Below are 55,955 nucleotides of genomic sequence, written 5' to 3'. Positions count from 1 at the left end.
CGTGGGCGGCTACACGGGCATGCGGTCGGTGGGGCTCAAGAAGGTCGACGGCATTCTGCGGCCGGTGGTCAACGGGCAGTTCGTGTTCCAGACCGGAACCCTGGACCAGGGCTACTGGCCGGACGGCATCTACACCGCGCCCAGCGACGAGGCGCTGAAGTACGACCTCCAGGCGCACAAGGACCTCGGCTTCAACATGGTCCGCAAGCACATCAAGGTCGAGCCGCAACGGTGGTTCTACTGGGCGGACCGGCTGGGGCTGCTGGTGTGGCAGGACATGCCGTCGATGGACACCGGCAAGGTCCCCGACGGCCCCGCGCGCACCCAGTGGGAGGCGGAGTACCGGGAGGTCATCGACGAGCACCTCAGCTCGCCCTCGGTGGTGATGTGGGTCAACCAGAACGAGGGCTGGGGCCAGTACGACCAGGCCAGGATCGCCGACGACGTCAAGAGGCGGGACCCCTCGCGCCTGGTCAACAACATGAGCGGGGTCAACTGCTGCGGCTCGGTCGACGGCGGCAACGGCGACGTGGTCGACAACCACATCTACGTCGGCCCCGGAAACACCGCCCCGACCGCGACCCGGGCCGCCGTGCTGGGCGAGTTCGGCGGGCTCGGCTACAAGGTGCCGGGACACGAGTGGTATCCGGGCGGCGGGTTCAGCTACGAGGACCAGCCGAGCATAGCCGCCCTCAACGACCGCTTCGTCGGGCTGCTGGACGCGATCCGGATCGGCCAGCTCCCCGCGGGTCTCTCCGCTTCGGTCTACACCGAGATCACGGACGTGGAGAACGAGGCGAACGGTCTGCTCACCTACGACCGGCAGGTGGTCAAGGTGGACACCGCGCGGGTGAAGGCCGCCAACGAGGCCCTGATCCGCGCCTCCCGCAATCCGGCTCCGCCCGTCGACCTGCCCACCGGGCAGTACCGCTCACTGCGGGTCACCACCCCCGGGCACACCACGAAGCACCTGCGCCACTACGACGGGCAGGCCTTCACCGAGGTGGTGGACAGCGGCAGTTCGGCGACGCTGAAGGCGGACGCCACGTGGAAGCTCGTCGAGGGGCTCGCCAACAGCAACTGCTACTCCTTCGAGTCCCGCAACTACCCCGGCCAGTTCCTGCGTCACCGGGACTTCCGGGTCCACCGGGACGCCAACGACAACTCCGCGCTTTTCAAGGCGGATGCGACGTGGTGCGCGGTCGCGGGCAACGGCGGGGTGCGGTTCACCAGCGCCAATCTGCCCGGCAGCTATCTGCGGCACATCGACGCACAGGTGTGGCTGGCGACGCCCGGCGGCGGGCGTCCGTTCGACAGTCCGGCCCTGTTCACCGAGGACACCACCTGGGCGGTGGACGCCCCCTGGGCTCCGTGAGCCGGCGCGGGTGACGGCCAGGGGCCCGGCAGCGGCGGAGACACTCATCCGCCGCTGCCGGGCCCCTCACCGTGCGGTGGGCGCCCAGGGGGTCAGAAGCGGTCCGGTGCGCGGTCGGGGACCGGGGAGCCGGGGAGCACGTCCGGCATCCGGTCCTTCCTGGCCTGCGCGTTCGCGTCGGGGGTCGCCGTGCAGGTCACGTCCTTCGCGGGCAGCTTCCCGGTGCCCAGGTAGCGGTTGACCGCGCCGTCCGTGCAGGCGTTGCCGCTGGGGTAGACGCCGTGGCCCTCGCCGCCGCGGACGGTGAGCATCCTGGACCCCTTGAGCTGGGCGTGCAGGGCCTGTCCACTGGGCAGCGGGGTCTGCGGGTCCCACTCGTTCTGCACGACCAGGGAGGGCGACCTGTTGTCGACCACGGTCGCCGGCTCGGCGGACTTCCCCCAGAACGCGCAGGGCTTGATGCTGGACGCGAAGTCCCCGTAGAGCGGGTAGCGGCCCTTGTCCTCGATGGCGTCGCGCCGGTAGCTCTCCGGGTCGCGGGACCACACGGCCGAGTTGTCGCCGCACACCACGGCCCAGAAGCTGGCCGTCATGTTGTCGGCGGGCGTCTCGGCGGCGAACCGTCCCCCTCCGGGCCGCTCGGGCCCGCCGGTCCCCCCGGCCTCGGTGATCCGGGCGGCCTTCCCCGCGGACGCGGGCTTGCCGTCGGCGGCCTTCTTCAGCTCGACGAACGCCTCCGTGGCGTACTGGGGGCTGAAGACCGCCCCGCGCATACCGCTGCGGATGTCGTCGCCGGTGGCCGGCTGCCCGTCCACCACGATGGGCTTCTCGTCCGCCCGCGCCACCAACTCCCAGAAGGTCCGGTCGACCTTCTTCGGGGTGTCGCCAAGACCGTACTTCCCGGCGCGGGCGGCGGCCCACGCGGTCCAACGGTCGAACGCGGGCTCCGCGCCCTCCGCCCACCACTGGATCATCCCGCGCCAGGCGCGCTGCGGATCGACGGCGCTGTCCAGCACGAACCGGTCGGCCCGGCCGGGGAAGAGCTGGGCGTAGACGGCACCGAGGTAGGTCCCGTAGGAGTAGCCGACGTAGGAGAGCTTCTTCTCGCCGAGGACGGCCCGCAGCAGGTCCATGTCGCGCGCGGTGTTACGGGTGGTGATGTGCGCGAGCCGGTCGCCGGTCTTCTTGCGGCACTTCTCCGCGACGGTACGCGCCCAGGCGACGTCCTTCGGGAACGTCTCCGCCTTGTACGGCCGCAGCCAGTTCTCCTCCTCCGGCTTCAGTCCGCAGGAGACGGGGCTGGAGCGGCCCACCCCGCGCGGGTCGAAGCCGATGAGGTCGTAGCTCCTGGACACGGACCCCGGCAGCTCCTGCCTCATCATCATCGGCATCCACAGCCCCTCGCCGCCGGGGCCGCCGGGGTTGGAGAGCAGGACGCCGCGCCGCTGGCCGGGCTCTGCGGTCCGGATCCGGGATATCGCCAGGTCGATCCGCTTGCCACCGGGCTTGCGGTAGTCCAGCGGGACCTCGATGGTGGCGCACTGGTACTCCGCCGGACTGTCGGCGTCGCACCGCTTCCACCGCGGCTTCTGCTTCGCGTACCGCTCCAGGACTCCGGTCGCGGCGGGGGTGGAGACGGCCGCGGCGCCGGCGGCCGGGGCCGCGGTGGCCGTCGGGGCGGCGAGCGCCGGGGCGAGGGCCGCCGTCACACTGACGGCCACCAGGGGCGCGAGACGTCGTCTGCGCACGATGTCGATCCTTCCGGTCGCGTGTTCGGACAGGAAGGATCTTGTCGAAGCTGTGCGGGTCTGCCCATCCGTCCCGGGGCCCCACCTCCGGTACATCTCGGGAGGGACACCAACGGACGGGAATGGTCCGTTGGTCGGAGAACCATTCCCGTCCGGCGGGGGTCCGCTCCGCCTTCGGCGCGCCCGGGTCCGCGGGGCGCGCCGAAGGTGGTTCACAGGGGTGCCGCTACGGCTTCGCGCGGTGCAGCGCGGCCACCTCCTCGGCGGTCAGGGCCTTGTCGAACACCGCCACCTGGTCGACGGAGCCGGGCCAGAAGTCCGTCTCCGCTCCGTCGTAGCGGGCCCGGCCCACCGAGAGGGGGCCGGTGCTCACGTCGGCCGGTCCGGCCTCGGTGGTGGCGGCCGGCTCGCCGTCCACGTACAGGGTGATCTCCCCGCCCTTGCGGACGCCGGCCAGGTGGTACCAGCGGCCGGTCTCCGGTGCGGCCTCCAGCCGGGCGCGCTTGCCGCCCGGGGTGGAGAAGGCGAACGCGCCCTGCCCGTACTGGAGGTAGAAGGGGTTCTCGGTCCGCCGTCCGTCCTGGCTGAGCACGGTGGCGTAGTTGCCGGGCAGGGTGTCCAGCGAGGCCCACGCGGAGACGGTGTAGTCCTTGGTGGTGTCCACGACCGGACCGGTGGTCTGCGCGTGCTGTCCCTTGCCGTCGAACTTCAGCGCCGAGCCGGTGACGCCGGGCGCCCAGGAGGTGCCGCCCTTCAGCGCGAGGTGGGCCTTGTTGGGGCCGCTGTCGCGGGCCGTGGTGCCCTTGTTCTCGTCGAGCGACCAGGAGCCGCCGCCCTTCAGTTCGTCCCGCTCACCGGCGTTGGCCCCGGCGGCGATCACCTGGCGGTTGATCTCCCGGACCGGCTTCGGGTCGACCTTGATCTCGCGCCGGTCGTACGTCCAGAGCCCGTTGAGCTCGTTCTCCAGGTCGCTGACCTGGGTGTAGACGGAGCCGGACAGTTCGGCCCCGGCGGCGGCGAGATAGTACGTGCGGGTGTTGTCGACGTACTTCGCGGTGAGAGCGGCCTTGTCCGCGACCCCGGAGTAGATGTTGGCGGGGGCTCCGGGCCACATGTGCCCGGGGGTGCGGAGGGTGAAGCCGCCGTGCTCGCCGTCCATCGCGGCGCGGTGGTCGGGGAACGGCGGGTCGTTGTTCACGTAGTCGTGGTGGTCGATGATCTCGCCCTTGCCGGAGTCACCCTTGGAGTTGCAGCAGTTGACCCCGGAGTGCGCGTTGACCACACGGGAGGGGTCCAGCTCCTTGACGTCCTCGGCGATCTTGCCGGTCTCGGTGCGGTCCCACTCGCCCCAGCCCTCGTTGAAGACGATCCAGCCGCCGATCGAGGGGGAGTTGTGGAACTGCTTCATCATCTCCTTCCCCTGGGTGAGGAAGGCGTTCTGCCCGGTCTCGTTGTCGATGTCACCGGAGACGAAGTCCTGCCACACCAGCAGCCCGAGCCGGTCGGCGTGGTAGTACCAGCGCGGCGACTCGACCTTGATGTGCTTGCGTACGGAGTTGTAGCCGAGATCCTTCTGCGCCTTCAGGTCGAAGGTGAGCGCCGCGTCGCTGGGCTGGGTGTGCAGCCCGTCGGGCCAGAAGCCCTGGTCGAGCATGGCCAGGGAGAAGAACGGCTTCCCGTTCAGGACGAGCTTCTGGTAGCCGCCGACCTTGGCGACCTTCAGCTGGCGCATCCCGAAGTAGCTCTCGACGCTGTCCTTGGAGCGGCCGTCGGTGAGGGAGACGTCGAGGTCGTAGAGGTAGGGGTCGTCGGGCGACCACAGGCGGGGGTTCTTGAGCTTGAGGCTCAGCTCGCGGTTGGCCGGACCGCTGACCGTGCCGACGGCCTTGCCGTTGCGGTCGCGGGCCACGGCGGTGATCCGCGCGCCGTCGGAGGCCTTCGCGGAGTTGACGGTGACCGCGAGGCGGCCGGTGTCGATGTCGGGGGTGGTGGTCAGGGAGTCGATGGCCGCGGGGGCGACCGGCTCCATCCACACGGTCTGCCAGATGCCGGAGGACGGGGTGTAGAAGATGCCGCCGGGGTTGGTGGACTGCTTGCCCTTGGGCTGGTTCGGGCCGGTCGTGTCGGAGACGGCGACGACGATCTCCTGCGGCCCGGTGCCCTTGAGCGCGTCGGTGATGTCGGCGCTGAACCCGGTGTACCCGCCGGTGTGTTCGGCGACCTTGGTGCCGTTGACCCAGACGGTGGACCGGTAGTCGACGGCGTCGAAGTTGAGCTTCAGCCGCTTGTTCCGGGCCGATGTGCCCTTGCCGGGCGCGCTCTTGCCGACCGACCAGTTCTTCGGCACGGTCACGAGCTTGCGGTAGAACATGTGGTCCTCGTCGCGCTCCAGCCCGGAGAGCTGGGACTCGACGGGGAACGGGACGATGATCTTCTCGTCGAGCTTCTTGCCGAAGACCGGGCGCTCGCCCTCGGTGGCCCCGGCGAACTCCCAGGGTCCGTTGAGGTTCTTCCACTGGTCGCGGACCTGCTGCGGGCGGGGGTACTCGGGCAGCGGGTTGCGGGTGTCCAGCTTGTCGCCCCACGTGGTGGTGAGCCGCTCGGTGGAGAGGTTCTTGGCGGTGCGGCCGATCTCCGGGACCGTCTCGCCGCCGGACTTCAGCCCGCCCTTGCCGTCGTAGCCGAACTTGACCCGCTGGTCCTTCAGGACGGGGGCGGCGAGGTCGATGACCAGGGCGCGGGGGTTGTTCGCGGCCCGGTTCACCGCCTTGACCGGCATCGGGGAGGTGTCGACCTCGATCTTGAGGTGGTCCTTCACCTTCCGGTAGTCCGCGACCCGGTCGGTGAAGGTGGCCTGGAGCCGCCTGCCGTTCTTCGCGACGCTCAGGGCGACGGGGTAGACCTCGAAGTCGGCGGGCGGGGTGAACGCGGACTCGGGCACGATCTGCTTCTCGACCGAGTCGCTCTGCCAGCGCAGGAACATGCTGGCGCCGCCGGTGTCCTGGAACATCTCCAGCTTGAACTCGTGCTTCTCGCCCGCCTTCAGGGCGATCGGCTCGCTGTGCTGCTCGTTGTCCCAGTCCGGCTGCCAGTGGTCGATGACGACGTCACCGTCGAGGAAGAGCCGGAAGCCGTTGTCACCGACGGCGGAGAAGGTGTACTCGCCGGTCTCGGGAGCCTCGATCTGTCCGGTCCAACGGGCCGTGGTGTGCTCGGTCTTGCCCGTCGCCGACTCGAACGTGCCGGTGAGTCCGGGGAAGTTGATGTCCGGGTCCAGCGTCGTGGCGCCCAGTTCGGCGAAGTCACGGGCGCCCGGGGCGGACATGCTGAAGTACTCGCCCTTCAGCCCGCGGACATCGGTGACGGGGTCCTTCGCCGAGAAGGCGTTCACGGCGGCTTCGGCCGGAGCGGCGGGTACGGCGGGTGCGGCGGCGGCCGTCGGGACCAGCGTGGCGCCGACCGGTATCAGCAGCGCCGCAGCACAGGTCAGGGCCCTGAACAGGGCACGGGGGCGCGGGTGTTGTCGTCTCAAGGCGTCGTCCTCGTCGAAGAGCCGGAGGTGCCTCGCACCAATGAGGCACTGCACATAGTCGAACATTGAGCCACAACACCAAACACGGCACAACGGTCGTGCACACAGAATTTTCAACGATAGAAAAAGGGCTGGAAAACCTGCCGCTCAGGGGCTCGGGCGGCTGCCCCCGGGGACCAGCGCGGGCGCTCCGCGCGCGCCGGACCGACGGTTGCCCCCGGCCTCGTACGGGCACTTCTCACGCACTCGCGGGGCTCCCTGAGACCCCGGACGCTGAAACGCGGCTTCGGGGGTATCCGAAACTCCAGACCAGAAAGCTCAAGCGACGGGGTGGACACGATGACCGACCGCATCCTGATGACGCTCTCACCGGGCGGCGTGACCCGGACCGACTACGTCTGCCGGCCCGAGCGGGCCGCCGACGCGCGGGACGCCGTCAGCAGCTTCGTCGCGCGGCTGAGCCCCGCACCGGCGACGGACGTGGTCCAGAACCTGCTCCTGCTCGTGTCCGAGCTGGTCACCAATGCCGTGCGGCACGCCGGGGCCGTCACCGCTCTGCGGCTCACCGCCGACGACGCGGGCGTCCACGTCCGGATCGCCGACCCCAGCCCGGCACTCCCCCAGGAGCGCACGCCGGACCTGACCGGCCGGTCCGGCGGCTTCGGCTGGCCGATGGTCAACCGCCTGGCGCGCGAGGTCCGGGTCCGCGAGGCGACGGACGGTGGGAAGGTCATCGTGGCGACCGTGCCGCACTGAGAATCGGCGCCGACGTGTCGGGGGTGCCCCCGGTCCCCGACACGTCGGCGTACGCATCACAGGCGCCTGCCGGGAATGTGTGTTCCCGGCAGGCGCCTGGCGTTCGTTCGGTGGTGGCCGGACAGGTCCGACGGTCTCGCGCGGTTGTCCTAAGCCTCATCGTCATGCTCGGCGTGACCCACCGCCCGAGGGCTTGCCGTGGTCCACGACCCAACGGCCCTTCAGGAACGGACACCGCGGTTCGGACGCCGGTTCAGACACCGCCCAGGGACTTCATGCCCGTCCGGGTGTCCGCCGCCGGGCGGTCGGCCCGCTTGCCCGGCCGCACCCCGGCGGCCGCGGCGGCCGAGTGCAGGGAGCGCAGGGCGACCAGCAGGAGTCCGATGTCATCGAGGTAGACGGGGTCCGGCAGCAGGTCGACGGGCGACACCGTGTAGATCACGGCCGCCCAGACGAGCGCCTTGCTGCGCAGCGGGACCCCGGCGTCCATCAGCAGTTTCCTGGCCTTGAACACACGCACCAGGAGGACGACGGCCAGCGCCAGGGTGATCAGCGCGGCCACGGCGGCGACAACGAGCCAAGCGGTGGTGTCCATGGCTCATCGTCTACCCAGTTTCCGGCCGCCCCGCTCCCCGGAACGCCCGCCGTTTCTCCGTCAGGCCGTGGGGCGGTCAGGCCGCCCGGTCCGCCCGCGCCTCGGCACGACGGCGGCTGCGGCGCTTGAGCGCGCGCCGCTCGGTCTCGGACAGGCCGCCCCAGACACCCGCGTCCTGACCGTTCTCCAGCGCCCACTCCAGACAGGCGGCGCGCACGGGGCAGGTGTGGCAGACGGCCTTGGCCTCCTCGGTCTGGACCACGGCGGGACCGGTGCTCCCGATGGGGAAGAACAGGTCCGGGTCCTCCTCACGGCAGGCCGCGTGCAGACGCCAGTTCTCCGAGCTCATCAACTCTGCTCACTCCCGATGTCGGTGCGTTGGGGTTCGTTCGTCCAGGTCTTTTCCGTTCTTCCGTCCGGGTGACCGACGATCGGCTCCTCTAAACACCTATGGGGGCGATGCGTCGAACAAGGGCCGGTGCAGGGCCAGGAGGGCTTGGTCGTCCTGGACGCGACCGCCGGTGTGCCGCTCCACGTCCTCGACCAGGAGGTGAAGGATCTGCGCCGGGGTGGCCGGGTCCCCGACCAGGGCACGGTGCCGCACCAGGTGGGGCAGGCGTTCGGCGGCGTCGTAGAAGGTCCCGGCCTCGTCGCGGGCCTCGGTGACGCCGTCGGTGTAGCAGACGAGGGTGGCGCCGGGCGGGAAGCGGTACGTGTCGACCGGCGAGTTCCAGGCGCCCAGGGCGCTCATGCCGAGCGGGGGCGACTCCTCGGAGGGCGCCAGGACGGTGGCCCGGCCCTCGGCGTCCAGCAGCAGCGGTGGCGGGTGGCCCCGGTTGACGACCCGTACGGTGTCCAGGCCGGTGGCGAACTCGGCGATCAGCGCCGTCGTGAACCCCTCCTCCTGCTCCTGGCCGCCGCGCCGCCCGCCCTCGCGCAGCAGCGCCCGCTCCAGCGACGCCACCAGGCTGGGCAGGTCCTCCGCCTCGTCCGCGGCGTACCGGAAGGCGCCCAGGTCCGCGCAGACCGCGCTCACCGCTCCCAGGCCCTTGCCGCGTACGTCCCCGACCATCACGCGCACCCCGTGCGGGGTGTCCTGGACGACGTAGAGGTCGCCGCCGATCATCGCCTCGTCCTCGGCGGGTACGTAGCGGGCCGCGATGCTGAGCAGTCCGAGCCGTGAGGGGGGCCTGGGCAGGACGGCGCTCTGGGCCACGGCGGCGACCTGCCGGGCACGCCGGGTCCGGGCGGTCTGGCCCTCCAGGGCGCGGTTGATGAGGACGGCCAGCACCGTTACGGCCAGAAGGGTGAGCTGGTTGGCGAGGCCCCGGTGCCAGCCGAAGGTTCCGTCGATCCAGGCAAGGCACGCGTGGACGGCCATGGAGAGGGTGCCGATCACGATGATGCCGGGCAGCCGCAGCAGCGGGGCGGCGGCCACCGGAGCGGCTATCAGCAGCGGTGCGGAGGTGACATTGGTCGGGGTGGCCACGTCCAGCACGACGGCCAGCACGATGACCCCCACCGGGATCCACTGGGCCCTGCGCAGCTCCACCACTCCCCCACGCTGTACGGGGCCGGGGGACGGCGCATCCCGGGACGGGCCGGGCGGGGCCCCCGGGCCGGTCCCCGGACGCCCCGGTACGTCTCATCGCGGCAGCGGAGTCCCGGGCCCGGGCGCGGCGGCGCACGCGGCGTCCAGCCGGGCGCGATGGGCGGTCACGGCTTCGGGGTCGTCGACGAGGTCGACCCGGACGCCCGGGGTCTCCAGGACCGCCTGGTCCCCGATCTCGGGCGCGGGCACCCGGAGCAGATGCAGGGGCGGTACGCCGGTCAGAGGGTGCGGCGGGTGGTCCAGGGGCACCACCTGGACGGTGACGTGCTGCTCCCCCATCGCCTCCTCCAGCGCGGCCCGCTGCCCGGCCATGGTGTCCGGGCCGCCCACCCGGGTGTGCAGGGCGGCCGCGGGGAACAGGGCCCACAGGGCGGCCCCCCGCTCGCTCATCCTGCGACGGCGCTCGCCCAGCAGCTCGACGCGGCGCCCCAGCCGGGCCGGGGAGTCGTCGGGGTACTGGGTGCGGTAGAGCGCGGCGGCGTACGCGGGGGTGCGCAGCAGCTCCGGGACGAGCGCGGGGTGCCAGGTCCGCACGAGGCTCGCCGAGGTCTCCATGCCGATGATCTCCTGCTGCCAGCCCTCCAGGACGTCCCGTCCGCGGTGCCACCAGCCCGGCAGGTTCGCGGCACTGATACCGGCCATGATCGGCCCGGCCACGGCGTCCGCGACTCCGTAGCAGCCCAGCAGCTCGGCGACCTGCCGGGCGTCGAGCCCGGTCTCGGCCCGTTCGATGCGCCGGACCGTGGCGGGGTGGGCGTCGATCGCCTCGGCGGCGACGGCGAGGCTGACCCCGGCGCGCTCCCGCAGCAGACGCAGCCGGACCGCCAGGACGCGGTGCTCCACGGTGGGGCCGGAGCGGGCTCGCATGCGGAAACCTTCCTTGTCGAGCCCCGAAACGGAGCACTACACACTCTGTCGGTTGCAAAGTACGCGTTTTACGTCGAGAGTGCATACATGTCGGAAATAGCCATATGCGCGGAACGCGCCCCCGACCCCGGAGGCGGCCGAGGTGCGCACAGCTGGTGGGTGCCCCGCTTGCCCCGGGGGGTGCCGGAGGCCCGGCACCGGGTGCAGGAGGCGATGCGGGCCTGGGGAGAGCCGGCGGACCGCGTCGAGGCGGCCGCGCTCATCGTGACGGAACTGGTCACCAACGCCGTACAGCACACCGGCACCCGGCGGATCCGCTGCCGTCTCCTGCGCGTCGCCGGAGGGGTCCGCATCTGCGTGTGGAACCGCGGCAAGGGCCGTATCCCGTCCCCCGCCCGCCCCGACGACTCGGCGGAGCTGCTGAGAGGCCCGGCCCCGGAGACCGGCGGCGACGGGGCCGACGATCCGTCCGGGTGCCTGCCCGAGGACGGCAGGGGGCTGCTGCTCGTCGACGCCCTGGCGACCCGCTGGGGAACGCGCGCCGCACTGGCGGGCCGCCTCGTCTGGGCCGATCTCTGATCTCGCCCGTACGCCGACGCCGAGCGGCCTCAGGCAGAGGCCGTACGGCACTCCGGGTGGCCCCAGCCGTTCGGGTTCTTCGCGATCGGGTCCTTCGCCGCGTACGGCTTTCCGCAGTGGCACCGGCCCGCGAACCGCGCCGCGATCGTGCCGGAGGGCCGACCGGAGCGGGCCGTGCCGCCCGACGCGCTCCGCTCACCCGTCCTGGCCTTGGCCGACCGCGCCGGAGCCTTCGCCGACCGTGCGGGAGCGGGCACCGGCAGGGCGCTCGCGCCGTGCGCCGTACCGGCCGCCCGCTGGGCTACCGCCGCTTCGCTCGCGGCCTGGTCGGCGATGGCGTTCAGCGGGTCGCCGTCCACCTGGTGCGCGGGGACGTAGCGGAAGGTCACCGAGCGCTCGCCGAGCAGCGCGTCGATCCGGGTGACCAGCTCCCGGTTGGCGACGGGCTTGCCGCCCGACGTCTTCCAGCCGTTGCGCTTCCAGCCCGGCAGCCACTTGGTCACGGCGTTCATCGCGTACTGCGAGTCCATCCGCACCTCGACCCGCGCCGCGGGGTCCACGCTCTCCAGCAGTTCGGCCAGCGCGGTCAGCTCGGCCACGTTGTTCGTGGCGGTGCCCAGCGGCCCCGCCTCCCAGCGCACGGGCTCGCCCGCCGCGTCGGCGACGACCCAGGCCCAGGCGGCCGGTCCGGGATTTCCCTTCGACGCCCCGTCACACGCGGCGATGATGCTCTCGTTCATCCCCCGATCATGCCAGCCCCCCAGGACCGCCCCGCCAGGCCGTGATCCTCTCCGCGCGATGAACGCCCGGCGCGGGTCGAGGTGATGAGCGCGCTGGTCGGCTTCGAGCGGGTCTTCGAGTTCCTGAGCCTCAGGCCGTCGATCGAGGAGGAGCCGGACGCCCTCCGGGGCCCGGTCCCGGTGGAACCCGGGTGGGCGGTATCAGTACGTGCGGGGGCGGCCGGTGACCACTCGGTCGGCGGTGCGGAGCCGGCGCAGCGCGTGGGCACCGCACCGGCGCCACTCCCCCGGGGAGACGCGTGGCCGGTGCCCGCCCCCGGTGACCAGCGCGTTCACCGACGTCATCGGGTCCGCCGCCATGCTCTTGGCCAACAGGACGCCCACCGCCAGCGGGAGCAGGGTGACGGCGAGGGCGGTGCCCGCGGTGGTGACGTGCTGGATACGGGGGCGGCGCGGAGCTTCGGAGGGAACGCGGGCGTCGGAGGTCATACCGGCGATCGAACTACGGGCCGGGGGCCGGAGTATCGGGGCGGGTACTCACGGGTGAGGGCACGGCATACTCAGGCGCCCGCGGGGGACGCTCACAGCGGCCGGGCAGCGCGAGAGACCCCGGCCCGCGCCGCCGGACCACGGAGGGATCGTGTCGATGGGTGACAGCCACGGAGCTTCGGACGCCGGTGCAGGCCGGGCGCTTCCGGCCGCGGCGGTGTTCGACGCACTGGGAGCGCGGTACGAGCGGGCCTTCGCCTCCTCCGCGGCCCACCGCGCCTCGCTGGACCGGCTGCTGGCGGATCTCGCGCCGGGCAGCCGGGTGCTGGACGTGGGCAGCGGTACGGGGCGGCCCACCGCCGAGACCCTGGCGGCGGCGGGCCACCGGGTGCTGGGGGTGGACGTGTCGCCGGTGATGACCGCCCTCGCGGCGCGGCAGGTGCCGGAGGCCGAGTTCCGGTGTGCCGACATCCGCGAGCTGCCGCCGGCCGAGGGCGCGTACGACGCCGTCTGTGTGTACTTCTCGCTGCTCCAGATGGACCGCGCCGAGCAGGGCGCGCTGCTGGAGCGGCTCGTCCGGTCGCTGCGGCCCGGCGGATGGCTGGTGGCGGCGACGGTGCCGCTGGACGTGGCGGGTGTCGACGCGGTGTTCATGGGGCAGCCGGTGCGGGTCTCCAGCTTCGGGGCCGAGGAGTTCACCGCGCTGCTGACGCGGGCGGGGCTCAGTGTCGAGTGGGAGCGGAGTGCGCTGTTCACCCCGGACCACCCGTCGGGCGAATCCGAGCCGCATCTTTTCCTGCACGGCCGCCGGATCTGAGTTTTCCCCCACCCCACGCGGCCCGGCCTCCCCATTGGCGATCACAAAGAACAAGCCGAATGAATGACAAGAATGGCGCATTCGCGTTCCTTCACAAGAAGGTAATGCGATAGCAAAGTTCCGCTCTATATGGTGAGCTGTAGTCACATCGCCACGGTGCGACAGGAGCAGGCACGACCGCGGTCATCCTCCGGTGAATCCCGAGGTAAGACAGCCGCACCGCTCCGAACATTCATACGGATTCGAACAGCGCATTCGTCAATATGACCCGACCACACCGCTCCCCGGCTCCGCCGGATGCAGGAGGCAGGCCACTATGCAGTCCCTCGTAGAACACGCCCGGACTTTCACCGAGCACGTAGCCGCGAACGCAAAGGATTTCGAACGTCTCGCGGACGGTCAGACCCCCGAAGCCCTCTTCGTCACGTGCTCCGACTCCCGGGTCGTCCCCTCACTGTTCACCGGCGCGCGCCCCGGTCAGCTCTTCGAGCTCCGGACGGCCGGCAACATCGTCCCGCCCTACCCCGAACGCGACCGCCCCGCGGGCGAGGTCGCCACCATCGAGTACGCGCTGCGTATGCTCCAGGTGCGCGACATCATCGTCTGCGGGCACTCCCACTGCGGCGCGGTGGGCGCCGTGCACCGGGGTGAGGACCTGTCCGCCATGCCCGCCGTCCGGAACTGGCTGGCGCACTGCGCGGACGGCGCGGCACCCGCCGCGGACCCGGGCGGCCTGCCGGGCGCGATCCAGGCCCACGCCCTCGCCCAGCTCGACACCCTGCGGGGCTACCCCGCGGTCCGGGAGCGGCTGAGCCAGGGCACCCTCGGCCTGCACGCCTGGTACTACGAGGTGCACACCGGCTCCGTGAGCGTGCACCGACCGGAGAGCGGGACGGCGTTCACTCCCCTCTGACGGCTTCCCTCCCCCCACCCTCACGCGCCCGGCCCCCGGCCGGGCGCGCCCGTACCCACAAGGGAAACCCGTGATCTCCGCGAAGGAACTCAAGAACCCCCACGTCGTCCGACGGGACCTGCTGGCGTCCCTCGTCGTCTTCCTCGTCGCGCTGCCGTTGTGCATCGGCGTCGCCGTCGCCTCCGGGGTCCCCGCCGAACTGGGCCTGGTCACCGGCATCGTCGGCGGTATCGTCGTCGGCCTGATGCCGGGCAGCAAACTCCAGGTCAGCGGGCCCGCCGCCGGACTCACCGTGCTCGTCTACGAGGCGGTCAAGGAATTCGGGCTCTCCACGCTCGGCCCGATCGTGCTGGCCGCCGGGCTGCTCCAGGTGGTGCTGGGCGTGGCCCGCTTCGGCCGCTGGTTCCGCGCCATCTCCGTCTCCGTGGTGCAGGGCATGCTCGCCGGGATCGGGCTGGTCATCGTGCTGGGCCAGCTGTACGCCCTGGCCGACACCGACCAGCCGGGCAGCGGGCTGTCCAACCTCGCCGGGCTGCCCGGCCTGGCCGCCGAGATCGCCACGGACACCGAGGCACTGACGGCCTTCGGTCTGGGCGCCGGGACGATCGCCGTCCTTCTGCTGTGGCCCAGGCTCCCCGCCGCCGTGCGGATCGTGCCCGCGCCGCTCGCCGCGGTCGGCCTGGCCACCGCCGTCGCCTGGCTCGCCGGGCTCAGCCCCCTGGTGGCCGATGTGAACGGGCTGCTGCACGCCATCGAACTGCCCGGCGGGGCGGAGTTCGGCAGGCTGGCCGATGTGGCGGTCATCGGCACGGTCCTGGCCTTCGCCCTCATCGCCTCCGCCGAGAGTCTGTTCAGCGCGGCGGCCATCGACCGTATGCACGACGGCCCCCGTACGAACTACGACAAGGAGCTGGTGGCCCAGGGCGTCGGCAACACCATCTGCGGGGCGCTCGGCGCGCTGCCGATGACCGCGGTCATCGTCCGCAGCGCCGCCAACGTCCAGGCGGGAGCGACGACCGCGCTCTCCCGGGTCGCCCACGGGGTGTGGCTGCTGCTGTTCGCGGCCCTCCTCCCGGCGGCGATCGGCGTGATCCCGCTGGCGGCGCTCGCGGGGATTCTCGTACACGCCGGGTGCAAGCTGATGCCGGTCAAGGAGTTCGGGCCGATGTGGCGCGAGCACCGCGGGGAGGCGGTGCTGCTGGCGATCACCGCGCTGGCCATCGTGGTGACCAACCTGTTCGAAGGCGTGGTCCTCGGGCTGCTGCTCGCCGTCGTCAAGTCGGCCTGGGAGACCTCGCACGTGCAGCTCTCCACCCATGAGCTGACCGGCGGCCGGATCGTGGTGACGCTCACCGGCAACGCCACCTTCCTGCGTCTTCCGCGCATCCTGGAGCAGTTGGAGAAGCTCCCCCAGGACCAGCCCATCGAGCTGGACCTCAGCGGGCTGCGCCACCTCGACCACGCCTGCCGGGTGGCACTGGAGAACTGGGCCAAGCGGCACAACGACGCCGAGACCGACCCGGTGAAGATCCGCCCGGCGGCGGGGCTCTGACCGGTTCGGCCGGAAGCAGGCGAACGCCGGGCACTCGGATGGAGTGCCCGGCGTTCGCCGCAGCGGTTTACGACGCTCAGGCGGCCTGGGCGAGCTGTGCGCGGCCGAAGAGCAGCGCGTAGCCGGAGGGCAGGCGGGCGACGAGCTGGGTGACGAGGTCGTCGCCCACGAGGCCCGCGATGCCGCTCAGGCAGACTCCGGCGTCCCAGCGCGCGGTCGCCGGGCTGCCCGCGGTGCGCTGGGCGAGGTCGTACACGAAGGCCGCGCCACCGAGCTGTTCGACGACCGGGGCCTCCGCGGTGAACGCCTGGGCGGCGCTGCGGGGCAGGGCGCCGGCGAAATCGACCCGCTCCTCGCCGGTGACCTGCCGCCCGAGGGCGGTCAGCACCCCGAACAGGACCTCCTCGGCGCGTTCGCGGGTCGGGTAGGCCCCGTCGTACCTGATTCTCTCCAGCAGCCGGTCCAACGTCGCGTCCCGTGGTGCGTCGGTGTCCCGGAGCTCGTGGGTCATCGTGGCAGCAGCCCTTCTCGTCGTACCGCGCGGGTGTAGTGGCTAGTGCCCCCGAAAGCGTCGTTCACTCGGCCGTGTTCAGGAGCGCCCGGACACCGGACATCCGGCCGGAGAGCACCCCGGAGGCCGGACCCCGGCGAGCCGGGGGGAGATCCGCAGGTCGCAGGTGTCGGCACCGGGCCCGCGGAGCTTTTGGGCGGGCCGCCCGCTCGCCGCCCGCACCGGGTGAAAGACCGTCACCCGGTAGAGCTGCGCGACATGGCCATGCCAACATGTCGGGATCCGGACGCTCGTCCGCCGCGGCTCCGCCCCAGGAGGTCACATGCCACCCCCCACCACGCGCCGCTCCCGGCGCAGGCTCCCTCTCGCCCTGCTCGCCGCCACCCTGGGGGCGGCCACCCTCGGCGCCCCCTCCCCCGCTGCCGCCGACGCACCGGACTCCGGGGGCGGCTACCTCGTCGGGCGCGGCATCGCCGATGTGACGGGCGAGGCAGCCGAGACGGGAATGATGGGCTACTCCAGCTTCGACCAGAAGACCTCCGGCATCCACCAGCGGCAGCGCTCCCGGGCGTTCGTCGTCGCGGACCGGACCAGCGGCAAGCGCGTGGTGTACGTGAACGCCGATCTCGCGATGATCTTCCAGTCCGTCCGGCAGGGGGTCCTCGCCCGGCTCCAGGAACGGTACGGAAGCCTCTACGGCGAGGAGAACGTCCTGCTGTCGGCCACCCACACGCACTCGGGACCCGGCGGGTACTCCCATGACGTGGCGTACAACCTGTCCGTCCTCGGCTTCCAGAAGGAGACCTACCGGGCGATCGTCGACGGCATCGTCGACTCCGTGACGAAGGCGCACGAGGATCTCCGGCCCGGCACGATGAGCCTGGGCACCGGGACCCTCACCAACGCCAGCGTCAACCGCTCCCGGGACGCCTTCGACCGCAACCCGGCGGCCGACCGGGCCGCCTTTCCCGACGCGATCGACCCCGCCATGACCGTGCTGCGCTTCCGGCAGGGCGACACGGACGCGGGCGCGATCAGCTGGTTCGCCACCCACAACACCTCGATCACCAACCGGAACACCCTGATCAGCCCGGACAACAAGGGCTACGCCTCCTACGCCTGGGAGCACGACCACGCGGGCGTGCGCTACCTCGACGACGCCCCCGGTTTCGTCGCGGCCTTCCCCAACACCAACGCCGGTGACATGTCGCCCAACCTCAACCTCAAGCCGGGCTCCGGCCCCACGGAGGACGAGTTCGAGAACACCCGGATCATCGGGGAGCGCCAGCTCGACAAGGCCCGGGAGATCTACGACGACGCGAGGCCCGTCGGCGGCGGGGTCGACTCCCGGATCGCCTACGTCGACATGGAGGACGTCACCGTACGCGGGGAGTACACCCCGGACGGCGAGGAGCGGCGCACCTGTCCCGCCGTCGTGGGGGCGTCCACGCTCGCCGGCAGCGTCGAGGACGGCCCGGCCATCCCCCTCTTCGAAGAGGGGATGCGCACGCCCGTCGCCCCCATCCTGGAAGCGCTGCGCATCGACACCCCGTCCTGGCTCGCCACCTGCCAGTACCCCAAGGCGAGCCTGATCCCCACGGGGCTGCTGAGCAACGTCCACCCGGTCACCCCGAAGATCCTCCCGCTCCAGATCATGAAGATCGGCGAGCTGCATCTGGTGGCGGCTCCGGGCGAGTTCACCATCGCCTCGGGCCTGCGGGTGCGCCGCACGGTGGCCCAGCAGCTCGGCGTACCCCTGGACCGCGTCCTGCTCCAGGGGTACGCCAACGCCTACAGCCAGTACGTGACCACGCCCGAGGAGTACGACGCCCAGAACTACGAGGGCGGCTCCACGTTGTACGGCCGCTACACGCTCCCCGCCTACCAGCAGGAGTACGCCCGGATCGCCGAGTCCCTGCGCGCGGGTTCCGCGCTCGACCGGGGGCCGACCCCGCCGGACGAGTCGGGCAGGCAGTTCAGCTTCCAGACCGGGGTCGTCTACGACAACCCGCCCGCGGGCAAACGGTTCGGCGACGTCCTCAAAGCCCCGGAGGCCTCGTACGCGCGCGGCTCCACGGCCACCGTCGAGTTCGCCACCGGTCACCCGAAGAACAACCTCCGCCGGGGGTCCACCTTCCTGGAGGTGCAGCGGCTGGAGAACGGCTCCTGGAAGCGGGTGCTCGACGACGGCGACTGGGAGACCACCTACCGCTGGACCCGGCTCAACGGCCTGACCGGCACGTCGAAGGCCACGGTCACCTGGAAGACCGGCGCGGACACCGCCCCGGGCGCCTACCGCGTCGTGCACCACGGGGACGCGAAGAACCTGCTCGGGAAGATCACCCCGTTCACCGGGACGAGCGGGACCTTCACCGTGCGGTAGAGGGTCAGATGTCGCGGGGTGTGGGCTGGAACCAGGCGGGCCCTTCGGTGAGGGCCTGCTTGATCCGGAACACGGCGAACTCGGCCAGCGGCGGGAGTCCGTCCAGCGGGAACCAGCCCACCTCCAGCGACTCGTCGTCGTTGACCCGGGCCTCACCGCCGGTGTACCGGCAGCGGAAGGTGATGTCGAGGTACTGGCAGCGGTCCCCGTTGGCGTACTCCACGGGCGCCAGCGCCTGGGTGAGCACCACCCGCTCGGCCACGCAGTGCACGCCGGTCTCCTCCAGCACCTCGCGCTCGGCGGTGGCCGCCGGTTCCTCGCCCGGCTCGGAGATGCCCCCGATGACCGACCACGTGCCGGTGTCCGCGCGCCGCCCCAGCAGTACGCGGCCGTCGTCGTCCAGGACGATGGCGGTCACCCCGGGCAGCAGGAGCAGTTGATGACCGGCGGTGGCGCGGATCTCGCGGATGAAGTCGGGAGTAGCCATGGGGCCGAGCCTACGCGGCCGGTCAGGGGGCACGGTCGCGTCGTCACACCGCCGCCTGCCGCTGGGCGAGCCCGGCATGATCAGCAAGACACCCCTTAAGGCAAGACGCGCCCTAAGGGGTGTCCCCCGTCCGGCGCGACCGGACCGCCGAGACCGTGGCCCAGCCCAGGCCCGCCAGCGCGAGCAGGGCGATGACCCCCTCGGGCAGGGGGCCCATGCGGGTGGCGGGGGTGAGCGAGGAGCGCAGCGGGACCTCGTCGACGAGGGCGTCGGGAGTGAACATGCCGCTCTTCTCGACGATCGTGCCGTCGGGCCGGATCACCGCGCTGACCCCGCTGGTGACCGGCACCACCACCGCCCGGCCGTGTTCGACGGCCCGCACCTGGGACATCGCCAGCTGCTGGTAGGTCATCTCACTGCGGCCGAAGGTCGCGTTGTTGCTGGGGACGGCGATCATCCGGCCGCCGTGGGTGACGGTGTCGCGCACGGCGTCGTCGAAGGCGGCCTCGTAGCAGGTGACCAGGCCCACCTTCGTACCGGCGAGGTCGAAGACGCCGACCTTCTTCCCGGGGACGAACTCGCGCTGGACGCGGTCGACGTCCTCGCTGAAGAAGCGGGCGACGGTCCGCATCGGCATGTACTCGCCGAACGGCTGGATGTGCCGCTTGTCGTAGGTGTCGACGGGGCCGCGGTCGGGGTCCCACTCGATCAGGGTGTTGCGGAGGCTGTCCGGGCCCTTCTCGACCACGGAGCCGATGACCGTGGGGACCCCGATCGCCCTGACCGCGTCGTCGATCACCTGGCGGGCGTCGTCGTTGAGGTACGGGTCGAGGTCGGAGGAGTTCTCCGGCCACAGCACGAAGTCCGGCTGCTTCTCCGTGCCCGCCCGCACGTCCTCGGCGAGCTGGGCGGTGCGCCGGGCGTGGTTGTCGAGGACGGCGCGGCGCTGGGCGTTGAAGTCGAGGCCGAGGCGCGGGACGTTGCCCTGGATCGCGGCGACGGTGGCGGTCCCGTTCTCGGCCGAGCCGTCGACCAGGGGCAGCGCGGCGAGCGCCGCGGCGAGGGGGACGACGACGGTCGCGGCGGCTCCGGCGACGGCCGCGCGCGGCACCTTGCCGGTGGCCCGGTAGGTACGGAACCGGCGAACGGCCTCGTAGAGCCCGAAGCCGCAGAGCACCACGGCGAAGGAGAGCAGCGGGGTGCCGCCCAGCGCGGCGAGCGGCAGGAAGACGCTCTCCGCCTGGCCGAAGGCGATCTTGCCCCAGGGGAAGCCGCCGAACGGGATCCGGGCCCGGACCGCCTCGTCCAGGGTCCAGACCGCGGCCGCCCACACCGGCCAGTACGCGAGCCGGGTCACGGCGGCGATCCCGAGGCAGCCCACCGCGATGAACAGTGCCTCGGCGGCGGCGAGGGCCAGCCACGGCACCGGTCCGACGTCCTCGCCGGTCCAGCGCAGCAGCGGGAGCATGAACCCGAGGCCGGAGAGCAGCCCGAGCCCGAAGGCGGCCCGCGCCCGTCGCCCGTGGAGCACCCAGCCGAGCAGCGCGAACCCGGGCAGCACCAGCCACCACAGCGGCCGGGGCGGGAAGCTCGCGTAGAGCAGGACGCCGGAGAGCACGGCGGCGGCCGGGCGCTGGAGCCGCCGCAGCGGTCCGGCGGCCGGGCGCGCCGCGGCGGGCGGCTGGTCGTCGACGGGGGTCATGGTGGCGCTCACCTGCCGGATTCTACGGTGAGCGGGGGTGGGCGGCGGCGCTGCCCCGGGCCGCGGTCTCCCGGACGGGCGGGGCCGCTCGGGCGCGGCAGCACGGGGTCAGGTGGTGCGGGGGCGCTTGCCGGCGGCCGACAGGTGCAGCCGGCGGCGGATGAAGCGTACGGCGGACGCGGCGTCGTCGACGGTGACGGTGAAGGTCCGGCCGTCGGCGAGGGTGAGGATCATGCCCTCGCCCTTGCGCACGACGACGGCGGTGCCCTGGTCGGGCCGCCAGCGGTAGCCCCAGCCGCCCCACTGGCGCGGGTTGACCCGGGGCACGAAGTCCGCCCCGACGACATGGTCGAGCAGGATGCGGCGGCGCGGCAGCCCGGCGTGGCCGCAACGGACCTCCAGGGCGTCCCCGTCGACCCTGACGGCCACGTGGACGAAGGCGAGGGTGCCGTAGAGGATCAGCAGTCCGGCGGCGACGCAGCCGATCACGGACATGAGCAGCGGGAGGGTGCCCGAGGTCCAGGTGGAGCCGAGGGCCAGCTCGATGCCCAGGGCCATGCAGCCCGCGCCCACGAGGGCCAGCAGCCACTGGAGCCGGTTGGTGGCGCGGCCGTTCCACTCCGTGGGCGGCGCCTGGCTCGACCCGTGCCTCGCGTGCTCGGCGTGGTCCGTCATGTTCAGCAGCGTAGCCGCGACCGGGCGGCTCGGCCGGGCCACGTGGTCCCTTCGAGGGGCCCGGCCCGGTCAGCGGGCGGCGGCGGCCGCGGTCAGGTTCCGGCCCTCGGCGTAGGTGAGGGCCGCTTCGGGGAGGGGGCCGGGGTGGCCGCCGAGCAGGACCGTGAGGGTCCCGGACGTAACGGCCGTCGGGGCGGGCTCGGCGCCGATCCGGCGCAGCGCCTGGGCGGCGACGGCTCCGGCGGAGCCGTGCAGGGCGACCGGCGGGCGGCCGGGCCGCTGCACGGCGTCGCGGATACGGGTGGCGACCAGCTCGTAGTGGGTGCAGCCGAGGACGACGGCCCGCACGTCGGGCGGGGTGAGCGCGGCGGCGGCCGCGACGGCACGGTCGATCCCGGCCTCGTCGCCGTGTTCCACGGCGTCGGCGAGTCCGGGGCAGGGCACCTCGGTGATCGCGGCGGAGCCGCCGAACTCGGCGATCAGCCGCCGCTGGTAGGGGCTGCCCGTGGTGGCCGGGGTGGCCCAGATCGCGACGGAGCCGCCGCCCGCGGCGGCGGGCTTGATCGCGGGGACCGTGCCGATGACCGGCAGCGCGGGCTCCAGCTCGGCGCGGAGCGCGGGCAGGGCGTGGACGGAGGCCGTGTTGCAGGCGACGATCAGCGCGTCCGGCTGGTGGGCGGCGGCGGCGCGGGCGACGTCCAGGGCGAGCGCGGTCAGGTTCTCGGGGGTGCGGGGGCCCCAGGGCATCGAGCCGGGGTCCAGGGAGAGCACCAGCTCCGCGTCGGGCCGCAGCCGGCGGACGGCGGCCGACGCCGCCAGCAGGCCGATTCCGGAGTCCATGAGCGCGATCTTCACCCGGTCACCCTAGCCGACAGCCCTTGCGGACCCGGCTCAGTGGGGCAGACTTCGGCGGATGAGCGCCGTTGCCTTCATCGCCGTGGGTTCGCTGGTCGCGTGGGTGTGGCTGCTGCTGGGGCAGGGGTTCTACTGGCGGACCGACCAGCGCCTGCCCCGGCGCGCCGATCCGGTGCTCTGGCCGTCGGTCGCGGTGGTCGTCCCGGCCCGCGACGAGGCGGCGATGCTGCCGGTGAGCCTGCCCTCGCTGCTGGTCCAGGACTATCCGGGCGAGGCGTGGATCGTCCTGGTCGACGACTGCAGCAGCGACGGCACCGGGGAGCTCGCCCGGGACCTGGCGGCGCGGCTGCGCGGACTGCCGCTGACCGTGGTGTCGCCCGGTGAGCCTGAGGCGGGCTGGACGGGCAAGCTGTGGGCCCTGCGGCACGGCATCGCGGTGGCGCGGCAACGGAAGCCGGACTTCCTGCTGCTGACCGACGCCGACATCGCGCACGAGCCGGACAGCCTGCGCGACCTGGTGGCCGCCGCCGGACCCGTGGGGCCCGAGGGCTTCGACCTGGTGTCGCAGATGGCGCGGCTGCGGGTGGAGAGCTTCTGGGAGCGGCTGGTGGTGCCCGCGTTCGTCTACTTCTTCGGGCAGCTCTACCCGTTCCGCCGGGTCAACCGGCCCGGGTCGCGGACGGCGGCCGCGGCGGGCGGCTGTGTCCTGCTGCGCGCGGAGGCCGCCGAGCGGGCGCGGATCCCGGAGTCGATCCGCCAGGCGGTGATCGACGACGTGTCGCTGGCCCGGGAGGTCCGGCGCGGCGGCGGCCGGATCTGGCTGGGGCTCGCGGAGCGGGTGGACAGCGTGCGGCCGTATCCGCGGCTCGGGGACCTGTGGCGGATGGTGGCGCGCAGCGCGTACGCCCAGTTGCGGCACAGCCCGCTGCTCCTCGCGGGGACGGTGCCGGGGCTGCTGCTGGTGTACGTCGCGCCGCCCGTGACCCTGGTGGCGGGTCTGCTGACGGGCGAGGGGGTGGCTGCCTGGGCGGGCGGGGCGGCGTGGGCGGTGATGACGGCGACGTACCTGCCGATGCTGGCGTACTACCGGCAGTCGCCGTGGCTGGGGCCGCTGCTGCCGGTGACGGCGGTGCTCTATCTGCTGATGACGGTGGACTCGGCAATCCAGCACTACCGGGGGCGGGGCGCGGCCTGGAAGGGCCGCACCTACGCGCGCCCGGACGCCGCGCACGACCGGTGACACCGCCGGACGGCGGGCCGGGCCGCCGTCCGGGGCGGGTCACTTGCGGCCGGGCGTCCAGTTCATGCCCCAGCCGTAGGCGGCGTCGATGGTGCGCTGCGGACTCACCCCGCGGTCCGGGACGAGGTAGCGGGCCTCGCGCTGGACGGTGAGGTCGCCGCCGTTGTTGGTGATCAGGGCGAGGGCGCAGACGGTCGAGGGCACGGTGCACTCGTCGAGGGAGAAGTCGATCGCCGCGCCGTTCTGCGGCTGGAGGGTGACCGTGGCATGGAGATCGGCGAAACTCCGGGCGCCCTCGTAGATCGTGACGAAGATCAGTACCCGCCGTAGCTCGTTCTTGCGGTCGAGGTTGAGGGTCATGTTCTCGCCGCTGCTCATCGCGCCGGTGCGGTCGTCGCCGTCGAGATGGATATAGGGCGGCTGGTTCAGTGACCCGAAGGCGTTTCCCAGCGACTGGACAACGCCCTTGCGTCCGTCGGCGAGTTCGTACAGCGCGCAGAGGTCGAGATCGAGATCGGCGTGCATCGCGACGGCCCGGCCGAGTTTCGCTCCCCACCCCTTGAACTGCTTGCGCACTTCCCAGTTGAGATTGACGCGCAGCGCGCCGGAGGTGCCGCCCTGCTTGGCGAGGGAGACGGCCGGTGCGCTCTTCGTCAGCGTGATCTTGGTCAGCCGTACGGGCGGGGTGGCCGTGGGGGCGGGCGGGGCCGCAGGAGCGGGCGGAGCGGGTGCGGCCGGTGCCGGGGCAGCCGGGGCGGCGGCGGGCCGGTTCTGCGGGGGTGCGGGCGGGGCCTGCGGGGAGGGTGCGGCCTGCTGCGGTTCGTCGACGGAGATGCCGAAGTCCGTCGCCAGACCTTCGAGCCCGGTGCTATAACCCTGGCCCACCGCACGGAACTTCCAGGCGCCCTGACGCCTGTACAGCTCGCCGAGGATGAAGGCGGTCTCGACCGTCGCGTCACTGCTGTCGAAGCGCGCCAGCTCCGCACCGCCCGCCGCGTCCGTGATCCGCACGTACAGCCCGCTCACCCGGCCGAAGGAGCCGCCGTCCGACGAGGCCGCGACGACGACGCGTTCGATCGCGGGCTCCACCCTGGCGAAGTCGACGACGAGGGTGTCGGTGATCCGGCCGTCGGCCGTGGCCTTGCCCTCGTGGCGCACCGCTCCGGAGGAATGGGCGGGCTGGTTGTAGAAGACGAAGTCCGCGTCGCTGCGCACCTTTCCGGCCACCAGGAGGAGCGCGGAGGCGTCCACGTCCGGAGCGCCGGGCGCGGCCCGCCACCCCAATTCGACGCGTACGGTGCCCGCCGGCACCGGAACGTTGGTTCCTTTTTGCATGGTCATGCTCTCCCCCATCACGAGTGCGGCTGTCTGCGGCTTTCCCGACAACCTAATCCCCTGCCCGGCGGAGCGCGCTCCGCCCGTTCGGGACCTCCCGGCGATCCGGTGGTAACCCCCCGTGAACTTGCCCTTTACACGATCAGTACACGTCAGCGCGCCCTTTTTTGCCAAGTTCGCTCGCATTGGGGATCGCTGTTCACTCACATCGCGGAAAACATCCCTCTTATCGGGCTCCACAACCGGCGTGTCGAGGGCTTAACTTAGGTGGCATGACGTCCCCCCGCTCCAGCTTCGGCGGCGGCTACTACGCCGCGTCGTTCCCCGACACTCCGATCTACGACTCCCTGGTCGCGGAGCGCGGAACCCCTCAGATCGCCCCCATCCGCGTCCCGGCCGCCTACGACACCGGCAGCAGCTATCTGCCCGCCCGGACCTCCGCGCTTCCGGCGCTCCCTGCGGGCCCCTCGCAGCACTCCGGGTCCTACGGCTACCAGCAGCAGCCGGCCCCGCAGTACCAGCAGGCCCCGGCCCACCAGGCGCCGGCGCAGCCCGCCCAGCTCCAGCACGCGCCCGCCCCGTACATCCCGCAGCAGCCCTCGGCGCCGCGCGGCTACGGCTACCCGCAGCAGCCCCAGCCGCAGCGCCCCGCCCCGCCCACCGGGTACGAGGCGATGCGCCCGGCGGCTCCGCGTCCCGCACCGGCGCCCTCGCCCTACGAGGACCCGTACAACCGGCCGTACCAGAGCCGGGGATACTGAACACCGGGCACCTCTGACCACCGTTCGACGGGCGCGCGCCGGGGGACGCGCGGGGCTTCGGTCACACACGAGTGCGACGGAGGTCCGGAGCCCGAGGGACCGGGGACAGGGGGATGAGGGACGTGTGGGCTCTGCTCGCGATACTGCGCGGGCGACGTAATCCGCTGCGCCACGCCGTCGACCGCCGGGAGGCGTGGGTGACGCTCGGCGCGCTGGTGCTTTTGGTGCTGGGCGCTCCGGCGGCGGGACTGGCGGGCGCCGCCGCCGCCGACGCCGCGCTCCAGCGGTCGGCCGCCGCCGAGCGGGAGGGGCTGCACGCCGTCGACGGGGTCGTGGTGCGCCCGGTGCCGGGGCGCGAGAGGTATCCCGGTGATCCCGAAGCCACCTCCGAACGGGCCGTGCGGCCCTGGGTGCTGGCGTCCTGGCGGACTCGGGGCGGTGTGCGCCGCACCGGGAAGGTGCCCGCGGACTCGGACACCGGGGGGCCCGGTTCCGCCGTCCGGATCTGGACGGACGCGGCGGGCGTGCCGGTGGAGCCGCCGATGGACGCACGCACCGCGCGGACGCACGCGGTGCTGGGCGGCGTCGGGACGTTCCTGCTCGCCGCCGGATGCGTGGAGGCGGGCAGGCGGCTGGTCGCACGCCGTGTGGTGCGGAGCCGGTACGCGCGCCTGGACCGGGAGTGGGCAACGACGGGTCCGGACTGGGGCAGAGCGGGCAAGGGCGGCTGACCCCGGGGCCCCGCGGCCGCGGGCGGGGCGCCGACGACGTCGCTCCGCGGCCGCGACTCGTCAACTCCCGCCTCTCCCGCGCGCTACGGTGGTCCGACCCCGTCCGCCCCGCCAGGCGTACGGGCCCGAGGCAGCGCACAGCACGAGGTGGGGGCAGAGCAGCGCCATGGCACAGGGCACGGTCCAGGTGACGCACACCGGAACTTCGCGATGGCGCCGCCGCACCGGCGAGTACGCCTCCCTCTCCGCGGCCCTGGAGGCGGCAGCCGACGGCGACGTCCTCACCGTCGCCCCGGGCACCTACCGGGAGAACCTCGTCATCGACCGCGCGGTGACGCTGCGCGGCCCCGAAGGGCCGGTCGGCTCCGTGCGGATCGCCCCGGACGGCGGCGTGCCCCTGACGGTGCGCGCCTCCGCCGTCGTCCAGGATCTGCACATCGAGGGCCAGGACTCGGCGGCGCCCGCGCTGCTGGTCGAGGACGGCACGGCGGAGCTGAGCGACCTGCGGATCGTGACCCGGTCCGCCGCGGGCGTCGAGGTGCGGGGCGCGGCCCGGCCCACCGTGCGGCGCTGCACCGTCGACAACCCGGCCGGGGTCGGCATCGCCGTACTGGACGGTGCGGGCGGGGTGTTCGAGGAGTGCGAGATCGTCTCGGCGGGCCAGTCCGGGGTCTCGGTCCGCGACGGCGGGCATCCGCGTCTGGACCGGTGCCGCATCCACCACGCCTCGGGCGCGGGCATCACCGTCACCGGTGAGGGCAGCGCTCTGGAGGGGGTCGGCTGCGAGGTGTACGAGATCAAGGGCGGCGGCGTCCAGGTCACCGCCCGCGCCTCGGCCCACCTGACCGACTGCACCGTGCACCGCACGTCGGCCGACGGGGTCACCCTGGACACCGACGCGGTGCTGACGCTCGCCGACTGCGACATCCACGACATCCCGGAGAACGCCGTGGACCTGCGGTCGCGGTCGGTGCTCACGCTGACCCGCTCCACGGTCCGGCGGTTCGGCCGCAACGGGCTCTCGGTCTGGGACCCGGGCACCCGGGTGGACGCCAACCGGTGCGAGATCCACGACAGCACGGGCGACTACCCGGCGGTGTGGGTCAGCGACGGGGCGACGGTGATACTGGACGCCTGCCGGGTGCACGACGTGCCCGACGCGCTCTTCGTCCTCGACCGCGGTTCGCGCGCCGACGTGGTGGACAGCGACCTCACCCAGATCCGCAACACCGCCGTGTCGGTGAGCGACGGCGCGACCGCGCAGCTGGACGACTGCCGTATCCGGGAGGCGTCCACCGGCGCCTGGTTCCGCGACCACGGCAGCGGCGGAACGCTCAACAACTGCGTGATCGACGCGGCGCAGACCGGCGTCATCGTCACCAAGGGGGCGGACCCGACGATCGAGCGCTGCACGGTCACCTCGCCCGCCGAGGCCGGGTTCTACGTCTCCGCCGAGGGCCGGGGCACCTTCGACGGCTGCCGGGTGACGGGCAGCGAGGGCTACGGCTTCCACATCATGGAGGGCTGCCGCACCACGCTCACCCGCTGCCGCACCGAGCGGTGCGCCCGGGGCGGTTACGAGTTCCCCGAGAGCGACGGCGACGCGGCGACCGGCCCGGTGGTCCGGGACTGCGCGAGCGACGAGAGCGGGCTGCGTACGGCGACGGCCCCGGCGCCCGCCGTGCAGACGGCGACCCGGTCGGGCCCCGGGCTGCTGACCGCGATGCCCGGTCAGCGCGCGGTCGAGCCCACCCCGGACCCGGTCGCCCCGGCGGAGCCCGCCCGCGACTCCTCGGCGGTCCTCGGTGAACTGGACGCGCTGGTGGGCCTGGACAGCGTCAAGCGCGAGGTCCGTGCCCTGACCGACATGATCGAGGTCGGCCGCCGCCGCCAGGAGGCCGGGCTGAAGGCGGCCTCCGTCCGCCGCCATCTCGTCTTCACCGGCTCCCCCGGTACGGGCAAGACGACGGTCGCCCGGCTGTACGGGGAGATCCTGGCCTCGCTCGGGGTGCTGGAGCGCGGCCACCTCGTCGAGGTGTCCCGGGTGGACCTGGTCGGCGAGCACATCGGCTCGACGGCGATCCGGACGCAGGAGGCGTTCGACCGGGCGCGCGGCGGGGTGCTCTTCGTGGACGAGGCGTACGCCCTCTCCCCCGAGGACTCCGGCCGGGACTTTGGGCGGGAGGCCATCGACACGCTGGTGAAGCTGATGGAGGACCACCGGGACGCGGTGGTGGTGATCGTCGCCGGGTACACCCACGAGATGGAGCGGTTCCTCACCGTCAACCCCGGTGTGGCCTCGCGGTTCTCCCGGACGATCACCTTCCACGACTACGTCGCCGAGGAGCTGCTGCGGATCGTCGAGCAGCAGGCGGAGGAGCACGAGTACAGCCTGGCCGAGGGGACCGGGGAGGCGCTGCTGAAGCACTTCACCGCGATCCCCCGGGGTGCCGCGTTCGGCAACGGGCGCACCGCGCGCCAGACCTTCGAGTCGATGGTGGAGCGGCACGCGGGCCGGGTCGCCCAGCTCGCCGAGACGAGCACGGACGACCTGACGCTGCTCTACCCGGAGGACCTTCCCGAACTGCCCCTCTGAGGGCCTTCCCGCTCGCGCGGGGGCTCGCCCTGGCGGGGCACCAGCGGGCCCAGTTCCTCGAAGAGGACGGCCCGCTCCTCGGCGAAGGCCGGGTCGGCCTGGTAGTCGGAGTGGCCCAGGATCGGTTCGGGCAGCGGGAGCCGGGTGGTGCGCCCGTAGACCAGCGGGTCCTTGAGCGGCCCCCGGTCGACGGCCGGGTCGGGGTCGGCGCAGATACGGACGGGCCCGCCGATGGGGTCGGTGGTCCGCCACAGGTTGCGCCAGCGGTGCACCGAGCGGTGCAGCCCGCGCAGGGGCTCGGGGCCGAAGTAGGCGGGGAACCACCGCCCGTACAGGCGCTCCAGGGGCGATCCGTAGGTGAGCAGGGCGACCCGGCGGCGGGTCGCGTCGGGCAGCTGCCACACCGCGGAGGCCGCGAGCACGCTGCCCTGCGAGTGGCCCGAGATGACGAGGCGGCCCCCGGGGTTGGTCGCGGTCCAGGCGGACATCCGGGACGCCAGGTCGGGGACGGCACGCTCGGCGTAGCACGGGGGCGCGAAGGGGTGGGCGGCGCGCGGCCAGAAGGTGCCGACGTCCCACAGGATGCCGATGGTCCGGCGTGCCGACGCGTCCTTGTAGGCGCGGCGTCCGCCCGCGACGAACAGCAGGAAACCGAGGCCGACCAGCCAGGATCCGGTCGACTGGGCGGCCTCGGCGAGTGATTCGAGGAACGGTCCGCTTCCGTCGAAGGCCCGCCCCGGCACCTCGCCGCTGCGCCAGGAACCGGCGACCGCCCCGGTCCCGAGCAGCAGTCCGGCGGCGGAGACCACGCCGAGGATCCAGGGCGCGGAGTCGGTGAGGGGCGCGGTGGCGCGGATACGGGCGATGCGCCGGGTCCGGGCGGGGTCGGGCGGCTCGGGGGCGTACTCCGCCTCGATGCGGGGGCCGAGGCGGCGGGCGGTGCGCGTGGTGCGGACGACGAGGACCAGGACCGGGACGAGCAGGAGCAGCAGAAGGACCGGGATGACGGATGCCTGCCAGCTGAGCAGGACGGGCGGCCCCGCCATGTCGGCCCGGTCCATGCCCGGGGTGCCGGGTCCGTCGAGCCAGTCGGCGACCCGCTGGGCCACCCCGCCCGTCATCACGCCGCCGAGGGCGCAGGCGAGCATCGCGACCGCGGGGCCGCCGAGTCCGCGCAGGACGGTGCGTGGCTCGGGGGTGCGCCGGTAGACGCCGTGGGCGACCAGGGCGAGGGCGACGACGAGCAGTCCCTGGCCGAGGGCGAGCAGCTGGAACGCGGCCTCACCGGGCAGGCTGCCCGCGGACCGCCAGTCCGGGCGCGACAGGCCCGCGTACAGCACCGCGAGGGCGAGCAGGACGGCCGCGGCGACGGGCAGATAGCTGATCAGGGCGCCGTCCAGCCGGGTGTCGCGGGTCCGTTCGCCGCGCCCCCGGCGGCAGACCACCCAGACGACGACGAGGGCGCACAGGAGGAGAGCGCCCTGGAGGAGGGAGCCGAACGCTTCGGGCACCGGGCTGCTCGCGGTCCGGTCGTGGTGGGCGGCGGCGCCGGAGACCGCGGCGGCCACGGTCAGGAATCCGGCCGCCGTGTGGGCGGCGCGGAGCCGGGCGACGAGCCGGCGGCCGTACCAGAAGCCGGGGCGGCCGAGCGCGGGGCGGACCGGGCTGGCCCGACGCCCCGTCCCGCCGGTGTCCGGGCCGGGCGCGCCGGGCCCGTGGGACTCCGCGTCACCCTGGTCGGGGTCGCTCTCGCCGATGCCGGTGGCGGTGCCGGTGCCGTCCAGGGGGCGCTGGGACTCGTACGCGCTCCAGGTGCGGTTGGACAGGTACCACAACAGCCCCACCAGGGCGGCGGGCAGGACGGCCGCGAGGGCGAGCCGTCGTCCGGGCTGCGCCCACCAGCCGCCCTGGTGGGCCGACAGGAAGCCGAGCCAGGAACGGCGTTCGGAGCAGGACGCGGTGCCCGCGCACTGCCAGGCCACCAGGTCCAGGGCGACCTCGCAGGCGGCGGCGGTCAGCAGCACCGTGAGGCTGAGGGCGATGAGCCGCACCAGGACCCCGTACAGCCGGACCGCGCGGGTGCAGCCGGTGGCGGTGGGACGCATCCAGTGCGCGAGGTTGACGACCATGAACGGCAGGAGCAGCAGCCACAGGGCGCGTGAGGCGTTCCCGGAGGTGAGGCCGGACCAGCAGTAGGCCTCCGCGACGGGCTCGTCCCGGCGGCGCTCGGGGTCCTGCTCGGCGTCGGCGTCCTCGGTGCGGCGGTACACGGCGGCGGTCGTGTCGCCGGTGACCCGGACCGTGCGGGGGTCGCCGAGCACCTCCTGCGGGGTGGCGCCGCCCACGCCGTGGACGAGCAGTTCCAGCGCTGTCGCGGTGTGCCCGGGGGTCGGGGAGGAAGGGGGCGGGGTGGCAGAAGCCAAGGGAGGAACTCTTTCCGGAGCGGGCGGCACGGCGGGGAGGAGGTCAGCGGTGGCGGGGCCCGCCACGGGCGAGCGGCGCGGCCGCCGGGAGCCACGATCCCCGGCCGGGGGTGTGCGCGTGAGCGGTCTCACGGAATCTCCCCAGGTGGCACGCGAGACATGCCTGCGTGGCAGGATGAGCGGATGTCGCGGACCGCTGCGGACCGCTACGGCCACAGGGAAGGAACGGACCCGGCGTTGAGCGAGAATCAGAACCTGCTCGCGGAGCAGCGCCGTGCGCTGATCCTCGACGAGGTGCGCAGGCGGGGCGGGGTCCGGGTCAACGAGCTGACCCGCAAGCTGAACGTCTCGGACATGACGATCCGCCGGGATCTGGACGCGCTGGACCGGCAGGGTGTCATCGAGAAGGTCCACGGCGGCGCGGTCCCGGTCATCGAGGCCAGTACGCACGAGCCCGGGTTCGAGGCGAAGTCGGCGCTGGAGCTGAGCGCCAAGGAGGACATCGCGCGGGCCGCGGCGGCGCTGGCGGTGCCGGGCAGCGCGATCGCGCTCTCGGGCGGAACGACGACCTTCGCGCTGGCCCGCCAGCTGCTGGACGTGCCGGATCTGACGGTGGTCACCAACTCGGTGCGGGTGGCCGACGTGTTCCACGACGCACAGCGTCCCGCCGCCGGGCGGAGCACGCGCCCCGGGGCGGCGACGGTGGTGCTGACGGGCGGGGTGCGTACGCCCTCGGACTCGCTGGTGGGTCCGGTCGCGGACCGGGCCATCGGCTCGCTCCACTTCGACGTGCTCTTCCTCGGCGTGCACGGCATCTCCGCCGAGGCGGGCCTGTCCACGCCGAACCTCGCGGAGGCCGAGACCAACCGCCGGTTCGTCCGGGCGGCACGGCGGATCGTGGTCGTGGCCGACCACACCAAGTGGGGCACGGTGGGCCTGAGTTCCTTCGCGTCGCTGGAGGAGGTCGACACCTTCGTCACGGACGCGGGGCTCGCTCCCGGGCTGCGCGAGGAGATCGGGGAGCATCTGCCGGGTCTGCTGGTGGCGGGCGAGTCCCCCGCCGGCACTCCGTCCACCGGCACGCCCGCGGACGGCGCGCCGAGCGGTGACGCTCCGGCCCCCGCCGGAGGCTGAGGCGCGCCCCGCGGTGCGGCCGGGGCCTCGTCCTTCCCGCGCGGGTTCGCCGGACACCCCATAGGATCGCGGGGTGGCCGTCTTCCGCGTCGAGCGCTTCTCCCCTCTCCCCGCCGCCGAGGCCTGGCGCCGGGTGACCGACTGGGAGCGGCACGCCGCGCGGGTTCCGCTGACCAGGATCTCGGTGCCGACGGGGCTGCCGACACGGGTCGGAACAGTCTTCGTGGCCCGTACGGGTCTGGGGCCGCTGGCGTTCGACGATCCGATGGAAGTGGTGCGGTGGACCCCGCCCGCCGGGGGCCGGGCCGGGGTGTGCCGACTGGAGAAGCGGGGGTCGGTGGTGCTGGGCCGGGCCTCGATCGACGTGCTGCCGACGGACGCCGGTTCCCATGTGGTGTGGGTCGAGGAGCTGCGGGTGCGGCTGTTGCCCGGGTGGGGTGACCCGCTGCTCGCCTCCTCGGGGCGCCGCCTGTTCGGCGGCGTCCTGGACTCGCTGCTCTCCGCCCCCGGCTCCCCCTGACGGAGCCCGGTGGGCCGGGGCCGCGTGAAGATCACCAACGATCGGGCGGCCGTCGCGGTGCGGGTGATGTGACCGTCACACGATTGACTCGTTGGCAGGTATGACACTCCGCCACCGCCGGAAGGCGCACTCATGCCGATCCACCAACCGCAGCAGCGGGCCGAAGCCCGTCCCGACCGCACCGACGTGCGGCAGGCCGAGGCCGCTCTCGTCGAGCACTACCCCCGCCTGGTGCGGCTCGCCTACGTCGTCCTGCCGCCCGCGCTCGGCCGGCACCGCCGGGTCCTGGCCGCCCATGCCGCCGTCCAACGGGCCCTGCCCGTCACCGGTGTCACCGCGGACGCCCCCCGGGTGCCCGCCCAGTCGCGCCGCGCGAAGGCGGTGCCGGGCCGACGGGCCGCGGCGCGCGGTTCGAGGGCCGACGCCATAACGTCGGGCGAGGCGACGGCGGACGGCACGGCGGACAGCAGCCCGTCGGGCGCCCCCTACGCCCTGATGCGGCTGCGCGTGCTGCGCTCCGCCCTCGCGTACGAGCGGCGGCCCCGCTGGTGGCCGGGGCGGCTGCCGGTCCCGGCCGTGCTGCGCCCGTCGACGCCGGTGGTGTGGGGGCTGCGGCTCTTCCCCCGGGCGGGCGGTGCCGACGAACTGGCCCTGGACCGTGCCCTGTCCGAGGTGCCGGGTGAGGTACGGGCGGCGTTCGCGCTGCACCTGCTGGAGGGGCTGGACGAGTCCGGGGTACGGGCGCTGCTCGCCGAGGCGAAGGTCTCCGAACCGGCGGCCGCGGTGCGCCGGGCGGCCCGGCTGGGCGGTCCGGACCGGGCGGCGGCGCGGGCCTCGCTGCGGTCGGGCGAGTTCGACCCGTGCACGGTCCAGACCCGTCCGAGCGACCTGCTGCGCCGCAGGCACCGGACGCGGGCGGTGGCCCTGGCCGCGGTGCTGTGCGTGGTGGCGGGCGGTCTCGCGGTGGCGGTCGACGACCAGGTGCGGGGCCCGGAGAGGTCCCGGGCCGCCGAGCCCCCGGCCGGCCCGGCGCTCGACCCGGCCAAGCTGGCGCGGACGGCTCCGGAGCGGTGGGCGGACACCTCGCGCATCGACTTCTCGGCCTGGCCCGCGCGGGGCGGGCGCACGGACGACACCGAACTGCTGGGCCGGGCGCTGCGGGTGTGGGCGCAGCCGCCGAAGACGGTGACGGTCTCCGCCTCCCCCGGCACGGTGACGGTGCCGCCCGCCCAGCCGCCCCGGCTGCTGTTCGCCGGTGAGGTGGACGGGGCGGCGGTCGTGCTGTTCCACGACGCGGGGGTGCGGGTGGTGCGGTACGCGGAGCCGCTGTCCGGGTCCGGCGGTGCCGCGCTGGACTTCGCCCGGACCGATGACGCGGACGTGACGTCGGGTGCGGCCGTCGTCGTCAGCCGTGCGGGGCAGCGGGCCCGGTTCCTGCTCGCCCCGTGGATCGCGGAGTCCACCACCCGCGACCTCCTCGCCCCCGACACCCCGGGCCGTCCGCTGGACGTCGGCCCGGACGGGGTCACGGCCGCGGTGGCCCGGCCCGCCCCGGCCGGAGGCTGCGACACCTGGCCGGTCCTGCAGTTGCGGTCCTCCGAGCGCATCGTGGAGAAACACGCGTTCCTGATCACTGATCTGGGTGACCTCACCCCGGCCCACCTCACCTACACCCCGAAGCCGGGCCGGGGCGCGCCCTCCCGGCAGCCCCGGGAGGCGACCGGCCCCGAGGCACTGGTCGCCTGGGCCCGTACGGCGTGCTCCCTCCGGACGCTCAGCGGGTCGGGGGTGCGGTCGGTGAACAACTGGGCCTTCGCCGAGCAGCGGCTGCCCGAGGGCGGGGCGTCGGCCGACTGGCTGTGCACCCGCGCCGACACCTGGCGGGGTGCGGGCCGGGTCCTGGTGCAGTTCCTCCGGCCTGCCACCTCGCCCACCGACCCGGGCACGGTGGTCGCCGACCGCGAGGACACGGCCCTGTGCAGCAGGTTCGGCCAGCACGTCCTGGCGGGCACGCACTGGAAGGCCGACTCCGGCCAGTGGTACGTCCTGGCGGCGGGCAGCCGCGCGGTGACCAGGATCGAGGCGAGCGGCACGGTGAAGGACGCGGCGTCAGGCCCGACGCTCGCGGTGCGCGCCCCGCGTGACGCGACGGTCCGGCTGACGGGGGCGCTGCGCGAGGGCGGCACGCTGACGGCGGTGCACTGAGCGGGCGGGCCGAGCCGGTGGCCGACAGTGGTACAGACAACGCACGGCCCGGCCGCTAGGGTGTGCGCTCCGTACGCCGCAGACCGCCGGGAGGTGCGTGCCATGGCCCACCGACTCCGTACCGTGGGAATGGAGTTCGTGGACTCCGCGCCGCTCCGTCTGGTGTTCGCCGCCGAGGTGTCCGCACCGGCCGACGTGGTGTACCGGGCGCTCGCCGAGGATGTCACCGGCTGGCCCGCGTGGTTCACCGCCGTCACCCGGGCCGCGCCCACGGACGCGGGGGCGGGCCGGGAGGTGCGGTTGCGGGGCGGGGTCCGTTTCCGGGAGACGGTGCTGGCCGCCGAGCCGGGCGAGCGGTACGCCTACCGGGTCGACGCGACCAACGCCCCCGGGCTGCGGGCCCTGCTGGAGGAGTGGCGGCTCACCCCGGAGGGGTCCGGGACCCGGGTGCGGTGGACGTTCGCCGCCGACGGGAGCGGCCCGTTCCGCCTCGCTCTGGGGCTGGGGCGGGCGGGCCTGGGCCGGTCCTTCCGGGACGCGATGCGCCGCCTGGACGCCCGGCTGGCGGGCCCGGCGCAGTGAAGGGTGTCCGGGCCCGTCGAGGTGACGCGAGCCCGGCGGGGCAGGCCCGGACGGTGGCCGCGGTCCGTCAGCAGGGCCAGGTGCCGGTGGCGAGGAACTCCTCGATCGCCGTGGTGTACGGGGCGATGTCCAGGCCCTGCTCCTCCAGCCAGGAGTCGGAGTAGTACTTGTCCAGGTAGCGGTCGCCCGGGTCGCACAGCAGGGTGACCACACTGCCCCGCTCGCCCTGCTCGACCATCTCGGCGATCAGCTTGAACGCGCTCCACAGTCCGGTACCGGTGGAGCCGCCCGCCTTGCGGCCGATGGCCCGCTCCAGGGCGCGGACGGCGGCCACGCTCGCCGCGTCGGGGACCTTCATCATCCGGTCGACGGCCCCGGGCACGAAGCTGGGCTCCATCCGGGGGCGGCCGATGCCCTCGATCCGCGAGCCGCGGTCGCTGGTGGCGTCCGGGTCGTGGTGGGTCCAGCCGTCGAAGAAGCAGGAGTTCTCCGGGTCGGGCACGCAGACGCGGGTGTCGTGCTGGAGGTAGTGGACGTAGCGGGCGATGGTGGCCGAGGTGCCGCCGGTCCCGGCGGTGGCGACGATCCAGGTGGGTTCCGGGTAGCGCTCCAGGCGGAGTTGCTGGTAGATCGACTCGGCGATGTTGTTGTTGCCGCGCCAGTCGGTGGCGCGCTCCGCGTAGGTGAACTGGTCCATGTAGTGGCCGCCGGTCTCGGTGGCGAGCGCGGCGGACTGCTCGTACATCGTGCGCGAGTCGTCGACGAAGTGGCACTGCCCGCCGTGGAATTCGATGAGGCGGCATTTCTCCGGGCTGGTGGTGCGGGGCATCACGGCGATGAACGGTACGCCGATCAGCTTGGCGAAGTACGCCTCGGACACGGCGGTGGAGCCGCTGGACGCCTCGATGACCGGCTTGCCGGGCCGGATCCAGCCGTTGCAGAGGCCGTAGAGGAAGAGCGAGCGGGCGAGCCGGTGCTTGAGGCTGCCGGTGGGGTGCGTCGACTCGTCCTTGAGGTAGAGGTCGATGCCCCACTCCTCGGGCAGCGGGAAGCGCAGCAGATGGGTGTCGGCCGACCGGTTCGCGTCGGCCTGCACCTTGCGCACGGCCTCCTTCAGCCAGGCCCGGTACTCCGGGTCGCTGCGGTCGACGTCCACGGTCGCCGCGGGCCCGCGGACCTGCCCGTGCTCAGTGCTCTTCATCGGTCTGCTCCCGCCGCTGGTGGCTGCGCTGCTGCTCCTGCCACGATATGCCCCCCACCTGCACAAACGGTCACTTTGACGAGCCATAGCAACGCCTTTGACCCCACGCGCGGGGGGCGGCTGTGGCGGGCGGGGCGGGGCGAGCCGGACCGCGCCTCCGTGCGCCCTGGCCATCGGGCCCACGCCGGTGCACACTGCTCAGCAGGAGTGGCGACGGAGGGGGGCGGATCCGCGATGGCGGACGTCGAGTTCAGTGCGTCGGGGGTCAGGATCGAGCGGTTCACCCGGTCGCTGACCAGGGCCGGTCAGGTGGTCGTCAAGGACGGCAGGCTGTCCCTGCTCACGAGCTACGGGCGGGAGATCGACAGCGCCCCGGTGGGCACGGTCCGGGCGCGCAAGTGGTGGTTCATCGCGGCGGATTCGGTCATCGCCCGGGTGAACGGGGTGCGCTACCGGCTGACCATGGGGCAGCGCAACCGCAGACGCGGCGGGGCCGCTCCACTGCGGCGTTTCCTGGAGGCGCTGCGCAGCGCTCGCGGCCGCCGGGACTGACCCGCCGGGACGGGCCGGCTGATGGCTCGTCCCGGACCACCGGGCTCCGCCGCGAGTTGCGGAGCCGTATCCCCTGGGCCACGCTGGTCCCACGTCACTGAAGGTGCACCCTCGGTGACAGAGCGATCCGCCCGACGGGCCGGGTCGCGCGACACGAGCAGACACGACAAGAGCACAGCGGATTCGGCGGTCAGTCGTCCGCCGGCTCCGTGGGTCTCTCGTCTTCCGGACCTATTTCGGGGAGTCGCAGCCGTGATCAGCGAGCCAAGCAGGCACTGCACGGTGGCGCTCCAGGCAATGCCGCCGCGGATCGGTCAGGTCCGCAGGATCATCTCGGCGCAGCTGCGCTACTGGCATCTCGATCCTCTGATCGACCAGGCGGCCCTGGGCGTCACCGAGCTTCTCACCAACGTTCACCGGCACGCACAGCCGGACAAGTCATGCACCGTCGACATCGAGCTGCTGCTCGACCGGCTGACGGTCTCCGTCCACGACCACGATCCCCGTCTGCCCACGGTGCACGAGGCCGACTCGTTCGCCACCTCGGGCCGGGGGCTGGCCCTGATCGCCGCCGTCAGCGAGAGCTGGGGCGTGCGGCCCGAGGGTCCCTCGGGGAAGGCCGTCTGGTTCACCCTCCCGGCGGTGACCGCCGCGTCGAACCTGCCGCCGCTCGCGGTGTACGGGTCGATGACCGACGGGCCGTTCGGGTCCGTGACCATCACCCCCGAGGACATCACGGCCCCGTCCGTCCGGTCGGCCGTCGTCGGCTGACCGGGCCGGACGGGGTTCTTCCGGCGGGGCGCCGGGGCCCTACGCCCGGTGCGCCACCCGGCTCTCAGGACGTGCGGCCGCCCGCGTGGAGCCCGAACTGTTCGTCCAGCACGGACAGTCGGCGCCAGTACTCGTCCTCGTCGATCTCCCCCGCGGCGAAGCGCCGGCCGAGCAGGGCGATCGGCGACGACTCGCCGGGCCCTCCCCGGAAGGCGCCGGGCCCCTGCCACGGGCCTCGGCGCCCGCGCCACCCGGTGCGGCGCAGCAGAGTCACGACACCGAAGATCACCGCCGCCCAGACGAGCGGGAACAGCAGGACCCAGGGGCCGGGCCCGCCGGAGTACGCCAGGGTGTTCATATCGGTCAGCTCCCTCGTTCACCAACGGCGCGGTCGATTCGGCGCCGGTGTTCCGGTCTGCTACGAGAGTGCCCGTGGCGGGGTGCGCGGGGCGTCGTCCGCCGGGCGGCCGTGCGGGTACTCCGGGGGGAGCATCGCGCGCCCCCTGTCCGTACGGGGAGCGCACCACCGTCCGGCGGTCCGGGTCCGGTCGGCGGCGGCGGCGGCTCAGACCAGCGCGGCGAGGGGGTCGTCCAGGACCGGCTGCCAGGCCAGTTCGGCCGCGCCCACGAGGCTGTTGTGGGCGAGGGTGCACGGCAGGATCGGGACGCTGCCGCTGCGCCCCCACAGGCTGCGGTCGGCGACGACGGCGCGCAACCGCTCCGGGTCCGCCTCCAGCAGTTCGCGGTGGAGCCCGCCGAGGATGATGCGGTCCGGATTGAGGATGTTGACGAGCCCGGCGAGGCCGAGGCCGAGGCGGTCGATCAGCTCCTCCGCGGCGCGGCGCACGTCCGCGTCCCCGTACTCCGTGCGCAGCAGGTCGCCCGCCTGCTTCAGGAGCGACTCCTCGGGGCCGGGTTCGCGCCGGGCGGTGGCGAGGAAGGCCAGCGGGTCGGTCTCCACGTCGAGGCAGCCGCGCCCGCCGCAGTAGCAGGGCCGCCCCTCGGGGTTCACGGTGAGGTGACCCACCTCCAGTGCGAGGCCCGAACTGCCGCTGTGCAGGCGGCCGTCGAGGACCAGGGCCCCGCCGACGCCCCGGTGGCCGGTGGCGACGCAGAGCAGGTGCTGGGCGCCGCGTCCGGCCCCGTGCCGGTGTTCGGCCAGGGCGGCGAGGTTGACGTCGTTGCCGGTGAAGGCGGGTCCGGTGATGCCCGCTTCCCGGACGCAGGCGGCGAAGATGTCCCGGACCGGGGAGCCCGCGGGCCAGGCGAGGTGCAGGGGGTTGAGCGCGGTCCCCTCGGGTTCGGCGACCGCCGACGGCACGGCGAGCCCCGCGCCCACGCAGCGCAGTCCGCCCTCCCGCAGCAGCCGGGCACCGGCGGCGACCACCTCGCCGAGCACCTGCGCGGGGTCGGCCATCACCGCGACGCACCCTGGCGCCGTGGCGACGATCCGGCCGCCGAGTCCGACGAGCGCCGCCCGGAAGCCGTCGGCGTGCACCTGGGCGGCGAGGACGACGGGGCCACTCTCCCGTACGGACAGCCGGTGCGAGGGGCGGCCCTGGGACCCGGCCGCGGCGCCGGGGCTGGAGTCGACCCGGATCAGTCCGAGCGCCTCCAGTTCGGCGGCGACCGCCCCGGCGGTGGCGCGGGTGACGCCGAGTTCGGAGGTGAGCACGGCCCGCGTGGGGGCGCGTCCGGTGTGGACCAGTTCGAGTGCGGGCCCGAGCGCGCTGCGGCCTCTCTCCAACTTCGTCCGGGTGGGGGTCGCCTTGCCGTTCATGGGGGCGAGTCTCCCATGATCCCGGGCCGCCCCGAACGCCGAGGGACCCTGGGCGGACGGTCGGCACACCACCCGGACGACCCCGGGAGGACGGTCTTGCGTGCGCCGTCGCCCGGCCCCTATGCTGACTTTGTGCCGCAACTAAACAAACTGCGGACGGCCCTACCGGGGGGACCTGGCGGCGACACCGCCCCGCCCGCGTCGGCCCGCCTGCGTACCGCGCTGACCGTGTTCTTCGCCCTCGACGGCTTCCTCTTCGCCGGCTGGGTGGTCCGTATCCCGGCCATCAAGCAGCAGACGGGAGCCTCCGCCTCCAGCCTCGGACTCGCCCTGCTCGGCGTCTCCGCCGGGGCCGTCATCACCATGATGCTCACCGGCCGCCTGTGCCGCCGCTACGGCAGCCACGCCGTCACCGTCGCCTGCGGGATCCTGCTCCCGCTCAGCATCGCGCTGCCCGCGCAGACCCGTTCGCCGCTCTCGCTCGGCCTGGTCCTGCTGGTCTTCGGGGCGGCGTACGGCGGTATGAACGTGGCGATGAACAGCGCCGCGGTCGACCTGGTCGCCGCGCTGCGCCGCCCCGTGATGCCCAGCTTCCACGCGGCCTTCAGCCTCGGCGGCATGGTCGGGGCGGGGCTCGGCGGGCTGGTCGCGGGCGGCCTCTCCGCCTCCACCCACCTGTTCCTGCTCGCCGGGACCGGTCTGCTCGTCACCGCTGCCGCCGGACCGTCCCTGCTGCGCCACCGCCCCGCGCCCCCGGCCCCCGAGGCCCCCGGGTCGCGGCGGTCCCGGCCGCGGCTGTCGCCCCGGGCCCGCCGGATCGTCGCGCTCTTCGGCGTGATCGCCCTGTGCACGGCGTACGGCGAGGGGGCGCTGGCCGACTGGGGCGCGCTCCACCTGGAGCAGGACCTCGGTGCGCACCCGGGGCTCGCCGCCGCCGGATACGCGCTGTTCGCCCTGACCATGACGGTGGGCAGGCTCACCGGGACCCTGCTCCTGGAACGGCTCGGCCAGACCCGCACCCTCGTGCTCGGCGGGACGACCGCGGCGGCCGGGATGCTGCTGGGCTCGCTGGCGCCCACCGCCTGGCTGGCGCTCGCCGGGTTCGCGGTCACCGGACTGGGGCTCGCCAACATCTTCCCGGTCGCCGTGGGGCGCGCGGGCGAGCTGGCGGGGCCGGGCGGAGTCGCCGCGGCCTCCACCCTCGGTTACGGCGGGATGCTGCTCGGCCCGCCCGCGATCGGTTTCCTCGCCGAGTGGTTCTCGCTGCCGGTGGCGCTGACGACGGTGGCCCTGCTCGCCGCCGCGGCCGCCGCCCTCGGGTACGCGGCCCGTAACGCCACCCTCACCGCGGCGGACGCGCACACCTGATCGCCCGCACACACGGTCGATTGAGTAGGGGTACTCAGGCGGGTTCCGCTCCCCCGGCACACGATGGAAGCCGGACCGAGCAAGGGAGCGCACCATGAAGCAGCTGACCGACCGACTGCCGAGGCGGCTGACCGGCGGCCTTGGGAGGAGGCTGAGCGGCCATCCGCGCCTCGACGGCCTGGTGCGGCTGACCTTCCGCAACCCCGCGTCCCTCGTGTACCTCGGCGTGGTGCTCGCGGCAGCGGTCTACGTCGCCGTGGACGCCCTGTTCGTCACGCACGCGGACGCCTCGTTCGCCGGTGTCTGGCTGTTCCTGCTCGCGGCCCCGGCCGTCTTCCTGTTCCTCGTCGGGGGGACCCTGGCGGGCGCGGAGACGGGCGGCCCGGCGTGGTATCTCGTCGTGGCGCTGGTGGTCTCCGTCCTCCTCCAGTCGACGGCTCTGGGCTGGTTCGTACGGCTGATGCGCCGGGCCGGAACCACGGGGTCCGCGCATCCGCAGGGCGCCTGACCCCCGGCCGGAACCCGGCCCCGTCACCGTGGGGAGGAACGCCGGGCACATCGCTCGACTTCGCGCGCCGGGCGGCTCAGGCGCGGCCCCGGTCGCGGCGGACCGCGCGGCCGGGACCGCCGGCGTCACTCCATGGGGCGCGGGTCAGCCGAGCCAGCCGGGGCGCACCAGGCCCGATTCGTAGGCGAGGACGACGAGTTGAGCGCGGTCGCGGGCCCCGAGCTTCACCATCGTGCGGCTGACGTGGGTCTTCGCGGTGAGCGGGCTGACCACCAGCCTGCGGGCGATCTCCTCGTTCGACAGACCGATCCCGACCAGCGCCATCACCTCGCGTTCCCGTTCGGTGAGCCGGGCGAGCGAGGCGGCGGCCGTCGGTTCCTTGGAGCGGGCGGCGAACTCCGCGATCAGACGGCGGGTCACACCCGGCGAGAGCAGCGCGTCCCCGCCGACCACCGCCCGGACCGCGCGCAGCAGTTCCTCCGGTTCGGTGTCCTTGACGAGGAAGCCCGACGCCCCGTTGCGGAGGGCTTCGAAGACGTACTCGTCGAGTTCGAAGGTGGTGAGCATGACCACCTTCACCGCGTCCAGGTCCGGGTCGCCGGTGATGCGCCGGGTGGCGGCCAGTCCGTCCAGCCGGGGCATGCGGATGTCCATCAGCACGGTGTCGGGCCGTAGTTCGCGCACCAGGCGGACGGCCTCCTCCCCGTCGGCGGCCTCCCCGGCGACCTCGATGTCCGGCTGGGCGTCGAGCAGGGCCCGGAAGCCCGCGCGGACCAGGAGCTGGTCGTCGGCGAGCAGGACGCGGATCACGGTGTCTCCTCGGAGGGCTCCGGCGGACACCGGCGGTGGACGCCGCGGTCCGGTTCGGTGAAGGGCAGTTCGGCCAGGACCCGGAAGCCGCCGTCCGGGCGGGGGCCCGCCTCGATCGTGCCACCGAGGGCGGCGGCCCGCTCCCGCATCCCGACGAGTCCGTTGCCGCTGCCCCCGGCATCACCGCCGGTGGCAGGTCCCTCATCGTCGACGCGGAGCCGCAGGAGCCCGGGGGCGTGGGCGACGTGGACCAGGGCGGTACGGGAGCCCGAGTGGCGGACGACGTTGGTCAAAGCCTCCTGGACGATGCGGAAGGCGGCGAGGTCGGCCCCGGGCGGGAGGGCGGCGGGGCGGCCCTCGCTCTCCACGGTGACGGTGAGTCCGGCGCCCGCCGCCTGTTCGGTCAGCTCGGGGAGTCGGTCGAGGCCGGGGGCCGGGGAGGTCGGGGCGTCGCCGGGGGTACGGAGGCTGGCGAGCACCTGACGTACCTCGTCGAGCGCCTCCTTGCTGGCGCCCTTGATCGTGGTGAGGGCGGTCCGGGCCTGCTCCGGGTCGGAGTCGAGCAGCGCCAGCCCGACCCCGGCCTGCACGTTGATGACGGAGATGCTGTGGGCCAGTACGTCGTGCAGCTCGCGAGCCATCCGCAGCCGCTCCTCGCCCGCCCGCCGCCGCTCCGCCGCCTCCCGCTCCGCCCGCGCGGCCGCCCACTGCTCACGGCGCACCCGCAGCAGTTCGGCGGCGGCGACGACGGCCACCACCCAGGCGGCGATGACGCCCTCCTGCGCCCAGGGCGCGCCCCGGTCGCCCTCGGGCGGCAGCCAGCGGTACAGCCAGTGGACCAGGAGCAGGTGTCCGGCCCACAGCCCGCCCAGCGACCACCAGCCGGCCTTGCGGTGGCCGGAGGCGATCGCGCTGAAGCAGCCGACGGCGACGGCGAGGAACACCGGCCCGTACGGATAGCCCGCCGCGAGGTAGACCAGGGTCACCGCGCAGGTGACGGCCGCGGCGGCCGCGGGACGGCGGCGGCGCAGGAGGAGCGCGCCGACCGCGGCGAGCAGCAGCAGCCGGGCCGCCAGGTCCAGGGGGCGGCGGTCCTGCCCTTGCTCGGCGAAGCCCGTACCGGCCATGACGAACACCAGGAGCGCGGCCGTCGAGACCCAGGGCAGCCCGGCGGTGCGGCGCGGGCGCGCCCCGGTCAGCCACGGCGGCGGTCCGCTCCGGCGCGGCGGGTGGTGTTCGTCCATGGCGGCCACGCTAGACGGCGGACGGGCCCGGAGCCGTCCGCCGTGCGTGGCGATCACGCGTACTCCCCGGGGAGTACGCCGCCGGGGAGCGGCGCCGTCAGGCCGTACGGGGGTCGCGCAGACCCACCGAGCGGGCCAGCTCACCGGCGGTCTGCCGGAACAGCTCCTCCCGTGCCTCGACGAGCCGGTTGAACTGGCCGAACAGCTCGAAGGTGATCAGCCCGGACAGCTGGGCCCAGGCGGCGACCAGCGCCGCGACGCACTCGGGAGGAACCCCCTGGGCGAACTCGGCGGTCATCCGCTCCGCGTCGGCGCGCAGGCCGGGGGCGAGTGGCGGCGGGGTGAGGTCGTCGGCCCGGGAAGCGGTGCGGACGATGCCGATGAGGACCATCGGCACCCGGGAGGCGGGCTCCACCGTGGCCGCCGGGGCACTGTAGCCGGGGACGGGCGAGCCGTGGATCAGGCCGTACTCATGGGGGTGGGCGAGCCCCCACTCCCGTACGGCACAGGCCACGGCGGTCCAGCGCTCGGCGGGTGGAGCGGTCCCGGCCGCCCGTTCCGCCCGCTCCGCGGCCTCGCCGACCGCGTCGTACGCGTCGACGATCAGCGCGGTGAGCAGCTCGTCCCGGCTCGGGAAGTAGCGGTAGAGCGCGGAGGAGACCATGCCCAGCTCCCGGGCGACGGCCCGCAGCGAGAGCTGGGCGGCGCCCTGCGCCGCGAGCTGTTTCCTGGCCTCGGCCTTGATGGCCGCGGTCACTTCGGCACGGGCGCGTTCCCTTGCCCCTTGGATGGTGCTCATGCGGTCAGTGTGCCACGGAATCGGATCGCCGAACACAGACCAGAGCAGTGCTCTTGCTTTTGTCGGCGTCCGGGTGCACACTGGCGTCGAGCGAGAGCACTGATCTCGTAAAGTTGCAGCGCTCTGGCGCAGCATTCGGACCACAGGAGTTCCCATGTCGCAGACGCACTACCACCGGGCGGGCACCGCCACCCAGCGCTTCAACAGATTCGTCGGGTGGCTGGCCCGGCACGGCATCAGCTTCATGGGCTCCACCGAGATGTCGGTCCGCGGACGCAAGAGCGGGACGTGGCAGCGCGTTCCGGTCAACGCCCACAGTTTCGAGGGGGAGCGGTACCTCGTCTCGGCGCGCGGCCACTCGCAGTGGGTGCGCAACATGCGTGTCGCGGGCGGCGGGGAACTGCGGCTGGGACGCAAGGTCAGCCGCTTCACGGCCGTGGAGATCGCGGACGACGCGCAGAAGGCCCGGATCGTCCGGGCCTATCTGAAGCGGTGGGGCTGGGAGGTCAACCAGTACTTCCAGGGGGTCACGGCGAAGTCGACGGACGCCGAACTGCTGGCCGCCCTCCCCGACCACCCGGTCTTCCACATCACGGTCACCGACTGACGGCGGTCCCGGCCTCACCGGCCGCCCGGACCGCCGCCCACCCGGTCAGCGGCTGCCTGCTACCGGTCCAGCGCGCTCAGCGCCCGCTGCGCCAGCGGGTGCGTGCGGACCAGCTCGGCCAGCGACGTCGTCCCCCGGGTGACTCCGGCGAACGACTTCCAGGCCGGACGGAATCCGGTCAGCACCGCGTGCAGCACGCCGGGCCGCCGCTCGAACAGCTTGAGCATGCGGCGGCCGACGCCCATCTCCACACCGAGCCCGGCCTTGATGGCGAAGGCGTAGTTGAGGGCCTGGCGGCGGGCGTCCACCGCGTCGTGCGACTCGGCGATCCGCACCGCCCACTCCCCCGCGAGCCGGCCGGAGCGCAGGGCGAAGGAGATGCCCTCGCGGGTCCACGGCTCCAGCAGTCCGGCCGCGTCCCCGCAGACCAGGACCCGGCCGCGGGAGAGCGGTGAGTCGTCGGCGCGGCAGCGGGTGAGGTGGCCCGAGGAGACGGACGGCTCGAACCCGGCGAGCCCCAGCCGGGCGATGAAGTCCTCCAGATACCGCTTGGTGCCCGCCCCGTCGCCGCGCGCCGAGATGACCCCGACGGTCAGGGTGTCGCCCTTGGGGAAGACCCACCCGTAACTCCCGGGCATCGGGCCCCAGTCGATGAGCACCCGGCCCGCCCAGTCCTCCGCGACGGTCGCCGGGACCGGGATCTCGGCCTCCAGGCCGAGGTCGACCTGGTCCAGCTTCACCCCGACATGGGCCCCTATCCGGCCCGCGCTGCCGTCCGCGCCGACGACCGCCCGCGCGAGCACCGTCTCGCCACCGGCCAGCACCACGGCGACCGTTCGGCGGTCGGGGACGGCGGGACCGTGCTGCTCGACCCGGACCACCGAGGCGCCGGTGCGCAGTTCGGCCCCGGCCTTCTGCGCCTCCTCCACCAGCCCGGCGTCGAACTCCGGGCGGTTGATGAGCCCGAAGAGCATCCGCCGGGAGCGGCGGGTACGGGTCAGCTTCCCGTTGAGCGAGAACGTGACCGCGTGGACGCGGTCCTTCAGCGGCAGTTCGAATCCCGGCGGCAGCGCGTCGCGCGAGAAGCCGATGATTCCCCCGCCGCAGGTCTTGTAGCGCGGCAGTTCCGCCTTCTCCAGCAGCAGGACCCTGCGGCCCGCCACTGCCGCCGCGTACGCCGCCGATGCCCCGGCGGGCCCGGCGCCGACCACGACGACGTCCCAGACGGACGACTCCTCCGGCTCACGTCCGGCGTCCGGCTCACGTCCGGCGTCTGCGTTCTCGCTGCTCACGATGTGGTTCTGCTCCTGATCCGACCAGTGGCCCCAAGCTGCTCACGGCATCCTACGGCGCGCCCCGGCCGAGCCCTCCTGTGGGAGGATCGGCCATGATTTCGTCGTACATGCGTCGTCGCGGAGACGGCGTCGTACACGGTCGCGTACACCCCGCGCCCTTTCCTTAGACGTCGCACCCACGAGGAGCGTGCCCCATGACCGCCCGTCCGATTCCCGAGACCGTCGCCTCGCTGATGCCCCGCGCGCGGGCGGAGCTGGCCGAGCTGGTCGCGTTCCAGTCGGTGGCGGATCCCGCGGTGTTCCCGAGGAGCGAGTGCGAGGGGGCGGCGAACTGGGTCGCCGACGCGCTGCGCGCCGAGGGGTTCTCCGACGTGGCCCTGCTGGACACCCCGGACGGCAGCCAGTCCGTCTACGGGTACCTGCCCGGCCCGGCCGGTTCCCCGACCGTGCTGCTCTACGCGCACTACGACGTGCAGCCGCCGCTGGACGAGGCGGCGTGGGTCTCCCCGCCGTTCCAGCTGACCGAGCGCGACGGCCGCTGGTACGGCCGGGGCACGGCCGACTGCAAGGGCGGGTTCATCATGCACCTGCTCGCGCTGCGCGCCCTCCGGGCGGACGGCGGGGTCCCGGTCTCGGTGAAGGTGATCGCCGAGGGCTCCGAGGAGCAGGGCACCGGCGGCCTGGAGCGGTACGCGGAGGCGCATCCGGAGTTGCTCGCCGCCGACACGATCGTCATCGGCGACACCGGGAACTTCCGGGCCGGGCTCCCGACGGTCACCTCGACGCTGCGCGGGATGACGATGCTGCGGGTGCGGCTGGAAACCCTCGAAGGGAACCTGCACTCCGGGCAGTTCGGCGGTGCGGCCCCGGACGCGCTGGCCGCGATGATCCAGCTGCTGGCCACCCTGCGCGCGGAGGACGGGACGACCACGGTCGACGGTCTGACCGGTGACACGGACTGGGACGGCATGCCGTACCCGGAGGCGGAGTTCCGGCAGGACGCCAAGGTGCTGGACGGGGTGGAGCTGATCGGCGCGGGTACGGTCGCGGACCGGATCTGGGCGCGGCCCGCCGTCACCGTCGTCGGCATCGACTGCCCGCCGGTGGTCGGCGCGACCCCGTCCGTGCAGGCGAGCGCGCGGGCCCAGGTCAGCCTGCGGGTGCCGCCGGGCCAGGACGCGGCCGCGGCCACCAAGCTGCTCACCGCCCATCTGGAAACGCGGGCCCCGTGGGGCGCCCGGGTCGAGGTGGAGCAGGTGGGTCAGGGCCAGCCGTTCCGCGCCGACACGACGAGCCCGGCGTACGCGGCGATGGCGGACGCGATGCGGGAGGCCTACCCCGGCCAGGAGATGCAGTCCTCGGGGATGGGCGGCTCGATCCCGCTCTGCAACACCCTGGCCGGTCTCTACCCCGAGGCGGAGATCCTGCTGATCGGGCTCAGCGAGCCCGAGGCGCAGATCCACGCGGTGAACGAGAGCGTCTCGCCCGAGGAACTGGAGCGGATGTCGGTCGCCGAGGCGCTGTTCCTGCGGAACTACGCGGAGTCGAAGAAGGCCTGACCCGGCCGGAGATGACGCCCGCCGGGCCTCACGGGGAGCACGTGCGCACGCGCGGAGGCGTGGACGCGTGCGGCTGACGTGGCCGCCCCTGACGCACGGCGCGCGTACGCCCGCCGTGCCGCCGGGCCGGGGCGCGCGTCCCGCTGACGTACGGCGACCGTGCCGCTGACGTAAGCCCGGCATCCCGCTGACGTACGCCGGACGTCACGCAGCCGTGGCGACCGTAGACGGGCGGCGGGCGCGGGGCGGGCCGCCGGTGGACGGGGGCGGCCGCCTCAGCCCACCGGGACGCCGGCCTCCAGGTTGAGCACCGTGGACCGTTCGCGTGCCCGCAGGGCCCAGCGCAGCCGCTCGTACCGAGTGGGCGGCAGCAGGCCGGCCGCCTCCTCCTCGGTGACGAAGCGCCAGCCGCGGAGTTCGGAGCCGGGCAGCAGCAGCCGTCCGGCGTCCCGGGAGCGCAGCAGGCCCCCGTCGAAGAGGAAGCGCAGCCCCCCGTAACCGGGTGGGTGGGGTGGTTCCCAGTCGACCACCAGCAGGGCCGGGACCCGGTCCAGGCGCAGCCCGGTCTCCTCGGCGACCTCCCGGATACCCGCCTGGGCCGGGGCCTCGCCCGCCTCGACCACCCCGCCGGGAAACTCCCAGCCCGGCTTGTACGTGGGGTCGACGAGCAGCACCCGGTCCCGCTCGTCGAAGAGGAGGACCCCGGCGGCGACGGTCTCCGCCGTCGGCGGGGGGCTCTGGACGATGGCGCACGGCGGGGCGCTGCCGGTCCGGACGGCCTCCGCGATCCGCCGGGCGGTCTCGCGCGGGGTGAGCGCGCCGTTGTCGACAACGTGGGCGTCCTCGGCGATCCAGGCCAGCGCGTCGTAGTAGGGGGCGATGTGCGCGTACGCCCACCGGCGCACCCGTTCGCTCTGCTCGGCGTCGCCGGGGACCTCCTCCCGGCCCGCGATCCTGGCGCGCAGGATCGTTTCCTCAGGTGAGAGCGCCACATGCCGGACCGGGATGCGCCGGGAGGCGAGGCCGCCGAAGATCTCGTCGCGGTACTCCTGCCGCAGCAGGGTCATCGGGACGATCAGCGTTCCGGGCGCCTCGGCGAGCAGCGCCGCCGCCGTGTCCACCACGAGGCGCCGCCAGATCGGCAGGTCCTGGAAGTCGGCGACCTCGGCGAGTCTCTTCTGGGGCAGCAGACCGCGCAGCCCCGCGCCGGTGACCTCCGGGTCGTACAGCGTGCTGTCCGGAATCAGATCGATCAGTTCGGCCGCGGCACTGGTCTTGCCCGCACCGAACGCACCGTTGAGCCAGACGATCACGGTTCCCCCTCCTCCGTAGCCCCCTGTGGCTTGCCCGCAACACCCTGGCGCGGAAACCCCGCCGGGGCGACGGCGTTGCCCGGACACGGCCGCACCGGCCGCCCCGGGGCCCCCGACGATACGCCGGGCCCGCGGAGGCCCCGCCGTGCCGGGGGCGGGCGCCGGGGGCGCGGTGCGCGGGTGCCCCGGGGGGTCCGGCGCGTCCTCAGCGCAGCGCGATCGCGGCCGCCGCCGCGCCGACCAGGCCCGCGTCGGTGCCCATCACCGCGGGGGCCACGGTCAGCCGCCGCAGGTAGGACAGCGTGGCGTAGTCGCGCAGGCTGCGGCGCAGCGGTGCGAAGAGCACGTCGCCCGCCCCGGCGACGCCGCCGCCGATCACCGCGATGTCCAGGTCGGCCAGGGTGGCCGTGGCGGCGATCCCGGCCGCGAGGGCCTGGGCGGCGCGCTCGTAGGAGGCGAGGGCGACCGGGTCACCGGCGCGGGCGGCGACCGCGACGGCGGCCGCCGAGGCGTCCCCGTCCGGGCCGGGCCGCCAGCCGCCCTCCAGGGCGCGGCGGGCGATGTTGGGGCCGCTGGCGATGCCTTCGACGCACCCGCGCGAACCGCACGGGCACGGGTCGCCGTCCAGGTCCACGCTGATGTGGCCGATGTGACCGGCGTTGCCGGAGGGGCCGGGGCGCAGCGCACCGCCGAGGATCAGTCCGCCGCCGACGCCGGTGGACACCACCAGGCACAGCGCGTTGTCGTACCCGCGTGCCGCGCCGAGCCAGTGCTCGGCCGCCGTCATCGCGACCCCGTCGCCCACCAGCGCGACCTGGAGCCCGCCCGTCGTCTTGCACACCCGCTCCACCAGCGGGAAGTCGCGCCAGCCGGGGACGTTGACCGGGCTGACCGTACCGGCGGCCGCGTCGACCGGACCTGCGCTGCCGATGCCCGCGAAGCCCGCCCGGCCCCACAGCGGGGAGGCCATCAGCTCGCCCAGGACCTCGTCGACGGCCCCCATCACCGCCTCGGCGCCCTCCCGGGCGGGCGTCGGCCGCTGTGCCCGTACGAGGAGGGATCCGTCGCCGTCCACCAGCGCTCCGGCGATCTTGGTGCCTCCGATGTCGAGCGCGGCGACGAGGTCGGTATGCATCGGTGTGGGTTCTCCGGATCGGTGAAGGGACGGGACCTGCGAGTTCCCTCCACAGTCTGCACAGTCTCCAGCCTGTTGACAACGTTGTCCAGGGCCTATGCTCGACGCCACAGCCTCCGTTCACCCCCGCGGCGCCCCGCGAGGGCCGGGCCGGGGCGCCGCAGAACCGCCCGTAGGCCGACGACAGGACAGCGCACGTGGACCGGACCACCCGTCATTCCGAGACCCGCTACGGCAACCGGCCGACCATGAAGGACGTGGCGGCCCGTGCCGGAGTCGGCCTCAAGACGGTGTCCCGGGTGGTGAACAGCGAGCCCGGCGTCACGCCCGACACCGAGCGCCGCGTGCAGGAGGCGATCGAGGCGCTCGGCTTCCGCCGCAATGACAGCGCGCGCGTGCTGCGCAAGGGGCGTACGGCGTCCATCGGGCTGGTCCTGGAGGATCTGGCGGACCCGTTCTACGGCCCGCTGAGCCGTGCGGTGGAGGAGGTGGCCCGAGCCCACGGAGCGCTCCTGATCAACGGCTCCAGCGCCGAGGACCCCGAGCGGGAGCAGGAGCTGGTGCTCGCGCTGTGCGCCCGGCGGGTGGACGGCCTGATCGTCATCCCGGCGGGCGACGACCACCGCTACCTGGAACCGGAGATCAAGGCGGGCGTCGCCACGGTCTTCGTGGACCGTCCGGCGGGCCGCGTCGAGGCGGACATGGTGCTCTCGGACAGCTTCGGGGGCGCGCGGCAGGGTGTGGCGCACCTGATCGCGCACGGCCACCGCCGGATCGGCTTCATCGGGGACCAGCCGCGCATCCACACGGCCACCGAGCGGCTGCGGGGCTATCACGCGGCGATGACGGACGCGGGGATCACCGTCGAGGACGCGTGGGTCTCCCTCGGCCCGACCGGCCCCGGCCGGGTCAGGGCGGCGGCCGAGGCGATGCTCGGCGGCCCCGCGCCGGTCACCGCGTTCTTCGCGGGGAACAACCGGGTGACGGTGACGGTGGTCCGGGTCGTCGCGGAGCGCGAACGGCCCGTCGCGCTGGTCGGGTTCGACGACATCGAGCTGGCCGACCTGCTCGGCATCACGGTGATCTCGCAGGACGCGGCGACGGTGGGCAGAACCGCCGCCGAGCATCTGTTCCGCCGCCTCGACGGTGCCGACCACGAGCCGGTGCGGGTCGAGCTGCCGACGACGCTGATCCCGCGCGGTTCGGGCGAACGGCCGCCTGCCTAGGGGGTGTCGTCGCACCGCCGCGGCCTCCCCCGGGACGGCCGCGCGGCGACCGGCGCGTGCGATCGCGAGGCGCCGGGCGGCCCGGACCCCCACCGGCGGTCCGGGGTCGGGGAGTTGACCGAGCGGCTGCGACCCTAGCTTGGTCTAGACCAAGCCGGGTACGCTCTCGTCACCACCGTGGCGCCCCACCGCCACACCGTACCGCTTGGCATGCGCACGCCTGCCCGCTCCGCGCGGGCCCCCCACCGAAGGAGTCGCCGTGAAGCGCACGAGGATGTCTGCCGCCATCGCCCTGCTCGCCACCGGCCTCGCGACGGGTCCCGCCGTCGCGGCCCCCACCCCCTCCGAGGGCGGAGCCCGCGTCGGTGCCGACTGGTCGAAGCAGTCGATCACCTTCACCGCCGCCCCGGGGCAGGTCAACGACCTCCACGTGGTCCCGATGGACGAGGGCGACGGGGTGAGGCGCATCGGCTTCCGGGACTCGGTGCCGCTCCAGCCGGGCGACCACTGCACGTACCTGGAGCCGGGCGTCGACACCTACGTCGTCTGCGAGCTGCCCACCGGCAGCGCCCGGCCCGACCGGATCGACGTCTTCCTGGGCGACGGCGACGACGAGATCGCCACCAGCGACCCCGGGGTCGCCACCGTCAGCGGCGGCCCCGGCGACGACACCCTGCACGCCCACACCGCGCACACCGTCCGGGGCGACGAGGGTGACGACATGGTGATGGGACGCGTGGTCCTGGACGGCGGCGAGGGCATGGACCATCTGATGGGCGACGACGGCGACCAGCGGATGTGGGGCGGCGAAGGCGACGACATGATCGAGGGCTCCGGCGGTGCGGACTTCGTCCACGCCGGGCCGGGCGACGACCACGTCATGGGCGGGGACGGCGACGACCTGCTGATCGGCGGCAGCGGCGACGACCTGCTGCACGGCGAGGCGGGCAACGACGTGCTCATCGGCGGCCCCGGCCGGGACACGGCCGAGGGCGGTCCGGGCCGGAACATCACACTGCCCTGAACTCCCGGGTCAGCAGGGCCAGCAGCTGGGCGGGCGCGTCCTCCGGGACGGCGTGGCCCGCCCCGTCCAGCCAGTGCAGCTCGGAGTGCGGGATGAGCGCGTGCAGCTGCTCGCCGAAGCGCGGCGGCAGGAAGCCGTCCTCCCGCCCCCAGATGATCCGGGTCGGCACCGGGATACTCCCCAGCAGGTGCTGGAACTCGTCGGTGGCCGACTGCTCCAGCTGCCCGTACTGGCGGTAGTACGCCGCGCGGCCCTCCTCGCCCCGCCAGGGGTCGAGGTGGGCGGCCAGGACGTCCGGCCGGTAGCCCTGGTGGCTCGCGAAGCGCAGGTGGCTCTCGGTCAGCGCCTCGTGCGCGTAGACGGGCAGCTGCTCGAAGATGTGCGCGTTCTCCCGTACGAGCCGGAACAGGCCGGTCGCCCAGTCGCCGCTGGCCACCACGTCGGCGAGGGTGAGATCGGCGTACCGGGCCCCCTCCAGCAGCAGCGCCCGCAGCACCACGGCCCCGCCGATGTCGTGGGCGATCACGCGCGGCGGGCGCTCCAGCCCCCAGTGGTCCAGGAGGGCGGTGAACACCCGCGCCTGGGCGGGCAGCCGCAGATCCTGGCCCGGACGGCGCTCCGACCGGCCGTAGCCGAGCTGGTCGAAGAGGAAGACCTGGTGATTCTGGGCCAGCGCGGGGGCGATGTCGCGCCAGATGTAGGACGAGAACGGTGTGCCGTGCACCAGCACCACCGGGTCCCCCTCCCCCATGACGCCCCAGCGGACCGTTCCGCCCGGGGTCTCGAAGGTCTTGGTCAGCATCCCGTTCATGACGCGCCTCCTGCATGCGAGTGCGGTTTTCCGTACTTCTTCGAGATTACCAGCAATAGGCTTTTGCCGGTAACGGAACTACAGTGGGGGCATGCGAAGGAACCCGGCGCCCGCCGAACTGGAACTGGTCGAGGCGTTCTGCAACACGGCGACGCGCCTGTACGACGAGGACGACCTCGCCCGGCCGGAGACGGCGGTGCGGTGGCTGGCGGAACGCGGTCTGCCCACGCCGAGCACCCCGGCGGAGCTGGCAGCGCTGAGCGAAGCCCGGGAGACGGTGCGGGCCTTCCTCGTGGAGCGCTCCTCGCCGGAGGCGCTGGACTCCCTGAACCGGCTGATCGCGGCCGTCGCGGGAGCGCCTGCGGTCCGCCCGGACGGCGCCCTCGCCCTGCGGCCGGTCACGGACGAGCCGGTGGCGGAGATCGTGCGGACCGTGCTCGAAGACCTGCTGCGGGACGGACTGGCCGGGCGGCACGCCTCCCGCCTCAAGGCGTGTGCGGCGCCGGAGTGCCGCTGGATCTTCTACGACCGGGCGCCCTCGTCCAACGGGCTCTGGTGCAACATGGACCTCTGCGGCGCCCGGCACAAGATGCGCGCCTACCGGGCGCGCGGCGGTGCGGCGGCCCTCCGGAAGATGTGAAAGCGCCCGGTCCGAGGGCGGTGGCCGCCCCCGGACCGGGCGCTGAGCGGGTCGGTCGGCGCACCGCCCGACGAGTCGGTGTGTCGGCCGCGCCAACGAACCCTAGGGAGCGGTGACCGTCAGGTCCCCCCTGCGCGGCGAGGCGAACACGTCCAGGTCCGCGCGGGTCAGGCCGGTCAGCCGGGCGACCTCGGCGGTGTCCAGCGCGCCGCAGTCGATGCCGCGCAGCAGATAGCCGCTGAGGGCCTTGGCGGTCGCGGGCTCGTCCATGACGTCCCCCTCCGCCTTGGCCACGTACGCGGCGAGCCGGGCGGCGGCGGGCTCCAGACCCTCCCGGTAGAAGGTGTAGACGGCGGCGTACCGCGTCGGCAGGTGGCCGGGGTGCATGTCCCAGCCCTGGTAGTAGGCGCGGGCCAGGGCGCGGCGGGTGAGGCCGTAGTGCAGCCGCCAGGCCTCGTGGACCTGCGCGGTGGGGCCGACGGGCAGCACGTTGGTGGAGCCGTCGGAGACACGCACCCCGGTACCCGCGGCGGCGACCTGCATGACGGCCTTGGCGTGGTCGGCGGCCGGGTGGTCGCTGGCCTGGTAGGCGGCGCTGACCCCGACGCAGGCGCTGTAGTCGAAGGTGCCGTAGTGCAGCCCGGTCGCCCGGCCCCGCGCCGCGTCGATCATGCGGGCGACGGCGGCGGTGCCGTCGGCGGCGAGGATGGACTGGCTGGTCTCGATCTGGATCTCGAAGCCGATGCTCCCGGCGGCCAGGCCGTGCGCCCGCTCGAAGGCTTCGAGGAGCCGGACGAAGGCGGTGACCTGTTCCGGGTACGTCACCTTCGGCAGCGTCAGCACGAGCCCGTCGGGCAGCCCGCCCGCCTCGATGAGCCCGGTCAGGAAGACGTCCGCGGTGCGGATGCCCCGGTCGCGTACGCCCGCCTCCATGCACTTCATCCGGATGCCCGTGTACGGGGCCGCCGTTCCGTTGGCGTACGCCTCCGAGACCAGCCGGGCGGCGCGGGCCGCGGTCTCGTCCTCCTCGGCGTCCGGGCGGGGGCCGTAACCGTCCTCGAAGTCGATGCGCAGGTCCTCGACGGGCTCGCGCTCCAGCTTGGCCCGTACGCGGTCGTGGACCGGCCCGGCCAGCTCCTCGGGGATGCCGAGCACCGCGGCGAACGAGGAGGCGTCGGGGGCGTGTTCGTCGAGGGCCGCCAGCGCCTGGTCGCCCCAGGAGCGCAGGGTGCCCGGCTCGAAGACGTCACCGGGGACGTAGACGGTGTGCACGGGCTGACGGGTCCCCGGGTCGCCCGGGTAGCGGCGGGCCAGCTCCGCGTCGACCGGCGCGAGGGAGACGCTGATCTCCTCGCTGACCGTGCCCGCGAGGCTCGTCGCCACCTTCTCCTGCTGACCCATGACCGCACCCTCCACGCTCGACACTTCCGCTTACCGGAATCAAACATCCGTATAGTGAAGTTATAAGGCCGCTCGACCTGCGTCAATGGTGTCCCGGAACAGCGCTGGGCCGCGCGGTGGGGTGCACCGTGCGGCCCAGGTCCGGATCCGGGGTTGGGGTCCGGGTTGGTTGTGTGGGGGTCAGTTCTTGCGGGTG

General features: G+C 73.7%; 50 protein-coding genes (1 of these 50 running past the window's edge). 24 read left to right on the top strand and 26 right to left on the bottom strand.

Annotated elements, in window-relative coordinates; all coding sequences use genetic code 11:
- Positions 1–1,375: the 3' portion of an AbfB domain-containing protein gene (locus tag ACIRRU_RS21735; protein WP_403682977.1), read on the top strand. It extends 977 nt beyond the left edge of the window; only the last 1,375 of its 2,352 coding nucleotides appear in the window; its start codon lies beyond the left edge, outside the window; the stop codon is at positions 1,373–1,375.
- Positions 1,376–1,467: 92 nt separating this feature from the next.
- On the opposite strand, the gene ACIRRU_RS21730 is transcribed toward ACIRRU_RS21735, so the two are convergent.
- Both ACIRRU_RS21730 and ACIRRU_RS21725 read right to left on the bottom strand, forming a co-directional pair.
- Positions 1,468–3,123 carry an alpha/beta hydrolase gene (locus tag ACIRRU_RS21730; protein ID WP_403682974.1) on the bottom strand — a complete coding sequence of 552 codons (1,656 nt, stop codon included), beginning with the start codon at positions 3,121–3,123 and terminating at the stop codon, positions 1,468–1,470.
- Positions 3,124–3,349: 226 nt separating this feature from the next.
- Positions 3,350–6,721, bottom strand: a complete 3,372-nt coding sequence (locus tag ACIRRU_RS21725; RefSeq protein ID WP_403682971.1) for a LamG-like jellyroll fold domain-containing protein — start codon at positions 6,719–6,721, stop codon at positions 3,350–3,352.
- A 273-nt stretch (positions 6,722–6,994) separates the two neighbouring features.
- Here ACIRRU_RS21725 and ACIRRU_RS21720 point away from each other — a divergent pair, with 273 nt between their 5' ends.
- Entirely contained in the window at positions 6,995–7,411 is a 417-nt protein-coding gene (locus tag ACIRRU_RS21720; protein ID WP_363203722.1) for an ATP-binding protein, read from the top strand.
- Between the two features lie 253 nt (positions 7,412–7,664).
- Here ACIRRU_RS21720 and ACIRRU_RS21715 read toward each other — a convergent pair whose 3' ends face one another.
- The 4 genes from ACIRRU_RS21715 to ACIRRU_RS21700 all read right to left on the bottom strand — a co-directional run bounded on the left by ACIRRU_RS21715 (position 7,665) and on the right by ACIRRU_RS21700 (position 10,485).
- Positions 7,665–8,006: a YkvA family protein gene (locus ACIRRU_RS21715; protein ID WP_403682967.1), complete on the bottom strand. Its 342-nt coding sequence runs from the start codon at positions 8,004–8,006 to the stop codon at positions 7,665–7,667.
- A gap of 76 nt (positions 8,007–8,082) precedes the next feature.
- The gene (locus ACIRRU_RS21710; RefSeq protein WP_363203724.1) at positions 8,083–8,355 is read right to left on the bottom strand and encodes a WhiB family transcriptional regulator; all 273 of its coding nucleotides are present in this window, start codon (positions 8,353–8,355) and stop codon (positions 8,083–8,085) included.
- Between the two features lie 99 nt (positions 8,356–8,454).
- Positions 8,455–9,561 (bottom strand): PP2C family protein-serine/threonine phosphatase, encoded by a 1,107-nt coding sequence (locus ACIRRU_RS21705; protein WP_403682964.1) that lies wholly within the window; start codon positions 9,559–9,561, stop codon positions 8,455–8,457.
- 90 nt (positions 9,562–9,651) lie between these two features.
- Positions 9,652–10,485 (bottom strand): helix-turn-helix transcriptional regulator, encoded by an 834-nt coding sequence (locus ACIRRU_RS21700; protein WP_403682961.1) that lies wholly within the window; start codon positions 10,483–10,485, stop codon positions 9,652–9,654.
- Positions 10,486–10,653: 168 nt separating this feature from the next.
- Here ACIRRU_RS21700 and ACIRRU_RS21695 point away from each other — a divergent pair, with 168 nt between their 5' ends.
- Positions 10,654–11,064, top strand: coding sequence for an ATP-binding protein (locus ACIRRU_RS21695; protein ID WP_403683216.1), 411 nt, complete (start codon positions 10,654–10,656; stop codon positions 11,062–11,064).
- Positions 11,065–11,093: 29 nt separating this feature from the next.
- On the opposite strand, the gene ACIRRU_RS21690 is transcribed toward ACIRRU_RS21695, so the two are convergent.
- Together ACIRRU_RS21690 and ACIRRU_RS21685 are read right to left on the bottom strand one after the other, a co-directional pair.
- Complete coding sequence (locus ACIRRU_RS21690) at positions 11,094–11,804, bottom strand: ribonuclease H (RefSeq protein WP_403682958.1); 711 nt, start codon at positions 11,802–11,804, stop codon at positions 11,094–11,096.
- A gap of 201 nt (positions 11,805–12,005) precedes the next feature.
- On the bottom strand, positions 12,006–12,293 hold the full coding sequence (locus ACIRRU_RS21685) for a hypothetical protein (RefSeq protein WP_403682955.1): 288 nt from the start codon (positions 12,291–12,293) through the stop codon (positions 12,006–12,008).
- Positions 12,294–12,450: 157 nt separating this feature from the next.
- On the opposite strand from ACIRRU_RS21685, the gene ACIRRU_RS21680 reads away from it, so the two are divergent.
- The 3 genes from ACIRRU_RS21680 (at position 12,451) to ACIRRU_RS21670 (ending at position 15,575) form a co-directional block, all read left to right on the top strand.
- Positions 12,451–13,110 (top strand): class I SAM-dependent methyltransferase, encoded by a 660-nt coding sequence (locus ACIRRU_RS21680; RefSeq protein WP_403682953.1) that lies wholly within the window; start codon positions 12,451–12,453, stop codon positions 13,108–13,110.
- Between the two features lie 316 nt (positions 13,111–13,426).
- Entirely contained in the window at positions 13,427–14,023 is a 597-nt protein-coding gene (locus ACIRRU_RS21675) for a carbonic anhydrase (protein WP_403682951.1), read from the top strand.
- A gap of 70 nt (positions 14,024–14,093) precedes the next feature.
- The gene (locus ACIRRU_RS21670) at positions 14,094–15,575 is read left to right on the top strand and encodes a SulP family inorganic anion transporter (RefSeq protein ID WP_403682949.1); all 1,482 of its coding nucleotides are present in this window, start codon (positions 14,094–14,096) and stop codon (positions 15,573–15,575) included.
- A gap of 76 nt (positions 15,576–15,651) precedes the next feature.
- On the opposite strand, the gene ACIRRU_RS21665 is transcribed toward ACIRRU_RS21670, so the two are convergent.
- On the bottom strand, positions 15,652–16,086 hold the full coding sequence (locus tag ACIRRU_RS21665) for a DUF2267 domain-containing protein (protein ID WP_403682947.1): 435 nt from the start codon (positions 16,084–16,086) through the stop codon (positions 15,652–15,654).
- A gap of 322 nt (positions 16,087–16,408) precedes the next feature.
- On the opposite strand from ACIRRU_RS21665, the gene ACIRRU_RS21660 reads away from it, so the two are divergent.
- A complete protein-coding gene (locus tag ACIRRU_RS21660) occupies positions 16,409–18,469 on the top strand; it encodes a neutral/alkaline ceramidase (RefSeq protein WP_403682945.1) in 2,061 nt (686 codons plus the stop codon).
- A 4-nt stretch (positions 18,470–18,473) separates the two neighbouring features.
- Here the strand turns inward: ACIRRU_RS21660 and ACIRRU_RS21655 are convergent, their stop codons facing one another.
- The 4 genes from ACIRRU_RS21655 to ACIRRU_RS21640 all read right to left on the bottom strand — a co-directional run bounded on the left by ACIRRU_RS21655 (position 18,474) and on the right by ACIRRU_RS21640 (position 22,188).
- Positions 18,474–18,956 carry an NUDIX hydrolase gene (locus ACIRRU_RS21655; RefSeq protein WP_403682943.1) on the bottom strand — a complete coding sequence of 161 codons (483 nt, stop codon included), beginning with the start codon at positions 18,954–18,956 and terminating at the stop codon, positions 18,474–18,476.
- 112 nt (positions 18,957–19,068) lie between these two features.
- Entirely contained in the window at positions 19,069–20,658 is a 1,590-nt protein-coding gene (lnt, locus tag ACIRRU_RS21650; RefSeq protein WP_403683214.1) for an apolipoprotein N-acyltransferase, read from the bottom strand.
- Between the two features lie 108 nt (positions 20,659–20,766).
- A complete protein-coding gene (locus ACIRRU_RS21645; protein ID WP_403682940.1) occupies positions 20,767–21,333 on the bottom strand; it encodes a hypothetical protein in 567 nt (188 codons plus the stop codon).
- 69 nt (positions 21,334–21,402) lie between these two features.
- Positions 21,403–22,188, bottom strand: coding sequence for a glutamate racemase (locus ACIRRU_RS21640; RefSeq protein ID WP_403682937.1), 786 nt, complete (start codon positions 22,186–22,188; stop codon positions 21,403–21,405).
- Positions 22,189–22,246: 58 nt separating this feature from the next.
- Here ACIRRU_RS21640 and ACIRRU_RS21635 point away from each other — a divergent pair, with 58 nt between their 5' ends.
- Positions 22,247–23,428, top strand: coding sequence for a glycosyltransferase (locus ACIRRU_RS21635; protein ID WP_403682935.1), 1,182 nt, complete (start codon positions 22,247–22,249; stop codon positions 23,426–23,428).
- 39 nt (positions 23,429–23,467) lie between these two features.
- On the opposite strand, the gene ACIRRU_RS21630 is transcribed toward ACIRRU_RS21635, so the two are convergent.
- A complete protein-coding gene (locus ACIRRU_RS21630; protein ID WP_403683212.1) occupies positions 23,468–24,781 on the bottom strand; it encodes a TerD family protein in 1,314 nt (437 codons plus the stop codon).
- A 254-nt stretch (positions 24,782–25,035) separates the two neighbouring features.
- Between ACIRRU_RS21630 and ACIRRU_RS21625 the strand changes: the two genes are divergently transcribed.
- The 3 genes from ACIRRU_RS21625 to ACIRRU_RS21615 all read left to right on the top strand — a co-directional run bounded on the left by ACIRRU_RS21625 (position 25,036) and on the right by ACIRRU_RS21615 (position 28,851).
- On the top strand, positions 25,036–25,524 hold the full coding sequence (locus tag ACIRRU_RS21625; protein ID WP_403682933.1) for a DUF6643 family protein: 489 nt from the start codon (positions 25,036–25,038) through the stop codon (positions 25,522–25,524).
- 113 nt (positions 25,525–25,637) lie between these two features.
- On the top strand, positions 25,638–26,255 hold the full coding sequence (locus ACIRRU_RS21620; protein ID WP_403682930.1) for a hypothetical protein: 618 nt from the start codon (positions 25,638–25,640) through the stop codon (positions 26,253–26,255).
- 166 nt (positions 26,256–26,421) lie between these two features.
- Positions 26,422–28,851, top strand: coding sequence for a right-handed parallel beta-helix repeat-containing protein (locus tag ACIRRU_RS21615; RefSeq protein WP_403682928.1), 2,430 nt, complete (start codon positions 26,422–26,424; stop codon positions 28,849–28,851).
- Here ACIRRU_RS21615 and ACIRRU_RS21610 read toward each other — a convergent pair.
- Positions 28,818–31,274: a hypothetical protein gene (locus ACIRRU_RS21610; protein WP_403682926.1), complete on the bottom strand. Its 2,457-nt coding sequence runs from the start codon at positions 31,272–31,274 to the stop codon at positions 28,818–28,820. The genes ACIRRU_RS21615 and ACIRRU_RS21610 overlap by 34 nt on opposite strands.
- A 237-nt stretch (positions 31,275–31,511) precedes the next feature.
- On the opposite strand from ACIRRU_RS21610, the gene ACIRRU_RS21605 reads away from it, so the two are divergent.
- The 4 genes from ACIRRU_RS21605 (at position 31,512) to ACIRRU_RS21590 (ending at position 35,715) form a co-directional block, all read left to right on the top strand.
- The gene (locus ACIRRU_RS21605; RefSeq protein ID WP_403682924.1) at positions 31,512–32,408 is read left to right on the top strand and encodes a DeoR/GlpR family DNA-binding transcription regulator; all 897 of its coding nucleotides are present in this window, start codon (positions 31,512–31,514) and stop codon (positions 32,406–32,408) included.
- A 73-nt stretch (positions 32,409–32,481) separates the two neighbouring features.
- Entirely contained in the window at positions 32,482–32,928 is a 447-nt protein-coding gene (locus ACIRRU_RS21600; RefSeq protein WP_403682921.1) for an SRPBCC family protein, read from the top strand.
- Positions 32,929–33,060: 132 nt separating this feature from the next.
- On the top strand, positions 33,061–35,133 hold the full coding sequence (locus ACIRRU_RS21595; protein ID WP_403682919.1) for a hypothetical protein: 2,073 nt from the start codon (positions 33,061–33,063) through the stop codon (positions 35,131–35,133).
- 102 nt (positions 35,134–35,235) lie between these two features.
- The gene (locus ACIRRU_RS21590; RefSeq protein ID WP_403682916.1) at positions 35,236–35,715 is read left to right on the top strand and encodes an SRPBCC family protein; all 480 of its coding nucleotides are present in this window, start codon (positions 35,236–35,238) and stop codon (positions 35,713–35,715) included.
- Positions 35,716–35,782: 67 nt separating this feature from the next.
- Here ACIRRU_RS21590 and ACIRRU_RS21585 read toward each other — a convergent pair whose 3' ends face one another.
- The gene (locus tag ACIRRU_RS21585) at positions 35,783–36,916 is read right to left on the bottom strand and encodes a PLP-dependent cysteine synthase family protein (RefSeq protein WP_403682914.1); all 1,134 of its coding nucleotides are present in this window, start codon (positions 36,914–36,916) and stop codon (positions 35,783–35,785) included.
- 234 nt (positions 36,917–37,150) lie between these two features.
- Between ACIRRU_RS21585 and ACIRRU_RS21580 the strand changes: the two genes are divergently transcribed.
- Entirely contained in the window at positions 37,151–37,468 is a 318-nt protein-coding gene (locus ACIRRU_RS21580) for a hypothetical protein (protein ID WP_363203747.1), read from the top strand.
- Between the two features lie 252 nt (positions 37,469–37,720).
- Positions 37,721–38,239, top strand: coding sequence for an ATP-binding protein (locus ACIRRU_RS21575; RefSeq protein ID WP_403682911.1), 519 nt, complete (start codon positions 37,721–37,723; stop codon positions 38,237–38,239).
- 64 nt (positions 38,240–38,303) lie between these two features.
- Here the strand turns inward: ACIRRU_RS21575 and ACIRRU_RS21570 are convergent, their stop codons facing one another.
- Both ACIRRU_RS21570 and ACIRRU_RS21565 read right to left on the bottom strand, forming a co-directional pair.
- Entirely contained in the window at positions 38,304–38,597 is a 294-nt protein-coding gene (locus ACIRRU_RS21570) for an SHOCT domain-containing protein (RefSeq protein WP_403682909.1), read from the bottom strand.
- Positions 38,598–38,804: 207 nt separating this feature from the next.
- The gene (locus ACIRRU_RS21565) at positions 38,805–40,019 is read right to left on the bottom strand and encodes an ROK family protein (protein ID WP_403682906.1); all 1,215 of its coding nucleotides are present in this window, start codon (positions 40,017–40,019) and stop codon (positions 38,805–38,807) included.
- A gap of 228 nt (positions 40,020–40,247) precedes the next feature.
- Here ACIRRU_RS21565 and ACIRRU_RS21560 point away from each other — a divergent pair, with 228 nt between their 5' ends.
- Both ACIRRU_RS21560 and ACIRRU_RS21555 read left to right on the top strand, forming a co-directional pair.
- Positions 40,248–41,387 (top strand): MFS transporter, encoded by a 1,140-nt coding sequence (locus tag ACIRRU_RS21560; RefSeq protein WP_403683211.1) that lies wholly within the window; start codon positions 40,248–40,250, stop codon positions 41,385–41,387.
- Between the two features lie 94 nt (positions 41,388–41,481).
- On the top strand, positions 41,482–41,895 hold the full coding sequence (locus ACIRRU_RS21555) for an SCO4225 family membrane protein (RefSeq protein WP_403682904.1): 414 nt from the start codon (positions 41,482–41,484) through the stop codon (positions 41,893–41,895).
- Positions 41,896–42,039: 144 nt separating this feature from the next.
- Here ACIRRU_RS21555 and ACIRRU_RS21550 read toward each other — a convergent pair whose 3' ends face one another.
- The 3 genes from ACIRRU_RS21550 to ACIRRU_RS21540 all read right to left on the bottom strand — a co-directional run bounded on the left by ACIRRU_RS21550 (position 42,040) and on the right by ACIRRU_RS21540 (position 44,748).
- Entirely contained in the window at positions 42,040–42,705 is a 666-nt protein-coding gene (locus tag ACIRRU_RS21550) for a response regulator transcription factor (protein ID WP_363203752.1), read from the bottom strand.
- Entirely contained in the window at positions 42,702–43,949 is a 1,248-nt protein-coding gene (locus ACIRRU_RS21545; protein ID WP_403682901.1) for a sensor histidine kinase, read from the bottom strand. The genes ACIRRU_RS21550 and ACIRRU_RS21545 overlap by 4 nt, the downstream gene beginning before the upstream one ends.
- A gap of 97 nt (positions 43,950–44,046) precedes the next feature.
- Entirely contained in the window at positions 44,047–44,748 is a 702-nt protein-coding gene (locus ACIRRU_RS21540) for a TetR/AcrR family transcriptional regulator (protein ID WP_403682898.1), read from the bottom strand.
- A 154-nt stretch (positions 44,749–44,902) separates the two neighbouring features.
- On the opposite strand from ACIRRU_RS21540, the gene ACIRRU_RS21535 reads away from it, so the two are divergent.
- The gene (locus ACIRRU_RS21535) at positions 44,903–45,355 is read left to right on the top strand and encodes a nitroreductase/quinone reductase family protein (RefSeq protein WP_403682896.1); all 453 of its coding nucleotides are present in this window, start codon (positions 44,903–44,905) and stop codon (positions 45,353–45,355) included.
- Between the two features lie 59 nt (positions 45,356–45,414).
- Here the strand turns inward: ACIRRU_RS21535 and ACIRRU_RS21530 are convergent, their stop codons facing one another.
- A complete protein-coding gene (locus ACIRRU_RS21530) occupies positions 45,415–46,647 on the bottom strand; it encodes a geranylgeranyl reductase family protein (RefSeq protein WP_363203755.1) in 1,233 nt (410 codons plus the stop codon).
- Between the two features lie 197 nt (positions 46,648–46,844).
- On the opposite strand from ACIRRU_RS21530, the gene ACIRRU_RS21525 reads away from it, so the two are divergent.
- Positions 46,845–48,209, top strand: a complete 1,365-nt coding sequence (locus ACIRRU_RS21525; protein ID WP_403682894.1) for a dipeptidase — start codon at positions 46,845–46,847, stop codon at positions 48,207–48,209.
- 275 nt (positions 48,210–48,484) lie between these two features.
- On the opposite strand, the gene ACIRRU_RS21520 is transcribed toward ACIRRU_RS21525, so the two are convergent.
- The gene (locus ACIRRU_RS21520) at positions 48,485–49,522 is read right to left on the bottom strand and encodes an NUDIX domain-containing protein (protein ID WP_403682892.1); all 1,038 of its coding nucleotides are present in this window, start codon (positions 49,520–49,522) and stop codon (positions 48,485–48,487) included.
- Positions 49,523–49,727: 205 nt separating this feature from the next.
- Positions 49,728–50,657 carry an ROK family protein gene (locus ACIRRU_RS21515; protein ID WP_363203758.1) on the bottom strand — a complete coding sequence of 310 codons (930 nt, stop codon included), beginning with the start codon at positions 50,655–50,657 and terminating at the stop codon, positions 49,728–49,730.
- Between the two features lie 197 nt (positions 50,658–50,854).
- On the opposite strand from ACIRRU_RS21515, the gene ACIRRU_RS21510 reads away from it, so the two are divergent.
- Together ACIRRU_RS21510 and ACIRRU_RS21505 are read left to right on the top strand one after the other, a co-directional pair.
- Positions 50,855–51,883 (top strand): LacI family DNA-binding transcriptional regulator, encoded by a 1,029-nt coding sequence (locus tag ACIRRU_RS21510; RefSeq protein WP_403682889.1) that lies wholly within the window; start codon positions 50,855–50,857, stop codon positions 51,881–51,883.
- Positions 51,884–52,157: 274 nt separating this feature from the next.
- A complete protein-coding gene (locus ACIRRU_RS21505; RefSeq protein ID WP_403683209.1) occupies positions 52,158–52,907 on the top strand; it encodes a calcium-binding protein in 750 nt (249 codons plus the stop codon).
- Here ACIRRU_RS21505 and ACIRRU_RS21500 read toward each other — a convergent pair.
- Positions 52,894–53,718, bottom strand: coding sequence for an alpha/beta hydrolase (locus ACIRRU_RS21500; RefSeq protein ID WP_363203760.1), 825 nt, complete (start codon positions 53,716–53,718; stop codon positions 52,894–52,896). The genes ACIRRU_RS21505 and ACIRRU_RS21500 overlap by 14 nt on opposite strands.
- Before the next feature lie 91 nt (positions 53,719–53,809).
- On the opposite strand from ACIRRU_RS21500, the gene ACIRRU_RS21495 reads away from it, so the two are divergent.
- Complete coding sequence (locus tag ACIRRU_RS21495) at positions 53,810–54,358, top strand: CGNR zinc finger domain-containing protein (protein WP_403682886.1); 549 nt, start codon at positions 53,810–53,812, stop codon at positions 54,356–54,358.
- Positions 54,359–54,460: 102 nt separating this feature from the next.
- Here ACIRRU_RS21495 and ACIRRU_RS21490 read toward each other — a convergent pair whose 3' ends face one another.
- Positions 54,461–55,759, bottom strand: coding sequence for a DUF6986 family protein (locus ACIRRU_RS21490; protein ID WP_403682884.1), 1,299 nt, complete (start codon positions 55,757–55,759; stop codon positions 54,461–54,463).
- Between the last annotated feature and the right edge of the window lie 196 nt (positions 55,760–55,955).

The organism is Streptomyces sp. NPDC101181 (assembly GCF_044767975.1).
In the GTDB taxonomy this organism is placed as follows: domain Bacteria; phylum Actinomycetota; class Actinomycetes; order Streptomycetales; family Streptomycetaceae; genus Streptomyces.
The sequence above is the reverse complement of the archived record's forward strand: the minus strand, read 5'-3'. Positions and strand labels throughout refer to the sequence as shown.

Coding starts and splice junctions, on each gene's coding strand:
- ACIRRU_RS21490 (WP_403682884.1), bottom strand. CDS start 55,759: ATGGGTCAGCAGGAGAAGGTGGCGACGAGCCTCGCGGGCACGGTCAGC.
- ACIRRU_RS21725 (WP_403682971.1), bottom strand. CDS start 6,721: ATGTTCGACTATGTGCAGTGCCTCATTGGTGCGAGGCACCTCCGGCTC.
- ACIRRU_RS21585 (WP_403682914.1), bottom strand. CDS start 36,916: ATGAAGAGCACTGAGCACGGGCAGGTCCGCGGGCCCGCGGCGACCGTG.
- ACIRRU_RS21720 (WP_363203722.1), top strand. CDS start 6,995: ATGACCGACCGCATCCTGATGACGCTCTCACCGGGCGGCGTGACCCGG.
- ACIRRU_RS21570 (WP_403682909.1), bottom strand. CDS start 38,597: ATGAACACCCTGGCGTACTCCGGCGGGCCCGGCCCCTGGGTCCTGCTG.
- ACIRRU_RS21690 (WP_403682958.1), bottom strand. CDS start 11,804: ATGAACGAGAGCATCATCGCCGCGTGTGACGGGGCGTCGAAGGGAAAT.
- ACIRRU_RS21515 (WP_363203758.1), bottom strand. CDS start 50,657: ATGCATACCGACCTCGTCGCCGCGCTCGACATCGGAGGCACCAAGATC.
- ACIRRU_RS21715 (WP_403682967.1), bottom strand. CDS start 8,006: ATGGACACCACCGCTTGGCTCGTTGTCGCCGCCGTGGCCGCGCTGATC.
- ACIRRU_RS21555 (WP_403682904.1), top strand. CDS start 41,482: ATGAAGCAGCTGACCGACCGACTGCCGAGGCGGCTGACCGGCGGCCTT.
- ACIRRU_RS21700 (WP_403682961.1), bottom strand. CDS start 10,485: ATGCGAGCCCGCTCCGGCCCCACCGTGGAGCACCGCGTCCTGGCGGTC.
- ACIRRU_RS21540 (WP_403682898.1), bottom strand. CDS start 44,748: ATGAGCACCATCCAAGGGGCAAGGGAACGCGCCCGTGCCGAAGTGACC.
- ACIRRU_RS21615 (WP_403682928.1), top strand. CDS start 26,422: ATGGCACAGGGCACGGTCCAGGTGACGCACACCGGAACTTCGCGATGG.
- ACIRRU_RS21645 (WP_403682940.1), bottom strand. CDS start 21,333: ATGACGGACCACGCCGAGCACGCGAGGCACGGGTCGAGCCAGGCGCCG.
- lnt (WP_403683214.1), bottom strand. CDS start 20,658: ATGACCCCCGTCGACGACCAGCCGCCCGCCGCGGCGCGCCCGGCCGCC.
- ACIRRU_RS21495 (WP_403682886.1), top strand. CDS start 53,810: ATGCGAAGGAACCCGGCGCCCGCCGAACTGGAACTGGTCGAGGCGTTC.
- ACIRRU_RS21665 (WP_403682947.1), bottom strand. CDS start 16,086: ATGACCCACGAGCTCCGGGACACCGACGCACCACGGGACGCGACGTTG.
- ACIRRU_RS21505 (WP_403683209.1), top strand. CDS start 52,158: ATGTCTGCCGCCATCGCCCTGCTCGCCACCGGCCTCGCGACGGGTCCC.
- ACIRRU_RS21590 (WP_403682916.1), top strand. CDS start 35,236: ATGGCCCACCGACTCCGTACCGTGGGAATGGAGTTCGTGGACTCCGCG.
- ACIRRU_RS21525 (WP_403682894.1), top strand. CDS start 46,845: ATGACCGCCCGTCCGATTCCCGAGACCGTCGCCTCGCTGATGCCCCGC.
- ACIRRU_RS21535 (WP_403682896.1), top strand. CDS start 44,903: ATGTCGCAGACGCACTACCACCGGGCGGGCACCGCCACCCAGCGCTTC.
- ACIRRU_RS21565 (WP_403682906.1), bottom strand. CDS start 40,019: ATGAACGGCAAGGCGACCCCCACCCGGACGAAGTTGGAGAGAGGCCGC.
- ACIRRU_RS21625 (WP_403682933.1), top strand. CDS start 25,036: ATGACGTCCCCCCGCTCCAGCTTCGGCGGCGGCTACTACGCCGCGTCG.
- ACIRRU_RS21500 (WP_363203760.1), bottom strand. CDS start 53,718: ATGAACGGGATGCTGACCAAGACCTTCGAGACCCCGGGCGGAACGGTC.
- ACIRRU_RS21660 (WP_403682945.1), top strand. CDS start 16,409: ATGCCACCCCCCACCACGCGCCGCTCCCGGCGCAGGCTCCCTCTCGCC.
- ACIRRU_RS21630 (WP_403683212.1), bottom strand. CDS start 24,781: ATGGGGGAGAGCATGACCATGCAAAAAGGAACCAACGTTCCGGTGCCG.
- ACIRRU_RS21635 (WP_403682935.1), top strand. CDS start 22,247: ATGAGCGCCGTTGCCTTCATCGCCGTGGGTTCGCTGGTCGCGTGGGTG.
- ACIRRU_RS21655 (WP_403682943.1), bottom strand. CDS start 18,956: ATGGCTACTCCCGACTTCATCCGCGAGATCCGCGCCACCGCCGGTCAT.
- ACIRRU_RS21685 (WP_403682955.1), bottom strand. CDS start 12,293: ATGACCTCCGACGCCCGCGTTCCCTCCGAAGCTCCGCGCCGCCCCCGT.
- ACIRRU_RS21545 (WP_403682901.1), bottom strand. CDS start 43,949: ATGGACGAACACCACCCGCCGCGCCGGAGCGGACCGCCGCCGTGGCTG.
- ACIRRU_RS21680 (WP_403682953.1), top strand. CDS start 12,451: ATGGGTGACAGCCACGGAGCTTCGGACGCCGGTGCAGGCCGGGCGCTT.
- ACIRRU_RS21675 (WP_403682951.1), top strand. CDS start 13,427: ATGCAGTCCCTCGTAGAACACGCCCGGACTTTCACCGAGCACGTAGCC.
- ACIRRU_RS21580 (WP_363203747.1), top strand. CDS start 37,151: ATGGCGGACGTCGAGTTCAGTGCGTCGGGGGTCAGGATCGAGCGGTTC.
- ACIRRU_RS21620 (WP_403682930.1), top strand. CDS start 25,638: ATGAGGGACGTGTGGGCTCTGCTCGCGATACTGCGCGGGCGACGTAAT.
- ACIRRU_RS21710 (WP_363203724.1), bottom strand. CDS start 8,355: ATGAGCTCGGAGAACTGGCGTCTGCACGCGGCCTGCCGTGAGGAGGAC.
- ACIRRU_RS21595 (WP_403682919.1), top strand. CDS start 33,061: ATGCCGATCCACCAACCGCAGCAGCGGGCCGAAGCCCGTCCCGACCGC.